Origin of the sequence: Streptomyces sp. NRRL S-350, from assembly GCF_000719705.1 — a bacterium.
Taxonomy (GTDB): domain Bacteria; phylum Actinomycetota; class Actinomycetes; order Streptomycetales; family Streptomycetaceae; genus Kitasatospora.
Genome location: NZ_JOHO01000023.1, coordinates 1 through 57,671, shown reverse-complemented (window position 1 = coordinate 57,671; position 57,671 = coordinate 1). Strand labels below are relative to the sequence as shown.

46 protein-coding genes, 1 tRNA gene and 3 pseudogenes (1 of these 50 running past the window's edge) are annotated in these 57,671 nt (G+C 72.3%); 33 read left to right on the top strand and 17 right to left on the bottom strand.

What is annotated here, in order from left to right:
- A protein-coding gene (locus IF30_RS0121575; RefSeq protein WP_051710761.1) for a DEAD/DEAH box helicase crosses the window boundary here: on the bottom strand, window positions 1–299 show its beginning. It extends 2,149 nt beyond the left edge of the window; the window shows 299 of its 2,448 coding nt (coding positions 1–299); it begins with the start codon at window positions 297–299; the stop codon falls past the left edge of the window.
- A gap of 221 nt (window positions 300–520) precedes the next feature.
- Between IF30_RS0121575 and bldG the strand changes: the two genes are divergently transcribed.
- The 13 genes from bldG to IF30_RS0121510 all read left to right on the top strand — a co-directional run bounded on the left by bldG (window position 521) and on the right by IF30_RS0121510 (window position 18,557).
- Window positions 521–862, top strand: a complete 342-nt coding sequence (gene bldG, locus IF30_RS0121570; RefSeq protein WP_030240921.1) for an anti-sigma factor antagonist BldG — start codon at window positions 521–523, stop codon at window positions 860–862.
- A gap of 160 nt (window positions 863–1,022) precedes the next feature.
- A complete protein-coding gene (locus IF30_RS0121565; protein WP_030240919.1) occupies window positions 1,023–1,442 on the top strand; it encodes an ATP-binding protein in 420 nt (139 codons plus the stop codon).
- 227 nt (window positions 1,443–1,669) lie between these two features.
- On the top strand, window positions 1,670–2,038 hold the full coding sequence (locus IF30_RS0121560; protein WP_030240918.1) for a cyclophilin-like fold protein: 369 nt from the start codon (window positions 1,670–1,672) through the stop codon (window positions 2,036–2,038).
- A gap of 109 nt (window positions 2,039–2,147) precedes the next feature.
- Window positions 2,148–2,906, top strand: a complete 759-nt coding sequence (locus IF30_RS0121555) for a hypothetical protein (RefSeq protein ID WP_051710759.1) — start codon at window positions 2,148–2,150, stop codon at window positions 2,904–2,906.
- 407 nt (window positions 2,907–3,313) lie between these two features.
- A complete protein-coding gene (locus tag IF30_RS0121550; protein ID WP_030240912.1) occupies window positions 3,314–4,846 on the top strand; it encodes a DUF7059 domain-containing protein in 1,533 nt (510 codons plus the stop codon).
- A gap of 201 nt (window positions 4,847–5,047) precedes the next feature.
- A complete protein-coding gene (locus tag IF30_RS0121545; RefSeq protein ID WP_030240909.1) occupies window positions 5,048–5,506 on the top strand; it encodes a DUF3592 domain-containing protein in 459 nt (152 codons plus the stop codon).
- Between the two features lie 540 nt (window positions 5,507–6,046).
- Window positions 6,047–8,926 carry a type I DNA topoisomerase gene (gene topA / locus IF30_RS0121540; protein WP_030240907.1) on the top strand — a complete coding sequence of 960 codons (2,880 nt, stop codon included), beginning with the start codon at window positions 6,047–6,049 and terminating at the stop codon, window positions 8,924–8,926.
- 298 nt (window positions 8,927–9,224) lie between these two features.
- Window positions 9,225–12,794, top strand: a complete 3,570-nt coding sequence (gene tmk / locus IF30_RS0121535) for a dTMP kinase (protein WP_051710757.1) — start codon at window positions 9,225–9,227, stop codon at window positions 12,792–12,794.
- A gap of 234 nt (window positions 12,795–13,028) precedes the next feature.
- On the top strand, window positions 13,029–14,240 hold the full coding sequence (locus tag IF30_RS0121530; protein ID WP_030240901.1) for a DNA polymerase III subunit delta': 1,212 nt from the start codon (window positions 13,029–13,031) through the stop codon (window positions 14,238–14,240).
- 278 nt (window positions 14,241–14,518) lie between these two features.
- Window positions 14,519–15,673 (top strand): hypothetical protein, encoded by a 1,155-nt coding sequence (locus tag IF30_RS0121525; protein WP_030240898.1) that lies wholly within the window; start codon window positions 14,519–14,521, stop codon window positions 15,671–15,673.
- Between the two features lie 209 nt (window positions 15,674–15,882).
- Window positions 15,883–17,613 carry an alpha/beta hydrolase gene (locus IF30_RS41765; RefSeq protein ID WP_037900736.1) on the top strand — a complete coding sequence of 577 codons (1,731 nt, stop codon included), beginning with the start codon at window positions 15,883–15,885 and terminating at the stop codon, window positions 17,611–17,613.
- 125 nt (window positions 17,614–17,738) lie between these two features.
- Window positions 17,739–18,401, top strand: a complete 663-nt coding sequence (gene leuE / locus IF30_RS0121515; protein WP_030240893.1) for a leucine efflux protein LeuE — start codon at window positions 17,739–17,741, stop codon at window positions 18,399–18,401.
- Window positions 18,402–18,483: 82 nt separating this feature from the next.
- Window positions 18,484–18,557: transfer RNA gene (locus tag IF30_RS0121510), tRNA-Thr, on the top strand.
- A 301-nt stretch (window positions 18,558–18,858) separates the two neighbouring features.
- Here the strand turns inward: IF30_RS0121510 and IF30_RS49470 are convergent.
- Window positions 18,859–19,068, bottom strand: a pseudogene (locus IF30_RS49470) (NUDIX domain-containing protein); the annotation flags it as partial.
- 217 nt (window positions 19,069–19,285) lie between these two features.
- Here IF30_RS49470 and IF30_RS0121500 point away from each other — a divergent pair.
- Window positions 19,286–19,849 carry an HD domain-containing protein gene (locus IF30_RS0121500; RefSeq protein ID WP_030240887.1) on the top strand — a complete coding sequence of 188 codons (564 nt, stop codon included), beginning with the start codon at window positions 19,286–19,288 and terminating at the stop codon, window positions 19,847–19,849.
- On the opposite strand, the gene IF30_RS0121495 is transcribed toward IF30_RS0121500, so the two are convergent.
- A complete protein-coding gene (locus IF30_RS0121495; RefSeq protein ID WP_030240885.1) occupies window positions 19,837–20,304 on the bottom strand; it encodes an NUDIX hydrolase in 468 nt (155 codons plus the stop codon). The two genes, IF30_RS0121500 and IF30_RS0121495, sit on opposite strands and share 13 nt — an antisense overlap.
- Window positions 20,291–21,064 carry an XRE family transcriptional regulator gene (locus tag IF30_RS0121490; RefSeq protein ID WP_030240884.1) on the bottom strand — a complete coding sequence of 258 codons (774 nt, stop codon included), beginning with the start codon at window positions 21,062–21,064 and terminating at the stop codon, window positions 20,291–20,293. Before IF30_RS0121490 ends, IF30_RS0121495 begins: the two co-directional genes overlap by 14 nt.
- 96 nt (window positions 21,065–21,160) lie before the next feature.
- On the opposite strand from IF30_RS0121490, the gene IF30_RS0121485 reads away from it, so the two are divergent.
- The 6 genes from IF30_RS0121485 (at window position 21,161) to IF30_RS0121460 (ending at window position 26,228) form a co-directional block, all read left to right on the top strand.
- Window positions 21,161–21,856: an HAD family hydrolase gene (locus IF30_RS0121485; protein WP_030240883.1), complete on the top strand. Its 696-nt coding sequence runs from the start codon at window positions 21,161–21,163 to the stop codon at window positions 21,854–21,856.
- A gap of 85 nt (window positions 21,857–21,941) precedes the next feature.
- A complete protein-coding gene (locus tag IF30_RS47995) occupies window positions 21,942–22,088 on the top strand; it encodes a hypothetical protein (protein ID WP_158835318.1) in 147 nt (48 codons plus the stop codon).
- Window positions 22,089–22,464: 376 nt separating this feature from the next.
- Complete coding sequence (locus IF30_RS0121475) at window positions 22,465–23,367, top strand: phosphotransferase (RefSeq protein WP_030240882.1); 903 nt, start codon at window positions 22,465–22,467, stop codon at window positions 23,365–23,367.
- 34 nt (window positions 23,368–23,401) lie between these two features.
- Window positions 23,402–24,397: a nucleotidyltransferase domain-containing protein gene (locus tag IF30_RS0121470; RefSeq protein WP_030240881.1), complete on the top strand. Its 996-nt coding sequence runs from the start codon at window positions 23,402–23,404 to the stop codon at window positions 24,395–24,397.
- Window positions 24,398–24,407: 10 nt separating this feature from the next.
- Window positions 24,408–25,082 (top strand): phosphoglycerate mutase family protein, encoded by a 675-nt coding sequence (locus IF30_RS0121465; RefSeq protein WP_030240880.1) that lies wholly within the window; start codon window positions 24,408–24,410, stop codon window positions 25,080–25,082.
- Window positions 25,083–25,091: 9 nt separating this feature from the next.
- Window positions 25,092–26,228: a hypothetical protein gene (locus IF30_RS0121460; RefSeq protein WP_030240879.1), complete on the top strand. Its 1,137-nt coding sequence runs from the start codon at window positions 25,092–25,094 to the stop codon at window positions 26,226–26,228.
- Window positions 26,229–26,547: 319 nt separating this feature from the next.
- Here IF30_RS0121460 and IF30_RS0121455 read toward each other — a convergent pair whose 3' ends face one another.
- Genes IF30_RS0121455 through IF30_RS0121445 form a run of 3 tightly spaced genes read right to left on the bottom strand, consistent with a single transcriptional unit; the run spans window position 26,548 to window position 32,339 of the window.
- A complete protein-coding gene (locus IF30_RS0121455) occupies window positions 26,548–29,622 on the bottom strand; it encodes a type I restriction endonuclease subunit R (protein WP_030240878.1) in 3,075 nt (1,024 codons plus the stop codon).
- Window position 29,623: 1 nt separating this feature from the next.
- Window positions 29,624–30,799, bottom strand: a complete 1,176-nt coding sequence (locus IF30_RS43785) for a restriction endonuclease subunit S (protein WP_051710755.1) — start codon at window positions 30,797–30,799, stop codon at window positions 29,624–29,626.
- Window positions 30,800–30,824: 25 nt separating this feature from the next.
- On the bottom strand, window positions 30,825–32,339 hold the full coding sequence (locus IF30_RS0121445; RefSeq protein ID WP_030240874.1) for a type I restriction-modification system subunit M: 1,515 nt from the start codon (window positions 32,337–32,339) through the stop codon (window positions 30,825–30,827).
- 493 nt (window positions 32,340–32,832) lie between these two features.
- Between IF30_RS0121445 and IF30_RS41760 the strand changes: the two are divergent.
- A pseudogene (locus tag IF30_RS41760) lies at window positions 32,833–33,837 on the top strand (IS30 family transposase); the annotation flags it as partial.
- Between the two features lie 289 nt (window positions 33,838–34,126).
- On the opposite strand, the gene IF30_RS0121435 reads toward IF30_RS41760, so the two are convergent.
- The 4 genes from IF30_RS0121435 to IF30_RS0121420 form a co-directional block, all read right to left on the bottom strand.
- Window positions 34,127–36,109, bottom strand: coding sequence for an FtsX-like permease family protein (locus IF30_RS0121435; protein WP_030240873.1), 1,983 nt, complete (start codon window positions 36,107–36,109; stop codon window positions 34,127–34,129).
- Window positions 36,106–36,867, bottom strand: coding sequence for an ABC transporter ATP-binding protein (locus IF30_RS0121430; protein WP_030240870.1), 762 nt, complete (start codon window positions 36,865–36,867; stop codon window positions 36,106–36,108). The genes IF30_RS0121435 and IF30_RS0121430 overlap by 4 nt, the downstream gene beginning before the upstream one ends.
- Window positions 36,868–37,198: 331 nt before the next feature.
- The gene (locus tag IF30_RS0121425; RefSeq protein WP_037900734.1) at window positions 37,199–37,771 is read right to left on the bottom strand and encodes a TrmH family RNA methyltransferase; all 573 of its coding nucleotides are present in this window, start codon (window positions 37,769–37,771) and stop codon (window positions 37,199–37,201) included.
- Entirely contained in the window at window positions 37,768–38,412 is a 645-nt protein-coding gene (locus IF30_RS0121420) for a class I SAM-dependent methyltransferase (RefSeq protein ID WP_037900731.1), read from the bottom strand. Before IF30_RS0121420 ends, IF30_RS0121425 begins: the two co-directional genes overlap by 4 nt.
- A 479-nt stretch (window positions 38,413–38,891) precedes the next feature.
- On the opposite strand from IF30_RS0121420, the gene IF30_RS0121415 reads away from it, so the two are divergent.
- A complete protein-coding gene (locus IF30_RS0121415) occupies window positions 38,892–39,107 on the top strand; it encodes a hypothetical protein (RefSeq protein ID WP_030240862.1) in 216 nt (71 codons plus the stop codon).
- A 49-nt stretch (window positions 39,108–39,156) separates the two neighbouring features.
- On the opposite strand, the gene IF30_RS0121410 is transcribed toward IF30_RS0121415, so the two are convergent.
- Both IF30_RS0121410 and IF30_RS0121405 read right to left on the bottom strand, forming a co-directional pair.
- The gene (locus tag IF30_RS0121410) at window positions 39,157–41,892 is read right to left on the bottom strand and encodes a lysylphosphatidylglycerol synthase transmembrane domain-containing protein (protein WP_158835315.1); all 2,736 of its coding nucleotides are present in this window, start codon (window positions 41,890–41,892) and stop codon (window positions 39,157–39,159) included.
- A 70-nt stretch (window positions 41,893–41,962) separates the two neighbouring features.
- The gene (locus tag IF30_RS0121405) at window positions 41,963–42,724 is read right to left on the bottom strand and encodes an SDR family oxidoreductase (RefSeq protein ID WP_030240858.1); all 762 of its coding nucleotides are present in this window, start codon (window positions 42,722–42,724) and stop codon (window positions 41,963–41,965) included.
- 184 nt (window positions 42,725–42,908) lie between these two features.
- On the opposite strand from IF30_RS0121405, the gene IF30_RS0121400 reads away from it, so the two are divergent.
- The 5 genes from IF30_RS0121400 to IF30_RS0121380 all read left to right on the top strand — a co-directional run bounded on the left by IF30_RS0121400 (window position 42,909) and on the right by IF30_RS0121380 (window position 47,421).
- A complete protein-coding gene (locus IF30_RS0121400; RefSeq protein WP_030240856.1) occupies window positions 42,909–43,796 on the top strand; it encodes a helix-turn-helix transcriptional regulator in 888 nt (295 codons plus the stop codon).
- 147 nt (window positions 43,797–43,943) lie between these two features.
- Window positions 43,944–44,210, top strand: coding sequence for a UBP-type zinc finger domain-containing protein (locus tag IF30_RS0121395; RefSeq protein ID WP_030240853.1), 267 nt, complete (start codon window positions 43,944–43,946; stop codon window positions 44,208–44,210).
- A 127-nt stretch (window positions 44,211–44,337) separates the two neighbouring features.
- Entirely contained in the window at window positions 44,338–44,610 is a 273-nt protein-coding gene (locus tag IF30_RS0121390) for a hypothetical protein (RefSeq protein ID WP_030240850.1), read from the top strand.
- A 326-nt stretch (window positions 44,611–44,936) separates the two neighbouring features.
- The gene (locus tag IF30_RS0121385) at window positions 44,937–46,223 is read left to right on the top strand and encodes a serine hydrolase domain-containing protein (RefSeq protein WP_234322788.1); all 1,287 of its coding nucleotides are present in this window, start codon (window positions 44,937–44,939) and stop codon (window positions 46,221–46,223) included.
- 148 nt (window positions 46,224–46,371) lie between these two features.
- Window positions 46,372–47,421: a sigma-70 family RNA polymerase sigma factor gene (locus IF30_RS0121380; RefSeq protein ID WP_051710751.1), complete on the top strand. Its 1,050-nt coding sequence runs from the start codon at window positions 46,372–46,374 to the stop codon at window positions 47,419–47,421.
- A gap of 75 nt (window positions 47,422–47,496) precedes the next feature.
- Here the strand turns inward: IF30_RS0121380 and IF30_RS49460 are convergent.
- A pseudogene (locus IF30_RS49460) lies at window positions 47,497–47,664 on the bottom strand (STAS domain-containing protein); the annotation flags it as partial.
- A 178-nt stretch (window positions 47,665–47,842) separates the two neighbouring features.
- Between IF30_RS49460 and IF30_RS47990 the strand changes: the two are divergent.
- Entirely contained in the window at window positions 47,843–48,334 is a 492-nt protein-coding gene (locus IF30_RS47990) for an NUDIX domain-containing protein (protein ID WP_063752725.1), read from the top strand.
- A 51-nt stretch (window positions 48,335–48,385) separates the two neighbouring features.
- On the opposite strand, the gene IF30_RS0121360 is transcribed toward IF30_RS47990, so the two are convergent.
- The 3 genes from IF30_RS0121360 to IF30_RS0121350 form a co-directional block, all read right to left on the bottom strand.
- A complete protein-coding gene (locus IF30_RS0121360; protein ID WP_030240838.1) occupies window positions 48,386–49,141 on the bottom strand; it encodes a Clp protease N-terminal domain-containing protein in 756 nt (251 codons plus the stop codon).
- 85 nt (window positions 49,142–49,226) lie between these two features.
- A complete protein-coding gene (locus tag IF30_RS0121355) occupies window positions 49,227–49,970 on the bottom strand; it encodes a tyrosine-protein phosphatase (protein WP_051710747.1) in 744 nt (247 codons plus the stop codon).
- Between the two features lie 248 nt (window positions 49,971–50,218).
- A complete protein-coding gene (locus tag IF30_RS0121350) occupies window positions 50,219–50,971 on the bottom strand; it encodes a VC0807 family protein (RefSeq protein WP_234322787.1) in 753 nt (250 codons plus the stop codon).
- A gap of 354 nt (window positions 50,972–51,325) precedes the next feature.
- Here IF30_RS0121350 and IF30_RS0121345 point away from each other — a divergent pair, with 354 nt between their 5' ends.
- The 5 genes from IF30_RS0121345 to IF30_RS41750 all read left to right on the top strand — a co-directional run.
- On the top strand, window positions 51,326–52,129 hold the full coding sequence (locus IF30_RS0121345) for an RNA polymerase sigma factor (RefSeq protein WP_078891565.1): 804 nt from the start codon (window positions 51,326–51,328) through the stop codon (window positions 52,127–52,129).
- A complete protein-coding gene (locus IF30_RS43780; protein ID WP_051710745.1) occupies window positions 52,126–53,118 on the top strand; it encodes a hypothetical protein in 993 nt (330 codons plus the stop codon). Before IF30_RS0121345 ends, IF30_RS43780 begins: the two co-directional genes overlap by 4 nt.
- 331 nt (window positions 53,119–53,449) lie before the next feature.
- Entirely contained in the window at window positions 53,450–54,079 is a 630-nt protein-coding gene (locus IF30_RS0121335; protein WP_030240828.1) for a hypothetical protein, read from the top strand.
- 138 nt (window positions 54,080–54,217) lie between these two features.
- Entirely contained in the window at window positions 54,218–56,485 is a 2,268-nt protein-coding gene (locus IF30_RS0121330) for a bifunctional polysaccharide deacetylase/glycosyltransferase family 2 protein (RefSeq protein ID WP_078891564.1), read from the top strand.
- 12 nt (window positions 56,486–56,497) lie between these two features.
- Window positions 56,498–57,671: protein kinase domain-containing protein (locus IF30_RS41750; RefSeq protein WP_158835312.1), on the top strand; the 1,174-nt coding region annotated here is incomplete at its 3' end.

The window sequence follows — 57,671 nt, the reverse complement described above, 5'->3', positions numbered from 1 at the left end:
AGGTCGCTGAGGACGGGGGCCAGGTAGCCCAGCGACTTGCCCGAGGCGGTGCCTGTGGCGATCACCACAGTCTGACCGCTTTTCGCCAGGTTCATCGCTTCCGCCTGGTGTGCCCAGGGCTGTTCCACGCCGACGGCGAGCGCGGCGGCCACGATCTCCGGGCGGATCGACTCGGGCCACGGCGAATAACGTGCAGGTCGGGCGGGAAGGTGCTCCGTATGGGTGAGCCGGTCGGACCGCCCCCGGCCGGTGGCCAGGGTCGTCAGCAGGGCCTCGGGCAGGCTGTGTCGGGGCGGCATGAGGACCCAGTGTGTCACCGGCGTGACGGAGAATCGTCGTAAGCCATCGTGCGGGCATGGTCGCAGGTGGTTGAATGTGGCCGTGACGGCCGTATGGCCGTGGGTCGCAGCGCCGACGCTTGCCACGCGTTCGCTGGGCGCGCCCGGCTCGCGACCATGCGGTTGCGGCCGTCCGGCCGAGGATCGCACATGACGTAGCAAGGCAAGGTGCTGGAGGTTCCGTGGACCTGTCCCTGTCGACCCGTTCAGTCGGCGATCGTACGGTCGTCGAGGTTGGCGGCGAGATCGATGTGTACACCGCCCCGAAGCTGCGGGAGCAGCTGGTCGAGCTCGTCAACGACGGCAAGTACCACCTCGTCGTCGACATGGAAGGCGTTGACTTCCTCGACTCGACCGGTCTGGGTGTGCTGGTGGGCGGTCTGAAGCGAGTGCGGGCCCACGAGGGTTCGCTGCGCCTCGTCTGCAACCAGGAGCGCATCCTGAAGATCTTCCGCATCACCGGCCTGACCAAGGTCTTCCCGATTCACACCTCGGTGGACGACGCGGTCAGCGCGACCGACTGACGCGGCCGGGTCGGCCCCCGTGGCCGGCCCGCCCGTTCTTTGCGTCCGGAGTGCTTGGGCCCGCGTGGCCCGGCACGTCCCGGTCGCTTCTGGGCCGGTTCGAGCCGGCCCGCAGGGGGCCGTACCTCCGGCCCCGGTCGGAGCACCCCGAGGGGGAGAGATGGCAACCGTCGAACTTCGATTCAGCGCGCTTCCCGAGCACGTGCGGACGGCCCGGTTGGTCGCCGCGGCCGTCGCCAGAAGGGCCGGGGTCGACGAGTCGGTGCTCGATGAGGTACGGCTCGCGGTCGGCGAGGCGTGCTCCCGCGCGGTCGGACTTCACCAGCGCGGCGGCATCGGCGGAACGGTGCGAGTCGCGCTGACCGATCAGGAGAAGCGTTTCCTCATCGAGGTCGAGGACGAGGCGGGCCCCGCCGGCGTGCCGTCCTCCGACGCGGCCGAGGGCGGCGAGCCGGACGACGACACCCTGGGCCTCGCCGTGATCACCGGCCTGGTCGAGGAGCTGGAGGTCACCAATGGCGCGGACGGTGGCGTCATCCGGATGAGCTGGCCGGTTTCGGTCGCTTCCGTGGCGGTCTGAGCCGGGCTGGGCTGGCCTGAGCCGGGCTGAGCTGGCCTGAATCGGCTTAAGGCGGTCTGAGAGACCGCTTTCCAGTTTTCCCGTCTTCCCGTGCCGGGCTGCCGCGTGCTTCGCGTGTCCGGCCCTCGGGCATGCGTTGACAACCCGCTGAGCCCGGCGGTTCGCTGCTTCCGGCACGACCGGGTCCGATCGCTGAGATCGGATCTCGTCGCGGAAGAGAGAAGTCCATGCGGATCCGCATCCTGTGGCCGGCCGGGCAGACGACTGCCACGCTCGAAGCCACCCCCACCGCCAAGGCGCTCTGGGCAGCGCTGCCGATCAGCTCGTCGGCGAGCACCTGGGGCGAGGAGGTCTACTTCGGCACACCCCTGAGCGTGCCGCGCGAGGAGGGCGCCCGGCAGGTCGTGGAGCCGGGCACTGTCGCCTTCTGGACCGACGGGGACAGCCTCGCGCTGCCGTACGGGCCGACGCCTGTCTCGCGTGACGGCGAGTGCCGGCTGGCCTCCCCCTGCAACGTCCTCGGGGCGTTGGACGGAGACGCCGGGGTGCTGAGAACTGTCCGGCCGGGCGACCCGATCCGGGTCGAGCGGGCCTGAGTCACGGCCGAGGGCGGGGGACCGGGAACCGGGAGCGGGAACCAGGGAGCGGACACCGGCCGTGTAGGTTCGACGACCGAAGACGACCGAAACCGAAAGGCTTCTCCCGGTGAACAAGCGACTGTTGGCCGTACCCGCCCTCGGCGTGCTGCTCGCGTTCGGAGCCGTCGGCTGCGGCGGCGACGACAACAGCAAGCAGCTGGAGTCGTGGGCGTCGAACGTCTGCGGTTCCGCCAAGGACCCGATCGCGCAGGCGCAGGCCGCGCTCGCCGACACCGGCCAGGTGAAGACCGGTGAGGCCCCGGCCGACCTGCAGAAACGGCTCTCCACGGACATCGGGCGGTTGGCCAAGACCAACCAGGACATCGCGTCCGCCATCGACTCGGCCGGTGCGCCCAAGGTCCAGGACGGCGCAACCCTGCAGAAGGACACCGTCGACGAGCTGAAGAAGGCGTCCGACGGCTACCAGGAGGTCCAGAAGAAGCTGGACGCGCTCCCCAACAACGACCAGGCGAAGTTCGCCGACGGGCTGCGCAGCGTCGCCGACCAGGTGCAGCAGCTGGCCTCGCTCTCCACCCAGGCGCAGAGCAAGCTGCAGCGCGGTGAACTCGGTGCTGCGATGGCCAAGCAGGAGGGCTGCAAGCCGTCCCCGACCGGCGGTGCGACCACCGCCCCGACCGGCGGGGCGAGCGGGACACCGGCGCCCGGCGGTGCGAGCACGCCCCCGGCTCCCGGCGCGGCCGGCACCCCGAGCGCCCCGGCCGGCACCCCCGCGCCCGGAGCGACCGACACGGCTGCCCCCGCCGGCGCTGCGACCCCGGCCGCTCCCACGAGCCCGGTCGGCTCCCCGGCTCCCACCGCGAGCTGATCGGCGGGGAGGCGGGGCGGATCCGGCCGTGACGGCGTAAGGGGGCGGGAAGCCGGTACAGCCGGTGCAGCTCGCAGGAGCGGCACCGGCTGCCTTTGCGTTTCGTCGCCGGAAGCCGGAAGCCGGAAGCCGGAAGCCGGAAGCCGGAAGCCGGAAGCCGGGAGCCGGGAGCCGGGAGCGTGGCTCAGGGGCGCACGACCAGGCGCGGGGGTGCCCGTAGGGGCGCGTATGACAGCTTGCGATCCCGGCGGGAGGCGCACGGGGACAGGTCCGGACATCAGAACGCACCTCGGCACACGTCGGCTCAGCTCGATGCAAGTCGGCTCGGTTCTGCACGATGTCGGTGCAGGAGGGGGTGGCCGGGCCCGGAGGCGGTCGTCGGGGGACCGGCGGGGGACAATGGCGGGGTGATCAGTAGCCCCGTTCTCGACCCGACCCGCCTCGCCAAGCTGCGCGAGGCGCTGCTTGCCGCGTCGTTCACCGCTGACGGCTGCCTGGACCTGCTCGGGCCCACCGGTTATGCGGCGTTGGCCCGCAGCGAGGCGGTCCCGGCGCTGCGCGCGACGCGCGGCGGCAGCCCGCTGGAGACGCTGGTGCGGCTGTTTTTGCTGCAGCAGCCGGTGCCGTACCGGGCGGCCGCGGCCGCGCTGCCGGTGGAGGACTGTCTGGCGGACGGCTGGCTGCGCCCGGACGGGGACCTGGTGCGTGCCACCGTCGACGTCCGGCCGTACGCCAACGAGGTCGCCGGGATGCCCAGTTCGGACGCGTGGGTGGTCTCCGACCTGGGCTGCGCGGTGGGCGGTGCGGGCGGCATCGGCTCCGGTGAGACCGCGCACGGGGTGGCCCGCAAGGACCTGGTGCTGGGCGTCGGCGGCGCCTCCACCACGCTCGCCAACATCACTGTGCGCCGCCCCGTCCGGGCCGCGCTGGACCTCGGCTCCGGCTCCGGTGTGCAGGCGCTGCACGCGGCTCGGCACGCCGCTGCCGTCACCGCCACCGACCTGAACCAGCGCGCCCTGCGTTTCACCGAGCTGACCCTGGCGCTGTCCGGGTTCGACAACACCGAGGTGGCTGCGGGGAGTCTCTTCGAGCCGGTCGGGGAGCGGAAGTTCGATCTGATCGTCTCGAACCCGCCGTTCGTCATCTCGCCGGGCGGCCGGTTCACGTACCGGGACGGCGGCATGGCCGGCGACGAGCTGTGCCGCAGCCTCGTCCGCTCGGCCGCCGACCACCTGGAGCCCGGTGGCTACTGCCAGTTGCTCGCCAACTGGCAGCACGTCAAGGGCGAGGACTGGCACGAGCGGCTGGCCGGCTGGGTCGCGGGCACCGGGCTGGACGCCTGGATCGTCCAGCGGGAAGTCCAGGACGTGGCCCAGTACGCCGAGTTGTGGCTGCGCGACGGCGGCGATCACCGAGGCCCGGGCGGCGACTACCAGGCCCGGTACGGCGAGTGGCTGGACGCCTTCGAGGCGGGCCGCGTCGAGGGCATCGGCATGGGGTGGATCACCCTGCGGGCGAGCGGTGCCGAGCGCCCGACCGTTCGGGTGGAGGAGTGGCCGCACCCGGTGGAGCAGCCGCTCGGCCCGCACATCGAGGCGTGGTTCGACCGGCAGGACTTCCTCCGCTCACACGACGACGCGGCCCTGCTCGCGGCCCGCTACGTGCTCGCCGACGAGGTGGTCCAGGAGCAGGTCGGGGCGCCGGGCGCGGAGGACCCGGAGCACGTGATCCTGCGTCACAACCGCGGCATGCGGCGGGCCACCAAGGTGGACACCGTCGGCGCGGGTTTCGTCGGGGTCTGTGACGGGACCTTGTCGGCGGGCGAGATCGTGGACGCGATCGCGCAGCTGCTCGGCGAGGACCGGGTGGTGCTGCGGGACCGGGTGCCGGAGTCGCTGCGGCTGCTGACCGAGCAGGGGTTCATCGACCCGGTCCGCTGAGCGCCGCCGCGCCCGAGCCGCGAGCCGCGAGTCGCGAACCCCTAACCCCGAACCCCCGTCCCCGGGCTGCTGGGAGTCCGGTTCACCCTCCCGTACCCCCTGGTTCGTTCGGCGGCCGCGGATCGGCTGCCCCCCGTTGGCTCTCCACTGTGAGGCTCTGTCCACAGGCTGTGGACAGAGCTGGGGAGCCGGGGGCCAGGGGTGGACACTACGACGGCGACGGCGGGCGGGTGGCTGCTCGGCCTCTTCGGCGGCGTGCTGCTGCTCTGGTGCGCCGCCGAAGTGCGCCTTCGCCACCGGGTGCGGCGCCGGGGGGTGGCTGCAGTGGCCACGGTGGTCGCCGACGACGACGCGCACGGTCAGCTGGACAGCGCGCCGCTGCTCTCCTTCTCCGTGCCGCCCTCGGTCGGCGGCCCCGGCGCGTGCCGGATCGCGGGGCTCGTGCTCACGCGTCCGCGCGGGCACACTCCGCTGCGCCGTCCGGATCGTTTCGCCCCCGGCGCCCCGGTGCGGATCTGCTACGACCCGGAGCGCCCGAGCCGGGTGGTGCTGGCGGCCGGGGAGATCAGCCGGCCGGCCGTTGCCGACCTGCTGTGGAGCGCCTTGGGCGTGGCCTGTCTGGCGGCGGGCGCCGGGCTGCTGGCCGTGGTCGGCAGCTGAGCGTACCGGCCGTTCCCCCACGGATCCTGCCGACGACCGGTCCGCTGCCGTCCGCAACCACCGCCCCGCGTCCCTAACCGCCGCCCTGCGCCCGTAATCACCGCCCGCGCCCGCAACATTGCCCCGCGCCCGCAACACCGGCCCGAGTCGTCGGCCCGGGGCGGCGTCCCCTGCCCGATGCGGTCAGGCCCCGGCCGCCCCGCCCGTGCCGCTCCGCCCGTGCCGCCTCGCCCGTGCGGCCCGTCGATTTTCCGTTGACAGATCTTGAAATCCGTCATTCCATCCTCCGGAACCTGCCGAAGGCCCCCCTCCACGGGGCGCGAACCTCCGTCATCGGGTTACCGTTCGAGTGGCGTCGGCTAGCCCGGCAAGTGAAAACGCGGGATCCGTCCGTTTGACAAGGGTGGCCGGGGTACGGTCACACTCCGCTGGTGGGGTGTCGTGCAGCGGCGGCCCCGGGGCGGTGGAGGGGTCGGGCGGAGCGCAGCCCGTGCTGCCAGCGCCGACCAGCCACATATGGACCGGGAGAGAAGAGCGAAGGTGTCCCCGAGCAGCGAGACCGCGCACGGACAGCGACTCGTCATTGTCGAGTCGCCGGCCAAGGCGAAGACGATCAAGGGCTACCTTGGCCCCGGCTACATCGTCGAGGCGAGCGTCGGGCACATCCGCGACCTGCCCAGCACCGCGGCCGAGGTGCCGGAGAAGTACACCGGTGAGGTGCGTCGCCTCGGGGTGGACGTCGATCATGACTTCGCGCCCATCTACGTGGTCAACGCGGACAAGAAGTCCCAGGTCAGCAAGTTGAAGTCGCTGCTCGCGGAGTCCGACGAGCTCTTCCTCGCCACCGATGAGGACCGCGAGGGCGAGGCCATCGCCTGGCACCTGCAGCAGGTGCTCAAGCCGAAGGTGCCGGTGCACCGGATGGTGTTCCACGAGATCACCAAGTCGGCGATCCAGGAGGCCGTGGCCAATCCGCGCGAGCTCAACCAGCGCCTGGTCGACGCCCAGGAGACCCGCCGGATCCTCGACCGCCTCTACGGCTTCGAGGTCTCGCCGGTGCTGTGGAAGAAGGTCATGCCGAAGCTGTCGGCCGGCCGCGTGCAGTCCGTCGCCACCCGCCTGGTGGTCGAGCGCGAGCGCGAGCGGATCGCGTTCCGCACCGCCTCGTACTGGGACCTGGTCGGCACCTTCGGCACCGGCCGCACCCCGGCCGACGCCGCCAACCCGGAGACCTTCGGTGCCCGGCTCGCCTCGGTCGACGGCAAGCGCATCGCCAGCGGCCGTGACTTCGGCCCGAACGGCCAGCTGAAGGCCGGCAGCACCAACACGCTGCACCTGGACGAGCAGGCCGCCCGCGGGCTGGCCGCCGCCCTGGCCCAGACCGCGTTCAGCGTCCGCAGCGTCGAGTCCAAGCCCTACCGCCGCTCGCCGTACGCGCCGTTCCGCACCACCACGCTCCAGCAGGAGGCCAGCCGCAAGCTGGGCTTCGGGGCCAAGCGGACCATGCAGGTGGCCCAGAAGCTGTACGAGAACGGCTTCATCACCTATATGCGTACCGACTCCACCACGCTGTCGGAGACCGCGATCACCGCCGCGCGGGCCCAGGTCACCCAGCTGTACGGGGCCGACTACCTGCCGGACGCCCCCCGCACCTACGCCAGCAAGGTCAAGAACGCGCAGGAGGCGCACGAGGCCGTCCGCCCCTCCGGCGACCGCTTCCGCACCCCCGCCGAGACCGGTCTGACCGGTGACGACTTCAGGCTCTACGAGCTGATCTGGATGCGCACCGTCGCCTCCCAGATGAAGGACGCGGTCGGCCAGTCCGTCACCGTCCGGGTCGGCGGCGCCTCCGCCGACGGCCGGGACGTCGAGTTCTCCGCCTCCGGCAAGATCATCACCTTCCACGGCTTCCTCAAGGCCTACGTCGAGGGCGCCGACGACCCGAACGCCGAACTCGACGACCGCGAGCGACGGCTGCCGCAGGTCACCCAGGGCGACCCGCTGGCCGCCGAGCGGATCACGCCGGAGGGCCACGCCACCAAGCCGCCGGCCCGCTACACCGAGGCGTCGCTGGTCAAGGAGCTGGAAGACCGCGAGATCGGCCGCCCCTCCACCTACGCGTCGATCATCGACACGATCATCCAGCGCCGGTACGTCTTCAAGAAGGGGACGGCGCTCGTCCCGTCGTTCCTCTCCTTCGCCGTGGTCAACCTGCTGGAGAAGCACTTCGGCCGGCTCGTCGACTACGACTTCACCGCCAAGATGGAGGACGACCTCGACCGGATCGCCGCCGGTGAGGCCAAGTCCGTGCCGTGGCTGAAGCGCTTCTACTTCGGTGAGGGCGACGGCCACATCGCGGGCGGCGCCGCCGAGGCCGGGAACGGCGACGGCGACCACCTGGGCGGCCTGAAGGAACTGGTCACCGACCTCGGCGCGATCGACGCCCGGGAGATCAGCTCGTTCCGGGTCAACGACGACATCACCCTGCGGGTCGGCCGCTACGGCCCGTACGTCGAGCGCGCCTCCACCGTCGAGGGCGAGCCCGGACAGCGCGCCGACGTCCCCGACGACCTGCCGCCGGACGAGCTCACCGTCGAGCTGGCCGAGGAACTGCTGGCCAAGCCCAGCGGCGACTTCGAGCTCGGCCCCGACCCCGTCAGCGGCAACATGCTCGTCGCCAAGGACGGCCGCTACGGCCCCTACGTGACGGAGATCCTGCCCGAGGGCACGCCCAAGACCGGCAAGAACGCGGTCAAGCCGCGCACCGCCTCGCTGTTCAAGACGATGTCGCTGGAGACCGTCACGCTGGAGGACGCGCTGCGGCTGCTCTCGCTGCCGCGCGTCGTCGGCACCGACGCCGAGGGCGCCGAGATCACCGCGCAGAACGGCCGCTACGGCCCGTACCTCAAGCGCGGCACCGACTCCCGCTCGCTCACCAGCGAGGACCAGCTCTTCACGATCACCCTCGACGAGGCGCTGGCGATCTACGCGCAGCCCAAGCAGCGCGGCCGGGCCGCCGCCGCCCCGCCGCTCAAGGAGCTGGGCAACGACCCGGTCAGCGAGCGCCCGGTGGTGGTCAAGGACGGACGCTTCGGCCCGTACGTGACCGACGGCGAGACCAACGCGACGCTGCGCAAGGACGACGACGTCGAGACCATCACGCCGGAGCGCGGGTACGAGCTGCTCGCCGAGAAGCGGGCGCGCGGGCCGGTGAAGAAGACCGCGAAGAAGGCACCGGCCAAGAAGACGGCGGCCAAGAAGGCCACGGCCACCAAGACCGCCGCCACCAAGACGGCGGCCAAGAAGACCACCGCCAAGAAGACCACCACCAAGACGGCGGCGGCGACGAAGACGGCGGCCAAGAAGACCGCGGCGACCAAGACCGCGGCGAGCAAGGCTGCGGCGACCGACGAGGGCTGAGCCCCGGACGAACGGCACCGGGCCCGTACTCCCCACCGGGGGTGCGGGCCCGGTGCCGTTCGTCCGGTGGGAGTCACGGGGGACCGTCGGCAGGCGGGGGAAGATCCGGGCGGCGAGGCTGCCGGGCGTGGGGAGGCCGGGGGAGGTCTCCGCGGCGCGGCCGGGCGCGGAGGCCCGGGAGCTCCGGGCGGCGAGGCCGGGGAAGATCTGTGCGGGGAACGTCACAACCCGGTGATGAGCGGGATCCGGAAGTCCGTTCGCCGCGTTCCGGCCAAGCCCCGCCCGCTACGCTGACCGTATGACGAGCGAGGAGCAGCCCACCCCCAGCGCCGGCCCGGCCGCCACAGCCGCCACCCCGGACCTGCCGGAGGTCGCGCCCGCAGGAACCCCGTCGGACCGGACCCGGGCGCTGCTGCGGACACGTCCCTACCGGCGACTGTGGACCACCCAGCTGGTCGGCGGCACCGCCGACCGGCTCGGTCTGCTGGTGCTGCTCGCGCTCACCGTGATCGCCGCCGCCCAGGGCAGCCTGTTCGGCGACCTGCCACGCAGCCTCGCCTTCGCCCTGGCCGCGGTCCTCGCCGTCCGGGTGGTGGCCACCGGCGTGGTCGGCGTGGCCCTGCTCGGCCCGGTGCACCGGCTGGTCGCGGGCAAGCTGGACCGCCGCTGGACGCTGGTCGGCGCCGACGCGCTGCGGGCCCTGCTGATCGGCCTCGCACCCTGGTGGAGCGTCTGGCTGGGCTCCGGCCCCAAGCCCTCCGGGGCCGCCACGTACGTCCTGCTCGCCACCGTCTTCGTCACCGGCGCGGCCGAGCGGGTCTGGGGGATCGCCAAGGCCGCCGCCGTTCCCGGCCTGCTCCCGCCGGCCAACCCCTACGCTCCTCCCGCCGAGCAGCGGCCCGCCGCGGCCCACCTGGAGACCGTCCGGGGCATCGACCGGTTCACCGGCTGGGTGACCGTGCCGCTCGCGGCCGTCGGCCTGGTCGGCTTCACCCTGCTCAACAACATCGGTGCGGCGGTCGGCTCCGACTGGCTCCGCGCCCACCAGCTCACCTTCGCGGCCCTCGGCGCGGCCGGGCTGTTCACCGCCTCGGCCGCCCGCGGCTACCTCCAGCAGCTGCCCGGCGGACCGGTGGCCGTCGCCCCGGTCTCCCCGCTGCGGGGCCTGCGCGCCCCCACCGACGCCGCCCCCGGCCCCGCACTCGGCAAGGGCCGCACCGGCAGCGCCCCCTACTTCACCTTCGCCGTCGCGGCCGGCTTCGCCTCGATGGCGGGCGTCGCCGCGCTGGCGCTGCTCACCGCCGCCGAGCACCGGGCCGGGCCGATCGGCTACGGCCTGCTGGTGCTGGCCGCCACCGCGGCGCCCGCGCTCGGCGCCCGACTCACCAGGGCCACGCTGCCCTCGCTCTCCCGCCGCCGCCTGCTCGCGCTGGCGCTGCTCACCCAGGGCGTCGCGCTGATCCTGGCCGGGCTGGTCCTGGACTACGTGCTCGTCCTGCTGCTCACCGTGCTGGCCGGCCTGGCCGCCGGGATCGTCGTCTCGGCCGGCCGCAGCCTGCTCGCGCAGGAAGTCGAGGAGATCCGGCTGCCGAAGGTCACCGAGCACCTGTTCGCGGTGCTCCGGGTCGTGGTCGCCGCCGCGCTGGTCGTCGTCCCGCTGATCGCCGCCGCCTACGGGGACGTCGAGTACGGCAGCGTCGAACCCGGCTCCTTCACCTTCATCCACGGCGGCGCGGCCCTGGCCGTCGCCACCGCGGGACTGCTCACCCTGGTGCTCGCCGCCGTCGTACTGCTGCGCACCGACGACCGGCGCGGCACCGCACCGTTCGGCCGGGACCTGGTCGACGCGGTGCGCGGCGCCGGCGGCCCGGTGCCGCACCGGGGCGCGGGCACCGGCTTCTTCATCGCCCTGGAGGGCGGCGACGGCGCCGGCAAGTCCACCCAGGCGCAGGCGCTCGCCGAGTGGATCCGCGGCAAGGGGCACGAGGTCGTGCTCACCCGTGAGCCCGGCGGCAGCCCCGTCGGCCAGCGGCTGCGCGGGCTCGTCCTGGACGTGGGCAACACCGGCCTGTCGCACCGCGCCGAGGCGCTGATCTACGCGGCCGACCGCGCCGAGCACGTCGAGAACGTCATCCGGCCGGCCCTCGCCCGCGGCGCCGTGGTGATCACCGACCGGTACATGGACTCCTCCATCGCCTACCAGGGGGCCGGGCGCGACCTGGCCGCGACCGAGGTCGCCCGGATCTCCCGCTGGGCCACCGGCGGCCTGCTGCCCGACCTGACCGTCGTCCTGGACGTCGACCCGACCAGGGCCCGCGAGCGCTTCACCGAGGCGCTGGACCGGCTGGAGTCCGAGCCCACCGAGTTCCACCAGCGGGTCCGGGCCGGCTTCCTCGCCCTCGCGGCCGCCGACCCGGCGCGCTACCTGGTCGTGGACGGCAGCCAGGCCCCCGGCTCCGTCACCACCGCCATCCGGCACCGGCTCGACCGCGAGCTGCCGCTCTCCGAGCAGGAGAAGGCCGCCCGCGCCGAGCAGGAGCGCCTCGCCCGAGCCGAGGCCGAGCGCCGCGCCGCCGAGGAGGCCCGCAAGAAGGCCGAAGAGGAAGCCGCCGAGCGCAAGCGGCAGGAACTGCTGGCGCAGCTGCACGCGGAGCAGGCGGAGAAGGAGCGGCTGGCCAAGGAGGAGGCCGAACGGGCCGCCGCCGAGGTCCGGCGCAAGGCCGAGGAGGAGGAGCGCCGCCGAGCGGCGGAAGAAGCCGCGCGCCGCGCCGCCGAAGAGGCCGAACTGCGTGCCGCCGAGGAGGCCCGACAGGCCGCCGAGGCCGCCGAACGCAAGCGGATCGCCGACGAGGCGGCCGCCCAGGCGGAGCTCCAGCGGCAGCGGGAACTCGCCCGCGAGGAGCAGCGCCGCCGGGCGGAGGAGGCCCTGCAGCGGGCCGAGGAGGCACGGCTGGCACAGGCCGCCGCCCTCGCGGCCGCGGCTGCGGCGGCCGAGACGGCGGAGGGCCGGGCCGACGGGCGGTCCGGCGCGGACGAAGCTCCCCGGCCGATGGCAGGGGACGCCGCGACCACGGAGCTGTGGGCGGTCCGGGAGACCCCGAGGGGTGCGGCGGACGCGCTCGGCGACGACGCGACGCGTGAGCTTTCGGTGCGGGACCGTCAGGCGGCGGTCCGGGCGGCGGAGGCCGTGGAGGCGGCCAAGGCCGGCGGTGTGAGCGCTCCGGGCGGGGCGACCGGGGTGACCGGCGCGGGCGGGGCGACCGGTGTGACCGGCGCGGGCGGGGCGACCGGTGTGGGCGGGGCGGCCGACGCGACCGCCAAGCTGCCGGTGGTGCCGGCCTCGGCGGTGGACGAGACGGCCGTGCTGCCCAGGGTCCCGGAGGCCGACCGGACCGAGGTGCTGCCGCGGATCGAGCCGGGCCGTACCGGGGGCCGGACGGCGGCGGGCCCGCGGCCGTCGGAGCCGGTGGACAGCACCCGCGAGCTGCCGGTGGTCGGCGGCGAGCCCGCAGTGGGGCCGCGGCCGCAGTCCGAGCCGCAGCCTCAGCAGTCTCATCCGCAGCAGGCGCAGCCGCCGCAGCAGGCGGCTGGAGAGCGGCCGCGGCCGGAGTGGGCCGAGGAGACGCCGATGGACGACCTGCCGAGCCTCACCGACACGCTGCTCGGTTCCCGTGACGAATGGGCGCACTGGGAGCACGGCGGTCCGGGCCACGGTGGCCCGGGTTCCGGTGGTCCGGCCCATGGCGGTCCGTGGCAGACCGGCCCGGCGCAGCCCGCACCGCAGAGCGGGGCGGACCGGCGCGACGGGGACGACCAGGGCAAGGGCGACGGCAAGGGCAAGGGCCGGCGCTGGGGCCGCCGGAGCTGACCGGCCACGCGTGACACGGCGCCGTCGGGGCGGGATCCCCGGCGGCGCCGTTTCGTGTCCACCGTCCGTCGTCTCCGGTCCCTCGTCCGCGGTTCCTCGTCCGCGGTTCCTCGTCCGCGCGCGGCCCGCCTCCGCCGTGACCCGGACGGCGCAATGGGTGTCCGAGCGGAGACGTATGCTCGACGGCGGGGAAGAGGCGCCGCGGGCGCTGCCGTACGGAGCTTGGGAGCAGCAGTGGCCGTCTGGGACGACCTGGTGGGCCAGGAGCGGGTGGTCGAGCAGCTGACCGCCGCCGCCCGGGCAGCCGGGGCGACGGTCGAGGCCGGCCGCGGAAGTGCCCCGAACGAGGGCGCGAACGCCTCCCTGATGACGCACGCCTGGCTGTTCACCGGCCCGCCCGGCGCCGGCCAGGTCACCGCCGCGCGGGCCTTCGCCGCCGCCCTCCAGTGCACCAGCCCCGACCTCGCGCTCGGCGGCACGCCCGGCTGCGGGTTCTGCGACGGCTGCCACACCGTGCTGGCCGGCAGCCACGCCGACGTGAAGTACGTCCGGACCGACGGCCTGTCCATCGGCGTCGGTGACATGCGAGCCCTGGTGCTGCGCGCCTCCAGCTACCCGACCGGGGGCCGCTGGTCGGTGATCCTGGTGGACGCCGCCCACCGCCTCACCGAGTCCGCCGCGAACGCCCTGCTCAAGGGCGTGGAAGAGCCCTCTCCGCGCACCGTCTGGCTGCTCTGCGCCCCCTCCGTCCAGGACGTGCTGCCGACCATCCGCTCCCGCTGCCGCCTGCTGGTGCTGCGCACCCCCGCCGCCGAGGCGGTCGCCGACTCGCTGGTCCGCCGCGACGGCGTCGACCCGGAGACCGCCCGGCTCGCCGCGCTCGCCGGACAGGGCGACATCGACCGCTCGCGCCGCCTCGCCGTCGACGAGCAGGCCCGCACCCGCCGGACGGAGGTGCTGCGGATCCCCCTGGAGGTCGGTGACATCGGCGGCTGCCTGACCGCCGCCCAGCGCCTGGTCGACACCGCCAAGGCCGACGCCGAGGCGCTGGCCGACACCCAGGACACCAAGGAGACCGACGACCTCAAGGCCGCCTACGGCGCCGCCGAGGGCAGCAAGGCGCCGCGCGGCATGGCCGGCGCGGTCAAGGAGTTGGAGAAGCGGCAGAAGAGCCGCGCCACCCGCACCCGCCGGGAGACCCTCGGTGTCGCCCTGCTCGACCTGCTCGGCTTCTACCGGGACGTGCTCGCGATCCAGTTCGGGTCCACCGGCGCGCTCGCCAACGAGGACCAGCGGCAGGCGCTGAACCGGGTCGCCCAGGCCGGCCCGGCCGAGGGCACGCTGCGCCGGATCGAGGCGGTGCTGGCCTGCCGGGAGGCGCTGGACCGCAACGTGGACCCGCTGCTCGCGGTCGAGGCGATGACGGTGGCCCTGCGCGCGGGCTGAGGGCGCCAGGGCGGCTCCGAGGCGGGGTGGCCGCGCTGCTTCCGTCGGCGTGGCCGCTTCTTCCACCCTTCTCCACCGGCGTACGGCCGTACGCCTCCCGGAGCCGGTGCGCTGTCCCACCTTCGAGTGAACGAGCGATACGCGCCGGGCACACCTGCGTGTGACCGTCCGCCCGTTGTGCACGCTGGGGGCCGACTGCGCCCGGTGCCGGGCCGGTCGCCTCCCGTACGCGCCGGGTCCGCTCCGGCGTCGGCCCTCCGCCCGAGGTGGTGCGTCGTATGGTCCGTTCGCTCCTGGTCATCCCCCTGCTCGCCGCCGCCCTCGGCGGGATCTGGCTGGCTCGCGGCGCCCTCCTGCGCTGGCGCGACCTGCGCGCCGCCGAGACCTACGAACTGGCCGGCGACCGCTGGCCGATGCTGGTGAGGGCGGCCGGGGCGATGGTCTGCGGGGTGTGCGTCACGGCGTTGACGCTGCTCACCGCGCTCGGCGCCTTCGGCGGGCTCAGCGGCGGCAGCCGGCAGCAGGACCGCGCGGAGCCCGTCACGGATGCGGCGGTTTCGGGCACGGGCGCGGGCGCGGGTGACGGTGCGGGCCCGGCGGCCGCGGCAGCGGTCCGGCAGCAGGCGGCGCCTCCGGCTGCCAACGAGTCGGCTGCCGCCGCCCCCGCGGTGACCAGCCGCTTCGACAGCGTCGGCCACCCGGGCGGCGGCGAACTACTCCAGTCCGCCGTGCTCGGACCCGACGGCCGACCGCGCAACGTGCGGGTCTGGCTTCCGCCGCAGTACGCCAAGGAGCCGAACGCCCGCTACCCGGTCGTCGTGATGCACGCGGCCGCGCCGCACAAGACCGCCGACGCCGAAGTCCCGGACGTCTTCGAAGGCATCAGCTCGGCCCTGCAGCCCGGCAAGACCCGGCCGTTCATCCTGGTCGCCCCCGAGGCGCCGGACGGCACCGCGCACCCGTGCGAGCTGGTCGCCGCCGCCCCGGCAGCCGTCGCCGACGACGCGGCGCTGCGCACCACCATCGCGACCTCCTTCCGCACCCTGCCGCCCGGCCCGGCCTCCTGGGGCGCCCTCGGCGTCGAGGGCGGCGCGCCGTGCGCGGCTGCCGCCGGGCTGGCCCGCCCCGACCTCTACGGCGTGGCCGCGGCGGTCTCGGGCCGCTACGACGCCGCCGCGCTCACCCAGACCGGCGCCGAGGCCCCGGCGGGCAGCGCGGCCAAGCTGCTGCTGGCCGCCGCCAAGGCCGACGCCGCCGGGCTGGACGCGGCCCGCAAGCTCCAGGCCTCGCTCAAGGCAGGGCCCGGCCCGGCGGCCAAGGCCGAGGTGCGGATCTCGGACAACGTGCAGGACTTCTCCCCCGACCGGGAGCGGCTGCGGCTGGTCCGGCAGGCGGCGCAGTTCCTGGCCGAGGCGCTGGCCAAGGCGTCCTGAGCGTCGGCTGCGCGGGCGTTACGCTGCCCGGTACCCGGGGTGGGTACCGGGCAGCGGCGTTTTCGGCCCGGCCGGCCCGTCGCTGTCCTGTTCTGTCCGGTCCGTCTCGTTTCCGTCGTTCGTCTTCGGCTCGTTGTCTTCGGCTTGTTGTCTTCGGCTCGTCGTGTTCGGTTCGTCGTGTTTCCCGTCTCTTCGAGGAGAGCAATCGGATGAGGGCCTTCGGGCGGGTGCGGGTACTGGCCGCGGCACGGGTGCCGGTGGCGGCGCTGGTCGCCGGGCTGCTGGCGGGCGGGTGCAGTCCGGGTCCGTTCGGGGCGCCGGGCGCCGCCCCGTCCGACTCGGCGGGCTTCGCCGCGCCCTCGGGGCCCTCGGCTGCTGCGGCTGGGGCGGCCGGGGCGACCCCGTTGGAGCCGCTGCCCGCAGCCGTCCCGGCCGCGCTCGCGCCGTACTACGCGCAGCGCCTGGCCTGGCAGCCGTGCGACGGGGCGTACGAGTGCACGACCTTCCAGGTGCCGTTGGACTACGACCACCCGGGGGACGGGGACCTCACCCTGGCGGCTGCCCGTGCGCCGGCCGAGCCGTCGGGGGCCGCGCCCTCGGGCGTCGCGCCGTCTGGCGTCGCGTCGTCGAGCATGGCGCCGTCGGGGGCCGCACCATCAGGGGTTCCGGGCGTCGCCGCGGGCGTGACGGGCCCGCGGCTCGGTTCGCTGCTGCTCAACCCGGGCGGGCCCGGCGGCTCGGCGGTCGACTACCTGGAGGCAGCCGCCCGGACGTACGACCGCGGCGTGCGCGCCCGGTACGACCTGGTGGGCCTCGACCCGCGCGGGGTGGGCCGCAGCGCCCCCGTGACCTGCCTGAGCGGCGACCGGATGGACGCCTTCACCGCCGTCGACCTGACCCCCGGCGACCAGCGCGCGGTCGACGCGCTGGTCGCCGCCGACAAGGAGTTCGCCGAGGGCTGCCGGAAGCAGGCCGGGCCGGCTCTCGGCCACCTCAGCACCGTCGAGGCCGCCCGCGACATGGACGTGCTGCGCGCCCTCCTCGGCGACGAGAAGCTGAACTTCGTCGGCAAGTCCTACGGCACCTTCCTCGGCGCGACCTACGCCGGGCTCTTCCCGAGCCGGGTGGGCCGGCTGGTGCTGGACGGCGCGATGGACCCGGCCCTCGACTCGGTCGCCGGCAACCGCACCCAGGCCGGCGGCTTCGAGACGGCCTGGGCCGCCTTCGCCAAGGACTGCGCCAAGCGGGAGGACTGCCCGCTCGGCCGCACCGAGCAGCAGGCCGGCGAGCAGCTCACCGCGCTGTTCGCGACCGTCCGCGCCGAAGCCCTGCCGACTGCTGACGGCGGCCGCCGACTCAGCGAGTCCCAGGCGACCACCGGCGTCATCCAGGCCATGTACGCCGACTTCCTCTGGCCCAAGCTGCGCGCCGCGCTCGCCGACGCCAAGGCGGGCGACGGCACCGGCCTGCTGAAGCTCTCCGACGACTACTACGGGCGCGAGGCCGACGGCTCGTACCCCAACCTGATGTTCGCCAACACCGCGGTGAACTGCCTCGACCTGCCCGCCCCCTTCGGAGGGCCGGAGGACGTCCAGCGGGCGGTGCCGGACTTCGAACGGATCTCGCCGCACTTCGGGCGGGACATGGCCTGGATGGCGCTGGCCTGCGCATACTGGCCGGTCCGGGCCACCGGTGCGGCCCACACCATCCGGGCCGCCGGCGCCGCCCCGATCGTCGTCGTCGGCACCACCCGCGACCCGGCCACCCCGTACGCCTGGGCCCAGTCCCTGGCCGGGCAGCTGGAGTCCGGCCGCCTGCTCACCTTCGACGGGGACGGCCACACCGCGTACGGGCGGCACAGCGTCTGCGTGGACGGCGCGGTGAACCGCTTCCTGTTGACCGGGGAGGCCCCTGAGCAGGGCAAGCGCTGCGAGCGGTAGTTCGCCGGGCGGGGGCGCCGGCCGGTCGGGGTTCCGGGCGGGAGGCAGGTAGTTTCGGCTTCAATCGATAACCAGTACGACGTTACGATGAGCGCCCCCTGCCCTTTTCCGCACCGGAGCGCATCGTGCTCGGAGTCAACGACCTGGCGACCTACGTCCTCGGCGCCCTCGTCATCATCCTGCTGCCCGGCCCCAACTCCCTGTACGTGCTGTCCGTCGCCGCCCGCAAGGGCATCAGGACCGGCTACCGGGCCGCCGCCGGCGTCTTCGTCGGTGACTTCACCCTGATCAGCCTCACCTCGCTGGGCGCCGCCTCACTGCTGAAGACCAACCCGGCCGTCTTCGCGGTCGTCAAGTTCGGCGGCGCCGCCTACCTGCTCTGGATCGGCTACGGCATGCTCCGCGCCGCCCGCGGGCTCTGGCTCGAACGCCGCGCCGAGGCCGGCCCCACCGCCACCGCCACCGCCGAACCAGCGCCCGAGTCCACCGAGAACCCCTTCCGGCGCGCCCTCGTGGTCAGCCTCCTCAACCCGAAGGCCATCCTCTTCCTGCTCTCCTTCTTCACCCAGTTCGTCGACCCGTCCTACGGCCGGCCCGCGCTCTCCTTCGTACTCCTCGGCGGCATCCTCCAGACCTTCAGCCTGCTCTACCTCTCCCTGCTGATCTTCGCGGGCACCACACTCGCCACCGCCTTCCGCCGCCGCAAGCGCCTCTCCGCCACCCTCACCAGCGGCGTCGCCGTCCTCTTCGCCGGCTTCGCCGCCAAACTCGCCGTCTCCTCCGCCTGACCCCACCACGGAGCATCCGGGTAACGGATCACCCGACAACCTGTGTAGACTGGCCCGCGTTGCCGCCACAGACGGCGACGGTGCCGCCTTAGCTCAGTTGGCCAGAGCAACGCACTCGTAATGCGTAGGTCGCGGGTTCGAATCCCGCAGGCGGCTCAGATAAGGCCCAGGTCATATAGCCCATGACCTGGGCCTTTTGCCGTTCCTTGACCTGCGGGCCACCCTGGCCAACGACATCCCTGCCGCCATCCCCGACCACGCGACGCGGATCCCCGCCGACCCCAACTGGGCCGCCCGCGCCACCGTGCTCGCCGACGCCGAGGCCGGCCGCTACCTACCCCGCAAGCTCCTCACCGAGGCCGCCGCCCGCCGCGAACTCGGCAGGGCTCGCCTGCCCGCCGTCCTCATCGCCCCTATCCAGCAGACCAGCTACAGACCTGCATCCAACCGCACCGTGCTTGACGGCGGTTACGCCGAGCCCGGTCTCCTCCGCGGTCTCGCGGCCGGCGGCCGGCTTGGGCGACTCGCCGGCCTCGGTCTCACCGGCCGGGAACTGCCAGGAGAGCTGGCCCTCGCTGACCCGCCGCCGGACCATCAGGACGCGGCCTTCGCGGACCACGATCGCGGCGGCAATGCCTGCGCGTTCCTCCGCAGTCTGATGTGTCACGTCTGCTCCTCCAGGGAGGCCAGGATGGGTGGGAAGTCGTATCGGCGCCGATGAAATGGGTCGCCGCGTTACGAAGAACCCACATCACGTCGACGTTCTCGACGGCGCCGCCGTTGGCTCACGTTGCCGGAAGACGCTCGCACAGCACCGCCATGACACCGATCGCGGATGGTCCGGCCCACGCGTAGCGGTGGCCGACAGGGGAAACCATCGACGCATGAGCGAAGAACCGACTTCTTGGGCCAGGACGGTGGCGAGGAACGAGCTCGCCGAGTCCCTGCCCCGCCGCTGGGCGCACACTCAAGGCGTGGCATACCAAGCCGGCCGCCTCGAAGGAGTTCTCGGCCAGAAAGCCAGGCTTCTCGTCTGCGCAGCTCTGCTGCACGATGTCGGTTACACGCCGAGGCTGGCTACAACAGGGTTCCACCCGCTCGACGGAGCGCGGTTTCTCCGTGATGTCCATGGGGCTGATGACCGGCTCACGCGGTTGGTGGCGAACCACTCCTTCGCGCTGCTCGAAGCCGAGGAGCGTGGCTTTCGGGAGGTGCTGGAGGCCGAGTTCCCGCTGCTGGAGGACCAGCGCCTGGTCGACGCTCTGGTGTGGTGCGACATGACGACGACGCCGGACGGTAGGCCGACCACGGCTGAGGCACGCGTGGCGGAGATCCTCGGCCGCTACGGGGAGGAGAGCGTGGTGGGGCGGTTCATTCGTCGGGCGTCGCCGGAGATCTTCGCGGCCGTCGAGCGAGTGGAGGCAGAACTGGCGGCTCAGCCCAAGTAGGGGTAGGTGCCGGCGAGGTAGTCGCCGATCTGCTGGCGCATGCTGGGGTGGATGTCGTACTGGTCGAGGTCGGCGGGCTGGACGAAGCGGACGCCGTCGGCCTCATCGTTGATCGTGGGCTCGCCGCCGATGGGACGGCCGATGTAGGTGTTCTCGTACTGCTGGCGGATCTCGCCGTCGGTGTAGGCGACGATGTGGTTCGGGTTGGTGTAGACGCCGAGGAAGCCGGTGATCTCGGCCCGGATGCCGGTCTCCTCCAGGCACTCGCGTACCGCGCACTCGGCGGCGGTCTCCCCGATGTCCTGGGCTCCGCCGGGTAGTGCCCACTGGCCTGTGTCGCGGCGGCGCTGCAGCAGGATGGCGCCGGAGTCGTCGACGACGAGCAGATTGCTGGCGGGGATGAGGGTGTTGGCCTTGGGGGCGCCGGGGTCGTTGTAGTACTCAGTCCTGCCCATGTGCGGCGGCCCTCTCCTGGTTGGGTATCCAGGGCCGCGCTTGGGCCCAGACTGCTTCGAAGCTCTGAGCGTAGTTGTCGAACCAGCCGGTGGTGTCTACTCGCTTGAGGTGGAGCAGGGGGTTGGCGCTGGCCGGCTGGCCGAAGATGTGGGGGTTGACCAGCAGGTTGTCGTCGTAGCGGAAGAGGGAGTTGTACAGCGTGGTGTCGTGCAGTCTCACCTCGCATCCCTCCTCCGGGAGCAGAGGACGGTAGTAGGTGAGGGAGGCGCGGATCTTGGCTGCGAGGGTGTCGCCGATGCCTTCCTCGCGGCCTCGGACGGCTGCGGCGTGCCCGCTCGGGTCACCGAAGCACAGTCGCACCCGAACGCCGTCGGCCGCCCGCTCGGCGAGCATCTTGGCGACGTGCGGATTGGACTGCGCGAAGAACGTCCCGGAGAAGACGAGCACGTCGATCTGCTGCCGGGCCTCCTGCAGCAGGGCCAGCCAGGTCTCGCGGGGCACGCTGGCCCGGTTCTGGTAGGTGCCGACGAGCTCGGTGCCTAACCCGCCGGTCCGCCGGCTTGCACGGGGCGGCGGGTCCGGCCAGAGGAAGGTCTCCTCCACGCGCAGGAGCCGGGCGGCGCGGAAGCGGTGCCTCGGGTGGGGTACGCGCCCGCCGAGCCAGCGACCAACGGTCTTTGGGTCCACTTCGCAGGCTTCGGCGAGCGCCCCGGGCTCTACGCCTCGCTGAGCGAGTACGGAGTGAAGTCGCTCGTTCACGGAGGCTATACAAGCTGACCGAGGTGCGGATGTGCAAGGACGTTGTGGGACGTTCTACCGGAGCTGACGGCCCGACAAGATACCTACGCTGGCGGTATGCAGCTCATCATCCTGTGGGACATCGACCACACGCTCATCGAGAACGCCGGGGTGAGCAAGGAGATCTACGCCGCCGCATTCACCGCGCTGACCGGAGCCCCACCGACCGTGGGAGCGTCGACGGAGGGCCGCACTGATCGCCTGATCATGCGAGACATGTTCCGCCGACACGGTCTCCCGGAGCCCGACTGGTCGATCGTCGAGGCTGCCCTCGCCTGGGCCGGCGAGGAGCGCTTGGGCGAACTACGCCGACGTGGGACAGCGCTTCCGGGCGTACTCGACGTCCTCAAGGCCGCTTCGTCCCGAGCCGATTGGGTGTCATCGGTGCTGACCGGCAACATCGCAGCGAACGCTCGCGTGAAGCTGGCGGCCTTCGGCCTCGATGCACTGTTGGATCTCTCCGTCGGGGCCTACGGCGCTGACGCAGAGCAGCGTCCCGATCTGGTCGCCGTCGCTCGCCAGCGTGTCCAGAGCTACCGCGGACTGCCCGTTGACGTCCCGGTCATCTTGGTAGGCGACACGCCACGGGACGTCGAGGCAGCTCTTACCACGGGCTCCGGGATCATTGCGGTCGCTTCCGGCATCCACGGCCGGGCCGAGCTGGAGGCGGCAGGTGCTCCGGTGGTTCTGCCGGACCTGTCGGACACGGCGGCTCTCCTCGCACTGCTGGAATACGTCCCAGGACGTCCCTGAGCCGTCCGAGTACGCGGTGACGCGATCCTCGCACTCTCCGCGAACATCGGGGCTCCACCAGCCAATCGGCTGCAGGAGGTTCCACGTGATCGAGGAAGTCACCGGCATTCGCAGGATCCGGATGCTGTACCTGCAGCGGCTGTACCGCTGCAACTTCAACTGCCTGCACTGCTTAGTTCACGAGCGGGCCCCCACCGGCCGGCTTCACGACCATACCCACCGCATGGCCTGATGCTGGCGCCCCGCACTTCCAAGTAGCCCGATCAGCAACCCGGAAAAGGGAATCATGAGGCACACGTACGAGGCTGAGTTCCTGTCCGTCGATGGCGTTGGCTTCCAGGCGAAGCTGACCGCCTTGGGCGCCGTCCGGGCGTTCCGCGCACCCCCCTCACCCGCAAGATCTTCGAGAGCGACGCCCTCGACAGCAACCAGTGGATCCGACTGCGTGACGCGGACATCCGCTCGACCCTCACGCCCAAGCAGGTCGCCGACGCGGCCGCGATCGACGACACCACGGAGATCGAGACCGAGGTCGCCGACCCCGCGCCACCCGCCCGAGACGGTCGTATCTGCCCCAGGTCAACTCGGCCCTACGGAAGGATGGATAGATGAGTGACTGGGAGTTCGTGAAGGATAGAACCGCCACCGAAGGCGCGGTGTGGAAGTCGGCCGATGGCCTGCTCTACAAGCGGACCGGTGGGGAGGATCTGCGGGCGGAGACCGAGTTTCAGCAGCTGGCCGCCGGCCTCGGCTACCCGGTTCCGGAGATCGTCGACAGTGGCTCGGAGGGTGGGAGCTACTTCGTCGTCGAGCGCGCCATCGGCGCCACCTCGCTGCACGAGGAGGCGCTGGCCGACGCCCGGCGGGACGGGCAGGTCAGCTACCAGGTGATCAGCACGGCGGCTGCCGTCGCGTCGAAGCTCCTGCAGGCCCAGGCGAGGCACCCCCTGCCCGCCACGCCGTGGTTCGAGAAGGCGGCCTTCGCGGCCGAGGTCTTCGAGGAGAACCCGGACTTCGATGTCCCGCGGGTTCACGAGGCGGTCAAGGATGCCGTCGACCGGCTGGCTCAACTTCCTCTGGTGCGAGGACATCTGGATTACGGCCTGCCCAACGTCCTTCAAGCCGGGGTCATCGACTGGCAGCACCACGGACCCGTCCCGCTCGGCTACGACGTCTACCCCGCGCTCGACATCGTGGCCTTCAAAGGCGGCGGCAAGGGCTACAGCATCACCCCGGAACAGCGTGCCGCCTACATCGCCGCACTCGACGAGACCACCGCGTCCCTGATCGGGCAGCGGGTGAGCGAGCACCTGGGCGACTTCCTGCTCGTCAAGTGCTTCTTCTTCCTCGCCCTCATGCGGCCCACCGACCCCACGCGGCACGACAAGCACATCAAGTGGCAGTACCGCCGCACCCTCCTCACGATGGGACTCGATCAGTATGAGTCGGCCAACACGATCGACACCGGCACCTTCCCCACTCTGGAACGGTTCACCGCTGAACACCGGTAGGCCGGTTCCCACCGTTCGCGACCGCGACTACCTGATGGACCACCACGGCGTCGTCTTCAAGGTCATCGGCGACAGCCACCCCGGCAGCCACTACCTCGGCTACGTCAAGTACCACCCTGACGAGAAGGGCGACCGTCGGCTCTTCGACCGGACCTACCGGCAGAACAGCGTCGTGTCGAAGTCCTTCGGCATCCTCGCCGGCAGGCCGGAGTGCTACGTCTACTCCGACACCCTCGGCTGCGTCATCACCGGCATCCCACGCGAAGACGTCGCCGTCCACTACTCCTGCCGCCAGGCCCTCGCCGCCATCCACGAAGAGCCCGGCGCTGTCACCGACAACCCGGCAGGCAAGGACCTCCTGGCGATCACCGAGTGGATCACCGAGAACGACACCCAGGGCCTGATCGGCGTCACCGGCTCCTTCCTCGTCGGCTGCTTCAACGAGCGCTCCGACATCGACCTCGTCTGCTACGGGCCGGAGGGGTACCAGGCCGCACAGGAGCTCTTCCAGCAGACCGACCTCATCCGTCCGTACGACGGGGACGACCTCACTCGGCTGTACATCCGCCGGGCCAAGTACATGGAGGGCAGCTCCTTCGACGCCCTCATCAAGCAGGAACGCCGCAAACTCCAAGGGCTCACCGCCAACGCCGGCGCGCACATCAACTGCGAGCCCATCCGCTCCGACCGCGACAGGACCTTCGCCCGCATCTCCTCCAAGGAGATCGGCGAGATCTCCCTCCTTGCAAAGATCACCGACCACGCCGAGGGCCTCACCACCCCGGCCGTCTACGGCATCAAGGTCAAGACCATACTCAGCTCGACCATCGACGAGGCCGACTCCTTCGCCCGCCGGATCACCCACATGCGCTCGTACCTCGGCGCCTACACCGGTGCCTTCCGCTCCGGCGACACCGTGCACCTGTCCGGCAAGCTCGTCCACACCCAGGACGGCGAACACAGCGGCTTCGGCATCGAACTCACCCCCTGGACCGTCAGCGGCTCCTACGTCGCCAACCTCGCCGGATAGGAGCCTCGTCTTGCCCCTGCTCGTTATCCGACACGCCGAGTCCGTCGAGAACGCCGACAAGTACAACGGCTTCTACCAGGACCCCCGCCCCTACAGCGGAACCGCCGCGCACGTCCTCTCCCGCACCATCGTCGGCCTGACCCCTCGCGGCTTCCGGCAGGCCCAGTGGCTGGCCGGCGTCCTGCCGGAGCTCGTCGGCCCGGAGCCGTGCGTCTACACCTCGACCTACCGCAGGGCGATCGACACCGCCGCGATCGCCCTGCCGGCCCTCCCCGATGGCTGGCCCCGGCAGACCGCGCTCCTGGACGAGCAGCACTACGGCGACGCCACCTACATGACCAAGCGCGAGCAGTACGACAGCTACCCCGCACTCGCCGATGACCGCCGCCTCCGCAAGCACATCTGGACCGCGCCGGGCGGTGGCGAGTCGCTCGCCGAGGGCGTGCTCAAGCGGGCCGCCGAGTTCGCCGCCCTCGCCCAGACCGAACCCCAGGAAGCGCGCACCGTTGTCGCCTTCACCCACCAGACCGCCGCGGTGGCGCTTCGATCCCTGCTCGAACTACGCAGCCTGCCCGAGATCCTCGCCGAGGAACGGAAGGGCAAGATGCCCAACGCCGCGATCCTCCACTACGAACTGCGAGACGGCCGGTTCACCCGGACGGGAACCACCACCCCGCCGATCTAGGAGACGCCCGTGCGACACCTATTTCTCAACGGGCCCGTCCAGAACGGCCCCTTCACCTTCGCCACCGGACCCGGCAAGGCCGTGGGCATCCGCCTCGCCGCCGCCCTCAACGCCATCCTGGGCTTACCGCCCGCACCCCACCTGTGGAACACCGTCACCCTCGCCGGAGACCTCCGCCACCGCCAGGCCGACGGCCCGAAGATCCCCCGCCAGCGCTTCGAGGCCGACCTGATAGCCGCCAAATACCCGCCCGGACAGTTCCCAGCGGGCGGCATCATGACCGACACCGACGCGGAGGTCACCAACCTCGCGCTGGAGATGATCGAGAACAACCTCCGCGCCGGCACCCTCACCATCAGCCGCGAGACCGTCCCCACGTGCCGGGCCTGCGGTCACATGACCGGCACCGGCAGCCACCCCTGCAATGCCTGCGGCAGCACCGACACCTGGGAACGCACCGGCCTCCACCTCGTCGCCGAACTCGCGAAGGACCGCCCCGTCCTCGACCGCTCGGACATCCACGCCAGCCACCGCCAGCAGCCCAAGCACCTCCAGCACACCGCCGGCAACGTCACCGAGCGGCTGATCCTCTCCCGAACCCGCGACCACGGCATCGACCTCTCGCCGCTCGGCCTCAACCGTCTCGTCCTCGACCCACGGGTCGGCATCCACGCCACTGTCCTCGCCGCAGCCCGACGACACGAGGCGGACACGGCGGTCATGACCATCACCGAGAACGCCGCTAACCACATCGCCGCCCACGGCCAGCACTTCCGCAAACACGGCGGCACGCGGCTTCAGTACGCCCTGCACGGTCACCTCCCGTACGACCACATGGCTAGCCTGCAACCGCTGAACGAGGCGTACCGCAGCAGTCAGATGATCAAGGACAACTTCGAAGAGTGGTTCCTTCCGGTCTTCTCCCTACGGGCCAAGACCGGAACCCGGCCAGACCAGCTGCTCGCGCTCTTCAAGCAATACATGCGGGCACACCTGGCCAAACCTGTTGCACTTGACGAGGCTGCCTTCGAAGCCGTTCAGCGCTCGGTCTCCGCCGGCGACACGGAATGGATCACGAACAAGCAGGCACTAGCCAACGTGATGGCTGCCCGTGAGACTGCACGGGCAGCCACCGTGGAGATCTGAGAAGCAGGTCCGGGTCCGGGCATGCCGTGCTCTCAGCTTGAATGCTGTCGGGAGCGCCCCTCGTGGGTGCCCGACCGTGGGCGAACACCCTTCGCCCCGCCAGCGCCCTGCCCGTCGTCCACGGCAAGGACGACGGGCAGCAGAGAGACCGCGCCGCCCGGCTCGTTCGGGGCTTCCTGCACAATCACCCAGATGGTGTTGTCCGCGACCAGGCTCGCCTCCTCTTCTGCGAGATCGAGAAGGCGCTGGAAGCACGGATGAAGGTGACGCTTGTTCCCGATGGCAGGAAGTTCTTACGACGGTCCTGGCGTGACATCGGTCAATAGTTTTCCCGCACATATTCGTACGTTCGATCGAACAGCTCGCCCTTGATCGGCAAGCCGTACTCCTTCAAGACGGAACGCAGCTCGCGACGAACGCGTTTGTCGCCCGCGTCGCTCGCGCTCCAACCGGCATAGGCGACCTCGACGACGATCGAGTCGATCCGCGAGGCTATGTCGGGGACGATCTTGTGCAGCCCAGGCGGTGTGTTCTCTGCGACGATCTGAGTGAGCGCTCCACGCTTCGGATCGGCCAGCCGGTCGAGCGCTCCCTGGTCGCCCTGTTCCGCTGCTCGGTCCGCGGCGACCACGTCCTGAGCGATCTTCAGAGCCTCTTCGAGGAATGCCAGCGAATCCTCGACATTCTCGATCGCCTTGGCGCGAAGCTTCTCGATCCGCTCCGCCAGCGACCGGTACGCCGGACTCTCGGTATCGGCAAGCCGACGCCTGAGGCGCGCCTCGATGGAGTCGAGGACCTCCTGGTACACGTCATCGGCTTTCGACTCCGGCGTCCGCCGCTCGGAGAGCTTCAGCTGCTCGGCGATCTTCTTCACCAGGGCCAGCCCGGCAGCGTCGAGCGTGACTGTCTTCGCCGGCATCGACTTCACGCCCACATTAGTCATGTGGCCATGAATCAGATCTGTGGTCTTCGCGCCGAGACGTGCCCAGAGGAACGTCTTGGAGACGTCCTTGGGCCGGATCGACTCGTACACCTTCGCGAGCCAGAAGTACTGGCCCGCGAACGGCCGGAGCATCGGGTGCGGGTCGAGGAACTCCCACACCGTCTGCAGCGCGACGTAGGTCTCGATGAACTCGGTGCGCTGCCCGCCGCCCTCGGGAATCCGCTCGTGAGCCTCGGCGAGCGACTCGAACGACGAGTCACTGGTGTCAATACCGTCGAACAGATGCAGTAGACGCGTGAGGTCGGTGACGAACTTCCCCGCCAACTTGGAGGCGTCGGTGACGTTGAGCTCGTCCTCTTCGTCGTCCTTCACCTTCGGGCCGGCGACTGCCTTGCCGATTGCCCTCGCGAGACCGATGTAGTCGACGACCCGCCCGAAGTCCTTGCGCTGACCGGTGACAGGGTTCTTCCACGGACGGTTGGGCCGCGTGATCGTCTGGAAGAGGTTCGTGTCCTTGGCGGGCTTGTCGAGATACAGGACACCTTCGATGGGCGCATTGAAGCCGGTCATCCACTTCGCGGTGACGACGATGAACGACATCGGGTCATCGACCTTCTTGAAGCGGCGCTTAAGCGCCTCTTCCTGCTCCGGAGTGAGCAGGTACTTCTTGTGCTCCTTCGGGGTCTCCTTGCTGTCGGCGACGTGCATCACAACACCGACCTCCCGGAGTCGACCGTCCGGCATGGCTGCAGCGCGGCGTTCCAGCTCGGCCTCGATAGCCCTGGCGTACGCAATCACAAGGCGCTGGTTGTAGGCCACGACCTGAGCCTTCTGTCCCAAAGGCGCGACATAGGTAAGGAAGTGGTCGACGATGTCGGCACACACAGCCGCCACGCGCTCGGGATTGGAAAGGATCGTCTCGATGTGAGAAGCCTTCCCCGACAGGAAGACCTTCTCCTCCTCGTCCAGGCCCTCCTCCGTGGCCAGTTCATCGAACGCCTCGTCCAAGGCTTCCTTGTCGAGGTTGAACCAGACAGACCGGCCCTCCACGATCACTGGCTTGGTGAACCCATCGGCGATGGATTGCTCCGGCGTGTACCGCGACATCACAAAGTCCGGGTCGTCAGGGTCGCCGAACAGCTTGAACGTCGAACGGTCCTTGTCTTCGATCGCAGTACCCGTCGCGCCGAAGAACTTCGCGTTCGGCACCGCTGCGCGCCACGCGTCGCCGAGCTTCCCCTCATGTGAGCGGTGAGCCTCGTCGACGAGAACCACGATGTTCGACCGGTTGTTCAGATGGCCGGCCTCAGCGAACTTGTGCACCGTCGTGATGACCACGCCCGGCTCACCGCTGCGCAGCAGAGCGTGCAGCTCGCGCCGGTTGCGGGGCACCGTCATCCGCGGCATGCCGGCAGTCTCGAACATCTCCGCCGTCTGCCGGACCAGATCCTTACGGTCGGCGATCACGATGACCGTTGGCGCGCTCCCGAATTTCTCCGTCACCGCGTCATCGCGCAGCAAACGGGCAGCGGCGAACGCCATGAGCTCGGTCTTGCCTGATCCCTGGTGATGCCAGATCAGTCCGCCAGGACGGCCGGCAAGCACCTTGGCGCGGATCGCCAGAGCCGCCTCGAACTGCGGGTAGCGAGGCAAGAGCTTGATGTCGACCTCGGAGGCGTCCCGAGCGTGACGGAACATCACCAGGTCCTTGAGGATCGGCAGGATGGTCTTCGGCCGCAGCAGCAGGCGGGCAGCCCGTTCGACACGAGCCGGTCCCGTGACGGTCTTCGGGTCGTCCTCAGTCGATCCCCACGGGGCCCAAATCTCGGAGTCGGGGTCCGGAACTGCACGGACCGGAGCCATGCGGAACTCCAAGCCCTCGGTGGCGACGTTGAAGACGTTCGTCGCGAAGAAGTTCGGATATTCCTCCTCGTACACGTCGTGAAGGTCTTTCGCGGCGTTGACCCACGAGACCTGATGCTTCACGGGCGTCTTGGTCTCGGCAACGACCAGCGGAAACCCGTTGACGTAGTAGACGACGTCGAACCGGCGCGGCTTGGTCGCACCGTGGACGGTGACCTCGTCAGCGACGGTGAAGCGGTTGTTGTTGAGGTCTTTGAAGTCGATCAGCCGACGAGGCACATGCCTACCGTCGATCGTCGTGAACGAGTGGTCGCCACGAAGCATCACGGTCAGCCGCTCGTTGGCCGCAACGAGACCGTTGTGGGCATCAAGAACAGCCTGGTTGAGCTCATGCAGGACAAGATCCGCCGACTCGGGGTCGTCCACCAGATCCGGGTTCAGTGCGAGTAACGCTTCGTGTGCCCAATCCTCGACGATGACGTCATGCTCATCGCGCGGCAACTCCTCGCCTTGGAGACGCTCCCAGCCAGCCTCCTCCGCCCACTCGAGCAGAGAGCGCTGGATCGTGCTCGCTTCCGTCCAACCCATGTCAGGACACCTCCTCGAGCAGAACGTCGTACGACTCCGGGATCTCGTTCTCCCGGTTGAGGAGAGAGGTCAGGAGTGCAGAGCGGAAGGCACGGAGGTGAGAGCGTTCAGCCTCGACTACCAGCGCCTCCGAGACCAACTCGTCAAGGCCTGCTGCAAGTACAGCCTGCACATCAGCCCCAGGATCGGGAATCACAAGCTCTCGAATTGCCCTCTGCCCGATGTTGCGCATGTCAGAACCGGCAGTCAGCCGGGCGATCTGATCACGAACGCTTGGCGTTGCCATCGCGTGCACCAAGTAGTTGCGATGCAAGACCTCCTCATCAGGCACGAGACGCAACGTCTTGTCGCACAGGTACAAGTTCTCAGGCACCTCATTCACACGGCAGACCGTTCCGACACGATCAAGGACGGCGTTGCAGCGGACCAGGAGAATATCGCCAGGCCGCACCTTGGTGGCCTCGGGGAGCACCGTGCTGGAGTCGACGGTCTTCACCTCAGATGGGAGGAATCGCGCTCGCCCAACTGCACTGATCTTCAGTACGGCCCGCTCATCAGGATCCGGGATTCGCTCCTGTCCTTTCGGGCTCTTGCCGGCTTCGATAGCTCGCAAGCCATCTGACAGAAGTAGTTGGCCCTCGTGCTTGTCAAGGCCTGCCACTACCGCCTGCCATGATGCCCAAGCCCGATCAGCTTCGTCCCCTAGCGCCTCGATCTGCGCGTCCACCGCGGCCATGACATCGATAATGCGTCGCTGCTCGGCCGGAGATGGGAGAGCGAGTTCGTAGTCATTGAACTGAGACTCCTTCCACCGGCTCCGGCTGGCGGTCGTACCGGTGCTCACTCGCGCGACGTATGACCATACGGACTCTTGTCCGAAATGGAGGCTCAGGAACTCCGGTAGCAGCCGCGTGCGGTCGCAGTCGAACAGCGGAAACTCGTTGGAGACGTAGGAGCCAGCCAGGTCGTCACGTACGAGCCCGAAGGCTCCCTTCCACGCAAACAGGCGGTTATAGATGAACTGACCGGGCTGGACGCGGTAGAAGCGTGTCGCCTTGGAGGTCTTCGAGGTCACGACCTCACGGAGGAACGGACCTTCGGCGTACCACTTCACGCCTAGCAGGGGGTACTCGGTACCCGGAGCAACCTTTACGAGCTCCTGGGCTTGAGACGTCACGTCTCCCAGTCGTGTCGATACCCACTCACTCACTGGACACCCCGAACATGCTTAGGTCGATGCCTGCCGCTGCAAGCCGCTCGAACATGACAGTCTCGGTGTCGATGCGGCGCTGCCGGGCGTCGGCATATGCCACGAGCGCAGCACCCAGATCGGCGGCCTCTCCTGTAGTGACCTCGATGTAGCGGCCGATATTCAGGTCGAAGCTGTTCCGCTCGATCTCTTCGAACGGCACCAACCGGATGTTCGCGCCACCCTTACCGTCTGGGTCGTCGCCCGTCTGGTACGCCTTGATGAGAGCCCTGACGTCCTCCTCGGACATCAAGTTCTGGTTCTTGCCCTTGTCGAACAGGGCCGAGCCGTCGATGAAGAGCACATGCTCCTTGCGCTCGGCGGGCTTTTGATCGCGGAAGATCAGCAGGCACGCCGGGATCGATGTCGAGTAGAAGAGGTTGGACGGCAGCCCTACGACGGCTTCCAGAAAGTCCTTCTCGATGAGGCCCTGGCGGATCTTTGCTTCCGCTCCTCCGCGGAACAGCACGCCGTGGGGCATCACGACGCCGACGCGACCAGATCCGGGCTTCATCGACGAGACCATGTGCTGGACGAAGGCGTAGTCGCCGTTCTTCGCCGGCGGAACGCCGCAGATAGCCCGCGGGTCCGAAGACCAACGGTCCGCTCCCCAATTCGTCAGTGAAAAGGGCGGGTTGGCGATCACGGTGTCGAACTGGCGGACGGCACCGCTAGGGGCCTTGAATGCCGGAGCCCGAAGGGTGTCTCCGCGCTTGATGTCGAAGTCCTCGATCTCGTGCAGGAACAGGTTCATCCGGGCGATCGAGGCCGTTGTCAGGTTGATCTCCTGGCCGTACGCCCGGAGTGAGCGGTGGTCCTTGCCAGACTCGCGCAGCTGGTTGATCGTCGCGACAAGCATCCCGCCAGAGCCGCAGGCCGGGTCGTAGACGGACTCGCCCGGCTCAGGCCGGAGGATCCCGACGAGCAGGTTCACGACCTCACGGGGGGTGAAGAACTCGCCGGCCTTCTTGCCCGACTCATCGGCGAAATTTTTCAGCAAGTACTCATAGCCCGCGCCGAGCAGGTCGTGCGAGACCGTCGACGGGTCGAGCGTGATCTTGTTGAACGCTCGGATGAGCCCCAGCAGGGCCGACTCAGGGATACGCTCCTGGTTGCCCCACGAGGCGTCGCCGAAGACACCGGCGAGCGAGCGGGGGTTGGCCATTTCGATCCGCTGGAAGGTCTTCGCGATCTCTGCACCGAGGTTGGTGGCCTTCTCGGTGACCTCGCTCCACAGCGTGCCCTCGGGCAGCTCGAACCGATGGAAATCGGCCTCGATCTCGTCGTCGAGGTCCTCGCCGTACTCATCGAATGCCGCGTCGTGCTCGTAGACCCAGGTGTCGCTGATCCACTTCCAGAACAGCATCGGGAAGACGTAGGTCTTGAAGTCAGCTGGGTCGACGGGGCCGCGGAGCGCGTTCGCGGCGTCCCACAGCCGGGACTCGAGCTCGTTCTGGGTGATCGTCACAGAGGTGAGGTCCTTCGTTGAAGACGGTTCCTAGATTATGGACGAGGGCCCTGACATCTCGGGAGTCCCATACGGCAGGCAGCAGCGGCCTACAGACGATGACTTGCACCCATGCTCCGAGCCCGAGCGTGTCGCGGACACGCTGCGAACCGGATCCCCGCGTCTCCGCGTCCGAGGCACAGCGTGTGAGGCGGCCCTTCTCCTCGGAACTGAGCATCCAAAGGCTCAAGAGCGAGGCCGAGGAGCCGCAGGATGGCCCTTTTAGTGAGCTCGGGCAGGCTCTCGCCGGGGTGGCATTGCATGAGCGGACGGGGTGGCATGTGCCGGTTCGGGCAGGACCGCGGATCACGGTTCGGTGCCCTGACCTGCGGATTCATCACCAAGTGACCGATGCTGGCAGCAGCCATCGTGATCACTCTCTGGCCGTAGTGCCGACAGCCGACGGAAGGCGGCACCACCGGTACGCGTGGTGGTGCCGCCTTCCGCTCCCTCCCGTTACCTGGGCGAAGCCGACCGTCTCCACATCGCGGACCGGCTCAGGGAGAAGGCCCCCGTCCGCGCGATCGCCGCCGAGCTCGGTCGCAGCCCCTCCACGATCAGCCGCGAGATACACCGCAATCGCCACCCGGACAGTGGCGCCTACCGCCCGCATGCGGCCGAGGCTCGCGCTGACGCCCGCCGGCCCCGCCCCAAACCCCGGAAGATCGGCCAGAACTTGGAACCGCGGGGCTTCATCCAAACCCGTCCGGACCTAAAATGGAGCCCGGAGTAGATCTGCCAGGCTCTACTGGCACAGTTCCCCGATCGGCCGGAGATGCACGTGGTCCACGAGACGGTCTCACAGGCGCTCTACGTCCAGGGACGCGGGGAGCTCCGCCGCGAGGTGGCCGCCGCCCTGCGCACCGGACGGACCCGCAAGCCGCACCGCCAGGCCCAGCAGCGACAGCCACGGTTCACCACTGCGATGGTCATGATCAGCGAGCGCCCCGCCGAGGTCGAGGCCGGGCGGTGCCCGGCCATTGGGAGGGCGACCTGATCATCGGCAGGGACGGTGCCTCGGCGATCGGCACCCTGGTCGAGCGGGCCGCCCGCTACGTGATGCTCCTGCACCTGCCGAACGGACGCACCGCCGAGCAGGTCAGCGACGCTTTGGCGGCCACCGTCCAGACCTTGCCCACCCGCCACCGTCCAGACCTTGCCCACCCACCTGGTCCGCTCGCTGACCTGGGATCAGGGCGCCGAGATGTCCGCCCACGGCTCCTTCACGATCGCCACCGCCATCCCGGTCTACTTCTGCGACCCGGCCAGCCCTTGGCAGCGCGGCTCGAACGAGAACACCAACGGGCTGCTGCGGCAGTACTTCCCCAAGGGCACCGACCTTGCCGTCCACACCCCGGGGCACCTTGCCGCGGTCGCCGCCGAACTCAACGGCCGCCCACGCAAAACGCTCGGCTGGGAGACCCCAGCCGAGCGCCTGCATAAACTGCTCGCGGCCTGATCAAACCGACCACGTGTTGCAACGACGCCTGGAAACCGCCTTTCTGGCCGGGCCTTTTGTCGTCTGCGTCGGGCGTCGACGGCGGGTGCAGGCCGCGTGGGGTGGGGGCCGGGTCGCGCAGGGGACACCGGGCGGGGCCAGGAGGATCGGGCGAGTTCGTCGTGCCCGTAGGAGCTGCCCCGGGGTCGGGTTCCGCCGACGGCTCGGTGGGTAGGCCCAGGTCGGATGGGCTCCGACCTGGGCTCTGGGGGTTGGGGCGGGCCCGTCGCGGGGCTCGGGTGGCTGGGGGCTACTGGCGGGTGGTGGCGAGGTCGAGGGGGCGGGCTCGTAGGGCGAGGCGGGCTGGGGCCAGGCTGGAGAGCAGGGCGAGGGCGAGGCAGATCGCGGTGCTGCCGGCCAGGGTGGCCCAGGGCAGGTCGAAGGCGGCGGGCTGGGCCGCGTCGAGGATGCGGTTCCCGATCAACAGGACCGTCGCGTACTGGGTGACCAGGGTGACGACCAGTCCCAGGGCGGCCGCGGTGGCGACCACCAGCAGGGTCTCGACGGCGACCACCCGGAGCACCTGGCGGCGGGTGCCGCCGGTGAGGCGGAGGGTGGCGAAGTCCCGCAGGCGGTCCCCGGTGGACATCATCATCGTGTTGACGATGGCGATCAGGGCGTAGAGCAGCGCGGGCCCGAGGATCGCGAGCATCGCGATCCAGCTGTTCTTCGTGGTCCGGTCGTTGTGCGCGCCGATCCAGGCGGTGCCCGTCGTGGCCCGGACCGCGCTGCCGCCCAGCGCGGTCGTGACCTGCTCGGGGCTCGCCCCGGTGCCGAGGTAGGCGACCGAGACGGTGCTGCGCCCGGGGACGGCCTCGCGGGGGACGACGATCTCCGGCAGGTGCGGCAGCAGGTGGTGGACCTGGACGACCAGCCGCAGCTGCTCCTGGGTGCCGTCCGCGAGCCGGGCGTTCAGGACGTCGCCGACGTGCCAGCCGAAGACCTTGGCCATGTCGCCGGAGACCGCGACCGTCCTGCCGTGCAGGTCGTCCAGTGAACCGGCCTCGGCGGTGAGGTTCCAGGCCGTCCGCAGGTCCCCGTCGACGGCCAGGCCGTCCTCCGGGATCGGCAGGTCGGTGGGGCGGCCGGGGGCGGGCTGCTGGTCCGGGGTCGACAGGCCGTCGAACCGTACGGTCGTCGCGGTGGTCAGCCGGGCGTCCGGCAGGGCGCTCAGGCCCCGCAGGGCGTCGGCGGGCACCTCCTGGCCGTCGGACGGCTCGATCACGTACCCGGCCTTGAGTGCGGCGCGGCCCTGGGCGGCCATCGCGTCGCTGAAGGCCACCGTGCCGCCGACCACCGAGCCGGCCAGGCCGATCACCAGGAAGACCGGCGTCGCGGTGGAGACGGTGCGGCGGATCGCGGCGAGGGCGTTCTGCCGGGCGATCAGCCCGGCGGCGCCGGGCAGCAGCGGGACGAGCGAGGTGAACAGCCGCACCAGCGGCGGCACCAGCACCGGGGCGATCAGCACGACGGCGAGCACCGCCATCACGTCGAAGAGCAGGGCCCACTGCGGGGTGCTGTCCGGATCGCGGGACTGCGGATCCGCCAGCATCGACGCGGGCATCGAGATGAAGGTCTGCAGGGTGTAGCCGAAGACGCCGAGGAACAGGATCGCGGCCACCCAGCGGATGACCGGCATCACCTTCTTGTCGACGGCGACCTCGTCGAGCGCCTCCACCGGCCGCACCCGGCCGGCCCGGCGGGACGCCGCGTACGCGCCGAGCAGGGCGACCACGAGGCCGCCCGAGGCGGCGAGCAGCAGCGGCAGCAGCGCCGGCTCGGCGTGGAATCCGGTCGGGGCGGCACCCTGGTCGACCAGCCAGGCGGCGATCGCCGGGGCGACGGCCAGGCCGATCGCACAGCCCGAGACGGCGGAGGCCAGCGCCACCACCAGCGCCTCGCCGAGGACCAGGGCGCGCACCTGGCGCGGCGTCGCACCGACGGCGCGCAGCATCGCCGTCTCCTGGCGGCGCTGGGCGACGGCGAAGGCGAACGTCGAGGAGACCACGAAGACCGAGACGAACCCGGCCATCGCGGCCATGAAGCCGACCAGCTTGTGCAGGGACGGCGCGCCGGGCAGCGAGTCCTCGCCCATCGTCGTGTTGAGCAGGACCCCGGCGGCGGACATCACCGCGACGCCGAGGGCGAGCGCGACGAAGGAGCCGACGAAGGCCGGCCACCGTCTCCGCAGCGAGACGGCGGCCAGTGGGAGCAGCAGGCGGAAGCCGTTCACCGGGTGCCACCGCCCGCACCCTCGCGGATGGCCTCCAGGGCCGTCATCCGCGCGGCGACGGTCTGCGGGTCCGGGTCGGCCAGGTGGTCGACGACCTGGCCGTCGGCGAGGAAGAGCACGGTGTCGGCGTAGGAGGCGGCCACCGGGTCGTGGGTGACCATGATGGTGCTCTGGCCCTGCCGGTCGACCAACGAGCGGAGCAGGGTGAGGACTTCCCGGCTGCTGGAGCTGTCCAGGGCGCCGGTCGGCTCGTCCGCGAAGAGCACCTTGGGGGCGGAGATCAGGGCCCGGGCGATCGCCACCCGCTGCTGCTGGCCGCCGGACATCTGCGAGGGCAGGTGGCCGGTCCGCTCGCCCAGGCCGACCTGCGCCAGGGCGGCCCGCACCTGGGCGGGGTCGGGTCTGCGGCCGGCCAGTCGCAGCGGCAGGCCGACGTTCTGTTCGGCGGTCAGTGCGCCGAGCAGGTTGAAGGCCTGGAAGACGAAGCCCAGGCGCTCGCGGCGCAGTTCGGTCAGGGCGTTCTCGTCGAGGCCGCCGAGGTCGACGCCGTCGACGACGACGCTGCCGGAGTCCGGGCGGTCGAGTCCGGCGGCACACTGGAGCAGGGTGCTCTTGCCGGAGCCGGAGGGGCCCATGACGGCGGTGAAGCTGCCGCGGGCGAACCCGAGGGTGACCGCGTTCAGGGCGGTGATGGTGCTCTGGCCGGTTCCGTAGGAACGGGTGACCTGTTCAAGTCGTACTACATCGTTGTCATTCATGATGATCCACTTCCTACCAGGTCACCGGTGCGCGGCAGGTGCCGATGCCGGGGCAGGCGGACCCCCGGGGCGGGCAGTCCCGCCTGGGCGGCCCAGATCGGGCGGCCTCAGGTTGGGTGCCTCGGGCCGGGGGCGCTGGGGTTGGGCCGGGGAGGGGTGGATCGGGGGAGGGCTGGCTCGGGCGGGCCGAGCCGGACCGGGGAGGGCTGGATCGGGGGCGGCGGGCTCTGCTCGGGAGCGGCTCCCGGGCCGAACCCGGCTGCGGCGAAAGCGATGTGACTGGGCGTCAACCGCGCCGGGTGCGGCGGGAGTTCGCGTGGCGCCGCCGGGGCTACTCGTCGTCCCCGAGGTCGCCCTCGAAGCCGCCGTCCGGGGTGCCGCTGATCGCGTACCCCTGGCGGCGCGCCTCGTAGCAGGCCACCGTCGCGGCGGCCGACACGTTCAGCGAGCCGACCCGGCCCAGCTGCGGCACGAACACGACCTGGTCGCAGAGCGCCAGCGCCTCGGGGGTGATCCCGCGGTCCTCGTGCCCGAGCACGAAGGCGACCGCCGGGGTCAGCTCGGCGGCGAACATCGGCACCGCCTCGTCCGCCAGCTCCAGGCCGACCACCTTGAAGCCGTCCGCCTTCGCCGCGGCAACCGCCTCGGCAATGGTCGGGAAGTGCTCCACCTTGAGGTACTTGTCGGTGCCCATCGCGGCCTTCTGCGCGCCGGACGAGCGCACCGACGGGGTGTCCCCGGCCAGGTACAGCTTCTCGGCGCCCATCGCCGCGCCGGTCCGGACCACCGACCCGACGTTGAAGGGCGACTGCAGGTTCTCCAGGATCATCGCGAGCCGGAACTCGTTGCTGCGCCGCCAGGAGCGGTGCAGACGCTTCAGTTCGGTCCCGCGGAGCTGCTTCACGACGTCGTACCTCGTCCATTCTCCGAGCCCTCGCCCGCCTCGGGGCGGGGCCGCGCTTCCAGAATCCGGAACCCGTTGACCGAGGCGACCCGGGTCGTCGGGTAGCCCTGGTCGTTCAGCCACTTCTGCAGCGAGTCCGAGCCCAGGTGCTTCTGCACCACGAGGAACGCCGAGCCGTCCGGGGTCAGCCGGCCGAGCCAGTGCGTCAGCAGTCGGCGCAGCGCCGCCTTGCCGATCCGGATCGGCGGGTTGGAGTAGATCGTCGCGAACCGGACGTCCTCCGGGACGTCGTCGGGCAGCGCGGCCTGGACGTTGCCCAGCCGCAGCGCCTCGGCGTTCAGCCGCACCAGCTCCAGGGCGCGCTCGTTGACGTCCACCGCCCAGACCGGCAGCCGCTTGCGGCGGGTCGCCCAGGTGAGTGCGATCGGGCCGTAGCCGCAGCCGATGTCCAGGATCGGGCCGCGCACCCGCGGCTGCGGGGCGTGCTCCAACAGGATCCGGGTGCCCGGGTCGAGCCGACCTCGGGAGAACACCCCGGTGTCGGTGGTCAGTTCCAGGGTGAGGTCCGGCAGGGAGACCGTGATCGGCCGTCGCTCGCTGGCGACCTCGGGTGCACCGCTGAAGTAGTGCGAGCCGGACATGATTTCCCCGTCGTTCGTATGGGCCTCGGGGCCACCGGGTGGGTGTGGGTCAGCCCTTCGTACGGCACCGATCGTACCCCCGGCGGCCTGCGCGGCGTTCCGGTCGGACGGTGCCCGGGCTCCCGCGGGCGGCCGCGTCGACGCGGCTCCGGGCGTGGGAGGCGGCCGGGACACCGCCGCCGGGGCGCGCGACCTCCTCGGCGAGCGCTCGTTCGTCGTCACGGCAGTGCCTCTGGGACGGCATGCACCCGATCCCCGTGGGTATCCGGAGGCTGTTCCGCGGGCCGATGGCCGGGGCGGTCGGCGGCGGAGCGGTGCGGCCGCCTCGGGGGTGCCGCGCAACACGCCCGGGTGATCTCGGCGCGTCGCGTCCGGCAGCCGGGCGGCGGATACTTCGAGTAGCGCCACCCGAGCCCGTGGAACCTCCTAACCCTGGAAACCTCCACCCCTGGAAGCTCCTGACAGTGAGGACGGATGCCATGCCGCAGGACCACGAGGACTACCTGGTCGACGAGACCGCCGAGACCGTCGAGAGCGACGAGGAGGTGCCCGAGGCCGAGGAGTTCGAGGAGTACGACGAGTACGACGAGGTCGCCGAGCGCCGGGCCCTCGGCGCGGACCCGGCCACCGACGTCGCGGACGTCGCCGAGCAGGCCCGCGTGGTCCCGCTGGACGAGGACGAGTACCGGGAGTAGCCGGACGCCGGAGGGCGGCTCGACGTGCCGTGGTGCACGTCGGGCCGCCCTACAGTGCCCGGCGGCGCTGCAGCCAGGCCATCGCCGCCCAGCCCGGCAGCACCGGCAGGATCAGCGTCAGCAGCCGGAACAGCGCCACCGCCGCCAGCGCACCGCCCTTCTCCATCGACGCGGTCTGCTGCAGCAGCGTGATCAGCGCCCCGTCCACCGCGCCGGCCCCGCCCGGGGTCGGCGCGGCGCTGCCGGCCGCGTTGCCCACCAGGAACACCACCGCGACCGAGGCGAAGGACGGCTCCCGGCCGATCGCCCGGGCACAGCAGTACAGGCAGGAGATCAGGCAGAGCGACACCAGCAGCTGCCCGGTCACCCCCACCGCCAGCCGGGTCGGACTGCGCAGCAGGTCCAGCAGCCGCGGCAGCACCTCCGTCGTCAACGGCCGCAGCCGCGCCGCCAGCCACCGCCGGGCCGCCGGGATCGCCGACACCACCGCGAGCAGCGCCGCCGCCCCCGCCAGCCCGCCCACCACGGCGGGCAGCGCGTCGAGCTCGGAGCCGCCCGGCTGCATGTCCAGCAGGTAGACGAAGGCCCCCAGCTGCAGCAGGTGCAGCACCAGCCCGAGGATCGTCCCCACCCCGACGCTGGACAGCGCCTGCGCCGTCGGGATCCCGGCCCGCTGCAGCAGCCGGGTGTTCAACGCGACCCCGCCGACCCCGCCCGGCGACACCAGCTTCACGAACGACCCCGCCACCTGCGCCAGCACCGCGTTGCGGAAGTCCAGCCGCTCCGGCACGAAGCCGACGAAGCCCATCGCTGCCGCGACATGGCTCGCCGCCGCCGTGGCCAGCGCCAGCAGCAGCCACCACGGGTCGGCGTCCGCGAGGGCGGAGATCGGATTGTCCTCCGCCGCGAACAACTGCGGGATCAGCAGCCACCCGGCCACCACCCCGCCCACGACGGCCAGCAACGTCCGCGGCCGCAACCGCTCCAGCCGCACCGGCCGCCCCACCGCCTGCGGGCGCGCCCGCAACACCTCCGCCCGGATCTCCTCCAGCAACCCGCCGGGGACCGGCGCGGGGGCGGCGGGGGCCGGGTGCTCGGGCGGTGCCACCCCTGCGGCCGTCGCGGCCATGGCGGGCGTCGCGGTCTGCTTGGTGTGGCGTTTGAGGGCGAGGCGGGTGGTGTGGGTGAGGGCGATGGGCTGGAGGAGGGGGAGGGCGGCGCCGACGGGGTCGGGACCGAGGACGGCGGTGGCGGTGCGGACGGAACGGGCGGCGCCCGCGCGCAGGGCGAGGGTGGTGAGGAGCTGGGCGATGTCGCAGCGCAGCACGAGTTCGGTGGCGGCGATGTCCCCGTCGGCGAAGTCGACCAGGTGCACCGCGCCCGCGTCGTCGATCAGCAGGGAGGACGGGACCAGGGCGCGGTGGGCGACCTCGCGGCGCTGGAGGACGGCGAGCTGGCGCCAGGCGTCGGTGAGCAGCGCGTCGGTGATCTCCTCGTCGGCGAGCTGGTCCAGGGTGCGGCCGACCAGCCGCTCGTACGCGATGAGGGCGGTGTCCTGGCCGAGGCCGGCGGTGGCGGCGATGCGGCGGGTGCGGACGCCGGCGGCCAGGGCCGCGTACGCCACCAGGGCCTCGTGCTCCAGGCCGGTGCGCGGCGAGCGCAGGACGCGCGGGTCGGGGGCGGTGCGCAGACGCAGGCGGCGCCAGGCGCGTCGGATGGCGGCGGCGGTGACGGCCTGCCGGTCGAGCACTTGGACGTCCAGGTCGGGGCGACCGTCGGTCTGCCGGACCCGGTAGCGGTCGGGCCCGGTCGGCTGCGCCTCGACCGGGCGCAGTCCGCTGTCGCGCAGGGCGCGCAGGATCTCGCCGGGCCGGGGGCAGGGGTCGGGGGTGCCGACGGCGTACAGGGTGCCGTGGGCGCCGGTCCAGCCCAGCAGCAGGCCGAGCAGCAGCGCGGTCGGGGTGGCGAATCCGCCGGCCAGCCCGGCGAGGCCGTAGAGCGTCAGGACGGTCCAGGGCAGGCGGCGTTCGCGGCTGCCGGAGGCGGTCATGAAGGCGAGGACCGGGGCCAGGTAGCCGTAGACGGGCTCGGTGTGCCCGAGGACGTCGGCGGGCAGCGGCTGGGTGAGCGCCGTGAGCAGTGAGGGCGGGGCGAGGTTGTCGGCCCACAGGTCCAGGCCGAGGGTGGTGCCGTACGCGAGGACGGCGGCGAGCAGCCCGTCGGACACCTGCTGGAGGGCTCGCCGTCGGTCGGGGCCGAGCAGGCGGTGGACGGCGAGGCCGACCGGCAGCAGGAGGACGACGGCGGTGGTGAGCCCGCCGGCCAGGCCCGCCAGCGGCCGCGGCACCAGCGCGGCGGCCTCGGCGACGTCGGCGGCGATCCCGCCGGTGGTGGCCCGGGCGTAGTCGGCGAGGAGGAGGGTGAGGGCGATCGCGAACAGGCCGCCGAGCAGCCGGATCAGGGCGACGGGCTGCCGGAGCCGGCCGGTGGCGGGCACCGGGCGCGCCGGGAACCGGGCGGGCCCCGCGTGGCCCGGCGCTCCGGCTGCGCTGCTGTCCGCTGCGCTGCCTTCTGCTGCGGTGCCTCCTGCCGTGCTGCCGTCTGGTGCGCTGCCTGCCGCCGGGCTGCCTTCTGCTGGGCCGCCGTCCGCGACGACGCTGTCCGCTGCGCTGCTGGCCGCGGCCCCGCCGGCCGGCGCGCGCGCGTCGCCCGCCCGCTGTGCGGGCACACCGCCGGTGTCGCCCCCGTCGGTGTCGCCGTTCGTTCTCCCCGTCACGATCGCCACGGTTGGCATGCTCCCATGCCGCCCGAGGCCGTGGAGCGGGGTACGCCGGAGCGCCCGCCGCCCCCGGGCCCTACGCCTGCCGGGTCGGCAGGACCACCAGGTGGCGCAGGTTGACGTGCCGGGGACGGCTGACGGTGTACGCGACGAGGTCGGCGATGTCCTCGGCGCCGAGCGCCGGGATGGCGTCGAACATTCCGCCGAGCTGGTCGCGCAGCACCGGGTTGTCGATGTGCCCGCCGAGCTCGGTGTCGGTCAGTCCGGGCTCGATCGCGCTGACCCGGACGTCCCGCGGGCCGAGTTCGCTGCGCAGGGCGGCGGACAGCTGGGTCAGCGCGGCCTTGGTGGCGCCGTACACGGCGTAGTCGGGAAAGACCACGTGCGAGGCGATGGAGGAGACGTTGACCAGGTCGGCGGTGCGGCCTTCGGCGGCGGCCGAGGTGAGGTCGTCGGTGAAGGCGCGCACGATCCGCAGCGCGCCGGTGAGGTTGGTGTCGACCATGCGGGTCCACTCGTCGATCCGGCCGTCGGCGAGCGGGTTGGGCAGCATCACCCCGGCGTTGTTGACCACCAGGTCGACCCGGCCGTAGGCGTCGTGGACGGTCTTCGCGGCGGCGTCCACGGAGGCCTGGTCGGTGATGTCGGTGGTGACGGCGAGTGCCTGCCCGCCCGCGGCGGCGATCTCGGCGGCGAGCGCGTCCAGCCGCTCGGTGCGGCGGGCAAGCAGCGCGACCCGGGCGCCGTGGGCGGCGAGGGCCCGGGCGGTGGCGGCGCCCATGCCGCTGGCCGCTCCGGTGACGACGGCGGTGCGGGTGGCGAGGGAGGCGAGGGTCATCGGGGCTCCAGGTGTTCCGGGGCGGTCGGGCTGACGTCGACCACTCTGCGCGGGCCGCGACCGCCGACCCAGGGCTGCGCTGTTCCCGGGAACGGCCTTCCTGGGAACGGCCTTCCTGGGAACGGCCTTCCTGGGAACGGCAGTACCACCCTGGCGCGGCCGGGCCGGGGCTAACCTGCCAGGCATGGAGAACACCCTGGGGGACTTCCTCCGTTCGCGCCGGGCCCGGATCCTGCCGGAGGACGTGGGCCTGCCGTCGTACGGCCGTCGGCGGGTGCAGGGCCTGCGGCGCGAGGAGGTGGCGCAGCTCGCGGGCGTCAGCGTGGACTACTACGTCCGGTTGGAGCAGGGCCGGGGCGGCAGCGCCTCGGACGCGGTACTGGACGCGGTGGCCCGGGTGCTGCGGCTGGACGAAGTGGAGGCGGCGCACCTGCGCTCGCTCGCCCGTCCGCCGAAGGAGCCTGCCGGCACGGGCGCCCAGGGGCGGGGCCGGGGCCGGGGCGGGCAGCAGGTCCGCCCGGGGACGCGGCTGCTGCTGGACCTGATGGCCGGGGTGCCGGCCTTCGTCCTGGGCCGCCGGATGGACGTCCTGGCCTGGAACGAGCTGGGCGACGCGGTGAGCGGCTTCTCCGTCCACGCCGCCGCCGTTCCGGGCAGCCCGCCCAACCAGGCCCGGCACGCCTTCCTCGACCCCGCGGCCCGGGAGTACTACCGGCAGTGGGACGCGGTCGCCGCGGAGACCGTCTCCTACCTGCGCCGGGACGCCGGGCTGCACCCGGAGGACCCGGCGCTGGGCGCCCTGGTGGGCGAACTGTCCCTGCGCAGCGAGGACTTCCGCCGACTCTGGGCGGACCACCTGGTGCGGGAGAAGACCCACGGGGTCAAGCTGGTCAGGCACCCGCTGGTCGGCGACCTGGACTTCGGCTACGAGACCCTGGGCGTCAACGGCTCGCCGGACCAGCTGCTGGTCGTCTACACCGCCCCGGTGGGTTCGCCGACCGCCCAGAAGCTGGCCCTGCTGGGCAGTTGGACGGCCCCGGGGGCGGTGTCCGAGGCCTCGGAGGTGTCATGAGTGTCGTGAGCCTCCCGGCCCGGGCGGGCGGGCCGACGCGGCCGGAGGAGGGCCGACGCGTCGGAGGCGGTGCGCCGGCGCGTCCCGAAGGGGCGGGACGGGCCGGCTTGGCGGGCGAGCGGGCCCGGAGCGGCATAGCCTGCAGTCATGAGTGCCTGCGAAGACCTCGCTCTGGCCCCTCAGGACATCGAGCCCCTCCCGCCTCCCGACGGTTGCACCGACTGCCTGGCACAGGGCCGGCGGGACTGGGTGCACCTGCGGATCTGCCTGGACTGCGGCCACATCGGCTGCTGCGACTTCTCGCCGCAGCGGCACGCCACCGCGCACTTCCACAACACCTCCCACCCGGTGATCCGCTCGTACGAGCCGGGGGAGGACTGGCGCTGGTGCTTCGTCCACGAGGTCATGGGCTGAACCGGGCCTCCGGGCGCCGTCCGCCCGGTGGCGGGGACACTCGACTCCGGTAAAATCCGGACAAGACGCCCGTGCGGCCCTCCGGCCGGCATCCGTCCGGCCGGTGACCGCCGAAGGGAGGCCGACGATGACCAAGCGAACCCCGGGCAACACCGCCCGGCTCCGCCAGGGCACCCAGGAACTGCTGGAACGCCGGGGCATGGCGAGCCCACCCGTCCGGATCGCGCCGAAACCGGGCACCGGCGCGACATCCTCCTCCACCGCGGGATACGGCGCGGGCGAGGCCTTCCGGCACGGCGGGCGCGCCGCACCGACCACGGCGACGCACGCCGCCCCGTCCGTGCACGCCGAACTCAAGGGGCACCGGCACCGGGGCGCGGAGAAGCACTCCGCTCACTGAGGCCCTCCGCTGGAGCCCCACTGAGGTTGCACCCGCCGGGCGGTCCGCCCGGCACGCGGCCGGGGGCGGGCGCCCGCAGCCCGGGCACCCGCCCCCGACGCCCGACCCGGGCGCCCGACCCTGACGCGTGACCCGGGCAACCGACCCTGACATGTGATCAGGGACGTTCTCCGGGGCGGCTGGGGGGCGCGCCCGGATGCCGCGACAGCGCGCGTTCCCGAAGACTCTCTCCTGCCGAAGCCACCGTCGGCCGGGCGGTCCGCCGAAGTGCGGCCGAACGTCGGCCGGGCGAAACACCGTTGGAGAGAAGCCGGATGAACACCCGCATGCGCAGCAGCCGTTGGACCACCCTCGCCGCAGCGGGTGCGCTGCTCGCCGCCGTCACGGTCGGCGCCGCGGCCCCGGCCCTGGCCGCCGACGTGCCGGAGGCCGGCGCAGCTTCCGGGGCCGGCGCGGTTTCCGGCAACGGGACGGGAACCGGCACCGTGACCGCCCCCGTGACCGCCCCCGTCACCGCCCGGCCAGGGCCGCTGGACCGGGAGACGCTGGCGAAGACCCTCGACACCCTGCCCGCCGACATCACCGGCGCGCTGGTCCGGGTCGGCGGCCCGGAGGCGCGGTGGCGCGGCACCTCCGGCGAGGACGTCCCGGCGAACGCCCGGTTCCGGATCGGCAGCATCTCCAAGGTGTTCACCGCCACCGTGCTGCTCCAACTCGCCGCCGAGGGCAAGGTCGACCTGGACGGCGGCACCGTCCAGCGGTACCTGCCCGGACTGCTCCCGGCCGGCTACCCGCCGGTCACCGTACGCCAGTTGCTCGACCACACCAGCGGGCTGCCCGGGGGCGGCGGCATGACCTCGGGAGACGGCAGCACGGCATGGTTCGCCGCGCACAGGGCGGACTACTTCAGCCCCGAGCAGATCGTCGCCGACATGCTCACCCAACCCATGAGCTTCGCGCCCGGCACCGCGCAGCAGTACAACGGCAACAACTACTTCGTCGCCGGGATGGTGATCGAGAAGGTCACCGGCGACACCTTCGCCGACCAGGTGCGGCGGCGCATCACCGGCCCGCTCGGCCTGCACGCCACGTACGTCCCGGCCGCCGACGACCTGACCGTCCACGGCCCGCACGCCTCCGTCCACGTGGACGTCCCCGCCGCCGACGGCAGCACCAGCCGGGTCGACGTCACCGAGCAGAGCCCGTACCCGTGGGCCGAGGGCGGCATGGTCTCCTCCGCCGCCGACCTGGAGCGCTTCTTCGACGCCCTCCTCCGCGGCCGCCTGCTGCCGCCCGCCCAGCAGGCCGAGGTGTTCGCCGTCCCGAACGTGCCCAACGACCACAACAAGAACTGCGAGATCGGCCCGACCGCAGGCCACGCGTGCTTCAGCGCGGGCGGCCTGCTGCGCACCGTGCTGCCGAACGGCACCGAGGTCTGGGGCAAGACCGGCGCCCGGCCGGGCTACAGCAGCAGTGTCTTCGCCACCCGAGACCTCTCCCGCACCGTGGTCGTGGGGCTCAATCCGACCGGCATCTCCGGCGAGGAGTTCCCCACCATGTGGAAGCTGGTGACCACCGCCTTCGGCTCCGGGCAGGTGTACGGGAAGCGGTGAGCGGGATTGTCAGACGCCTGCGCTAGGTTCGTCCCGTTCACCAGAGCAGGGCACCGCAAGCACCGCAGGCACGGCAGACACCGCAAGCACCGCAGGCACGGCAGACACCGCAAGCACCGCAGGCACCGCACGACGACGGGGGCGCACCATGGTCGACATGACGACGGAGGAGCCGGTCGAGCTCCAGCTGGAGCGGTACCGCACCGAACTCACCGGCTACTGCTACCGGATGCTCGGCTCGGTCTTCGAGGCCGAGGACGCGGTGCAGGAGACCATGGTCCGGGCCTGGCGCGGCCACAAGGGCTTCGAGGGCCGCTCCGCGCTGCGCTCCTGGGTCTACCGCATCGCGACCAACGTCTGCCTGGACGCGCTGAACGGCCGGTCCGCCCGGGCCCGCCCGATGGACCTGGCCGGCCCGGTCACGGTGGCCGCGGCACACGACACCCAGCTGCCCGAGGTGACCTGGATCGGCCCCGCCCCGGACGGCCGGGTGCTGCCCGAGACGGCGGACCCGGCCGAGGTGGCCGCCCAGCGCGAGTCGGTGAAGCTGGCCTTCGTGGCCGTGCTGCAGCGGCTCGCGCCGCGGCAGCGGGCGGTGCTGATCCTGCGCGAGGTGCTCGGCTGGAAGGCCGCCGAGGCCGCCGAACTGCTCGGTGTCACGGTCGCCTCGGTGAACAGCGCACTGCAGCGCGCCCGCGCGGTGCTCGCCGCCGACACCCCGGTCGCCCGGCCGGCCCCCGCCCTGGACGAGGACCACCGCGCGCTGCTGGACCGCTACGTCCGCGCCTTCGAGGCGTACGACATGGACGGCCTCGCCGCACTGCTGCACGAGGACGTCACGCTCAACATGCCGCCGTTCGCGATGTGGCTGCAGGGGAAGGGCGAGATCCGCGCCTGGATGCTGGGCCCCGGGCACGGCTGCCGCGGCTCCCGGCTGCTCCCGGTGACGGCCAACGGCGGGCCGGCCTTCGGCCAGTACCGGCCGAGCCCGGCGGGCGGGCACGAGCCATGGGCGCTGATCGTGCCGGAGGTGTCAGCCGGCCGGATCACCGGGTTCACCAACTTCCTCGACACCGACGTGCTCTTCCCGCTCTTCGGCCTGCCGCTCCGGCTGGACGCCGGGCAGGCCGGGGGGCGGACCGGAGGCGAGGAGGCCGGCGTCGGGCAGTCCGGTGGCGAGGAGGCCGTCGCCCAGTAGTTCCGCCGGGCCCAGCAGTTCCGCGACGTCCGGCGGCTCGGAGGCGCCCGGCAGGAGCGCCGCGAGCCCGCTGAACGCGAGCAGTTCCCGCAGCGGGCCGCCCGCGTTCAGCAGCACCACGCCCACGCCGTGCCGGGCGGCGGCGAGCCGCAGGCGGGCGAGGGCGTCGACGACGGCCAGGTCGGGGGCGGTCAGCGCGCCCAGGTCACAGGTCAGGGCGGAGCCGCCCGGTGTGGTCCTCATGCAGATGGGACCGGCGCGAAGCCGCCGACTCATCGGTCCGGGCGTCGGGTCGGGTCGGGCCGCCGGGTCGGGCAGTCGGTCCGGCCGTCGGTCGGGTCGTCGGTCGGGTCGTCGGTCCGCTCGAACGCCGGTGGCAGAGTGGGGGCCACCGTACCCACCCTGCCCCAGGAGGACCGCAGTGACGGTTGAGCCTTTGAAGTCGCGCGAGGAATGGCTGGCGTCCCTGCCGCGGATCTACGCGGCGGCGGGCTGCCTGCTGCGGGACGAGTCCGGCCGGATCCTGGTCGTGAAGGCCGGGTACCGCGAGCACTGGCAGTTCCCGGGCGGCACGATCGACCTCGGCGAGGGCCCGGTCGAGTGCGCCGCACGGGAGTTGGCGGAGGAGACCGGCATCGTCGGGACGACCGGAGACCTGTTGGCGATCTCCTGGACCCACCCTTCCGCCGAACTCGACCACCCGGCCCAGCACTTCCTGTTCGACTTCGGCGCCGTACCGGACGGCACCCCCGTGACCGTCCCGGCCGGCGAGTTGGACGACTACCGGTGGGCCTCCGTCGAGGAGGCGCTGGAGCTCCTGGGCCCGGCCCGCGCGGCCCGGCTGCGGGCGGCGCTGGCGGCGGCCGAGGACGGCGGGGTCCGGATCGTCACCACCCACGTCTCGGGGTTCTAGCCGTGGCGGACCGGCCCCGGGCAGGAGTTGCGCCCGGGGCCGGTCCGGGGCTCACGGCTGCTCGGGCTCCGTGTTCCGGGCGGCGATGATGGCGGCGATGGCCTCCGAGACGAAGGTCTCCGCCTCGGCCTTGTCCACCTTCAGCGCGGTCAGGAGGCCCTGGCCGTTGTCCTGTTCCAGCAGTGCGAGCAGGAGGTGTTCGGTGCCGACGTAGTTGTGCCCGAGCTTGAGCGCCTCGCGGAAGGTCAGCTCCAGCGTCTTCTTGCTCTGCGCGTCGAACGGGATCAGCGCGGGCAGCTCGTCGACGGCGGCCGGGAGGGCGGTGGTGGCCGCCGCTCGCAGGGCCTCGGGGGTGACGCCCTGGGCGGCGAGCGCCTTCATCCCGATGCCCTCGGGCTCGGCGAGCAGGCCGAGCAGCAGGTGTTCCGTGGTGATCTGGGTGTTGCCCGCCTTCCGGGCCTCCTCCTGCGAGGCCACCACGACCTGGCGGGCCCGGGGGGTGAACCGGCTGAACCCCTGGCTGGGGTCGAGGTCGTTCGGCGTGCCGGGGTCCTTGGGGACGAAGCGCTTCTGGGCGGCCTGCTTGCTGACGCCCATGCTGCGGCCGATGTCGGTCCAGGACGCGCCGGAGCGGCGGGCCTGGTCGACGAAGTGGCCGATCAGGTGGTCGGCGAGGTCGCCGAGGTGGTCGGCGGCGATGACCGCGTCGGAGAGCTGGTCGAGCGCGTCGGTGTGGACCTTCTTGATCGCGGCGATCAGGTCGTCGAGGCGCAGCGGAGTGGTGTTGGGAACAACGGGATTCTCCATGCGTCAACCGTAGGTTGTCGGTCCCCCTATCGTCAACCATCGGTTGACGATGTTGAACCGGAGCTCCCGTCCGGCCCGCCGGGCCCTAGGCGGTGGGCAGCAGTCGGCCGCGGACGGCGGCGATCGGGGCGGGCGCGACGCCCGCGGCGAGCAGGTAGCCGGCCGGGTCGAACCCGTCGAGTGCGGCCTCCAGCGCGGCCTCCGCGGTGGTCCCCTCCTCGGCGAGCACCGCGTCGATCCGGCGGTACGGGTCCGGCAGGCCCAGCATGCCGTACAGCGGGCGGACGTTGGGGGCGCTCAGCAGGTAGTCCTCGGCGATCGCGGCGCGGTCGACCCCGGCGAGGGCGAGCAGCAGCAGGGCGGCCAGGCCGGTGCGGTCACGGCCGGCGCCGCAGTGCACGACCACCCCGCCGGGGCGGGCGCCGGCGATCGCGGTGACCAGCGCGGCGGCGGCGTGCGGGCAGTGGTCCAGGTACGGGCGGAGTGCGAGGGGGGTGCCGTCCAGCCGTCCGTGGGTCTCCCACCAGGCGGGGCCGGCGAGCTCGTCCAGCGGGACGCGGACCAGGTCGACACCCTCGGGGAGGGGCAGGAGCGGCTTGTACTCGTCGGCGTTGCGCAGGTCGATCACGGTGCGGACGCCGTGGTCGAGGAGGGCGTCCCAGCCCTCGGCGGTGAGGCGGTCGAGGTTGTCCGCCCGGACTATCGCGCCGCGGGCGGTGCGCCGGCCGGAGGCGGTGGGCAGCCCGCCCAGGTCGCGGACGTTCAGGCAGCCGTCCCAGACGAGGGTGCGCTCCTCGAAGGTGGTCAGCGCTTCCGTCGTCCGGTCCATGGGGCTCCCCGTTTCCTCGCCGGGGGTACCGTTACCCCCTCGTTATGTAAGGACTCCCGGGAGATCGGGATGGTTCCTCGCCGTTCGAGTCCTCGGTGCCGGTGGTTCAGGTGCGGGGCGGTGCCCGAGCGGTGGCGGTGGTGCTCCTGGGCCCGAGTGGTGGCGGTGGTGCTCAGGTGCCGGCGCGGTGGCGCTGGGGCTCATGGGCCCGAGCGGTGGCGGTGGTGCTCAGGTGCCGGCGGCGGGGCTCAGGCGGCGGTCGGGGCCTCGGCCTCGGCGCTGACCAGCTTCTCCAGCGGCTCGGCGGCGGCCTGGCCGAGCAGCGAGCCGGCCACGATCGCGCCGATCAGGAACACGGTGGACAGCCAGGCCATGGTCGAGACGGGCAGGGTGAAGGCGCCGACCACCCGGGCCGCGCACTCCGCCAGCAGCGCGGTGCCCCAGATTCCCGAGAAGACCCGCTCGTAGCGGCGGAAGGCCCGCGACGAGGCCGCCCGGCCCTCGGCCAGCCGCTGCCAGGCGGCGGCGCGTTCCCGCTTGCCCTTGGTGATGAAGGGCATCAGCATCGGGCTCATCACCGGCCGGCCGACCAGTGCGGAGGCCAGGATCGCGAGCGCCACCGTGCCGCTCAGCCCGCCGTCCTTGGCGATCATCAGTCGGGCGTCGCCGGTGACGAAGGTCAGCGCCAGGCCCGCCAGGTTGACGGCCAGCATCAGCGTGGACCACAGGTTGAGCCTGCCCTCGCGCAGCAGGCCGAGGAGGGTGCGGGCGGCCGGGAAGGCGCTGCTCCACGCCAGTGCGGCGAACTCGCTCAGGCCGCAGGCCGAGTGCAGCAGGTAGTAGCCGGCCATCGGGACGGCCACGTCGAGGGCGAGCGGGCGGAGACCGGAGAGCAGGGGGTTGGGCGCCTCGGCGTGGGCGGCGCCCTCGGCGGCGGCCTTCGGGGGAGCGGTGACGGCGACAGTGGCGGTGACGGCGGCGGCGCTGACGGTCTGGCTCACGGTGGGTTCCTCCCCGGCTGGTGGCCGCGGGCTCCTGCCCGCGTCGTGCCTCCAGTCTTTCCGTCGGCCCCCGCCCCGGAGCAGTGCCGTCCGTTGCGGGATCCGCGTGACAGTTGTCATGGTGGGCGCCGCGACACCTCGTCCCACCTGCGGTTCCGGTCGTCCGTGGGGGCACCCGGTCGGAGGTCGCGAGCCCCCGAGGGGCCGGAGTCCCCGAACCGATCCGTGTACGGACAGGCCGGGCGGGGCGGGCTCGTCGGCGTCGCGGGCGGGAGGACGGCGGTTCGCGGGATCGCGGTCCGGTCCGGGCCGGTCCTTCGGCCGGAGCCGCCCCGGCCACCCGAATGGCGCATCATGTGGCGGGTGCAGAGTGCAGAACGCCCCGGAGCGGGCACCGGCAGTTCCGTCGGACGGCCCGGACCAGAAGCCCCCGCCGCCTCGCCACCGGGCCCGGCCCCCGCTCCCCCCGATCTGACCGAGGCGGTCCTCGCCGCGCAGGGCGGTGACGAGGAGGCCTTCCGGCTGCTGTTCCGGACCGTCCAACCGGGCCTGCTGCGCTACCTGAAGGTGCTGGTCGGCGGGCGGCCGGAGGACGTCCAGGACGCCGAGGACATCGCCTCGGAGGCCTGGCTGCAGATCGCCCGCGACCTGCGCGGCTTCTCCGGGGACGGGGACGGTTTCCGTGGCTGGGCCGCCACCATCGCCCGCCACCGGGCCCTCGACCACCTGCGGGCCCGCCGCCGCAGACCGGTCACCGACCTGCCCATCGAGCACCTGTTCGAGCTGGCTGCCGGGAACGACACCGCGGGCGCCGCGCTGAGCACGGTCGGCACCGCCGACGCGCTGGCACTGATCTCCAGGCTGCCGCGCGACCAGGCCGAGGCGGTGCTGTTGCGGGTGGTCATGGAGTTGGACGCGGAGAGCGCCGCCCGGGTCCTCGGCAAGCGGGCCGGCAGCGTTCGGATGGCCGCCCACCGGGGGCTGCGGCGCCTGGCCAAGCTGTTGGAACAGTCCGGGACGACCGGGATCCCCGCCGCGCGACGGGCCGGACCCGGTAGCGCGGACCCGCTCGCGGACCCTGCCGGGAAGTCCGCGGAAAAAAATTCTTCGCAAGGTGTGACAGGACGCCGAGCCGCGACGCTGAAGGACATGAGATGAGCACCAACCGATCCCGTCGGATCGACCGTGACGCCGCCGAGCAGTTGCTCGGCGGTGCCGTGGGCGGCCCGTCGGCCGGGCAGGAGGCCTCGCTCACCGGACCGGACGGCGGTCCCGGGCAGCTCGCCCGGGTGCTGGCCGCGGCCGCCGCCCCGGCGACGGCCGCGGAACTGGTCGGCGAGGAGGCGGCCCTGGCCGCGTTCCGGGAGGCGAGTCTCACACCCGATCCCGTAGTGACCCCCGTTCGGAGACGACGACCGATGACAACCGCGGCGCTGGCCAAGGCCTTCAGCACGAAGGCCGTTGCCGCCGTGCTCGGCGCCACCGCGCTGTGCGGGGTCGCGGTCGCCGCCGGTACCGGCAATCTGCCGTCCCTGGGCGGCAGCCCTGCCGAGCCGGAGCACTCGCGTGCCGCCGGGGGCGGTGCCTCCGGCACGAGCGCGGCCGGCCAGCCAGGCTTCGCCCCGCCGAGCGGTTCGGCCAAGCCCTCCGGCAGCGGCGCGCCGCAGGCCGGACCGTCCACCGCGCGCACTCCCGGCACGCCCTCGGCGGACGGGCACGGCGGCCGGTCGGCCACGCCCGAACTGGTCGCGCTCTGCCACGGCTACCTCGACCGGTCCGGCCGGGGCGAAGGCTCCGGCCAGCTGGTCACCGAACCGCAGTTCGGCCCGCTGGTCACCGCGGCCGAAGGCGCCGAGAAGGTCGCGGAGTACTGCGGCGAGGCGCTCGGCACCACGGGTGGCGACAGCCGTCCGGGCACGGGCGCGCCATCGCACGAACCCGGCCGGAACGCCGGCAGCCCCACCACCGGTGCCGGCAAGGGCGGCGGGGACGAGCCCAAGGGCGGTGGGGACGGCAACGCCACCGGCGGCGCCAGACCCGGGAAGCCCGGCGTCACGGTCCCGACCCCTCCGGCCGCCCCCGCATCCCCGCCCGCGACCCGACCCGGCAAGTCCGACCGTACCGACGGCCCCCCCGCCGAGAGGTAACCCCCAGAACTCCGGGTGGGCGGCGAGCGACTCCCCCCGGGCTCGCCGCCCACCCGGAACGATCCACCCGCAGTCCCGATCCACCCGCAGTCCCGATCCACCCCCGCTTCCAGCGGGACGCAGTGCCAGCAGGACGCAGTACCACCACCCGAAGCTCCGGGTGGCCGGTTGGCTCCCCCGTGCCAGCCGCCCACCCGGCCGGCCCCGGCCGGACCGGCAGGCGTCACCCCGGACGCGCCGCCGGCCCGGTCGGCCCGGAAACGTGCGGCCCGCCCTCCCGCAGTCAGGGCGGGCCGCACCCCGTGCGACCAGAACGGATCTGGATCCGACCGTGACCGTCCATCTGCACGACCACGAGCCGGCGGTCGGGGAACCGCTGCCCGGTTCCCCGGCCGCCTCCCCCTCCCCGGAGGCCGTCTCCTGGGAGGCCTCCTCCGAGGAGGCCTCGGAGGCCGCCGGAACCACCGCCCCGGTGTTCGTGGACTCCTCCGGCCGCCGCCAGCGGCGGGTGCGCCGACTCGGCGTCCTGCTCGCCGTTCCCGCCGTCGGCTACCTGGGTCTGCTGGTCAGCACCGCGCTGGGCGGGCCGACCGTCAGCGCACCCTTCCTGCCGCTGCCGCAGCCCCCCGCAGCCGGTGCGCCGACGCCCGCCCCCGCTCCCGTCGCGGCCGAGCCGACCCCCGCGGACCTGGGCACCGCCCGGCCCGACTCCGTCCAACCGGTCCAGTCCCGCCCGACCGGCGAGGCGCGCCGCACGGGTGCCCCGGCGGCTGCTCCCCGGTCCGCGGCGCCCGTCCCGGTGTCCCTCCCGTCGAGTCCGGCGCCCACGACCCCCGGCGGGAACGCCGGCGGCACCGCGTCCGGTGGTGCCACCGCCGCCCCGACGCCCGGCCACGGCCGACCCACCGAGCCGCCGGGCAACTCCGGCAACAAGCCGACCAAGGCCGCCGCCACCCCCTGACGCCGCCGTCCCCCCGCACTCCGCCCGCCTGCCCGTGCGCCCCGCCCCGGGTGCGGCGTTCCGATGCCCTGCCCTGCCCTGCCCTGCGCTGCCTTGCCCTGCCCTGCCCCTCCCCTCCCCTCCCGGAAAGCACCTCCCATGACCGCAGCCCGCCGTCGAAGAGCCGCCCCGCCCACCCGGAGCAAGCGCCGGGGCCGACGCGGCGTCGTCCGCCAGGGGCCGTTGCGCACCCACTGGCTGCTGCTGACCGCCCTGCTGCTCACCCTGGCCGCCACCCTGCTGTTCCAGGGCTACACCCAGCACCTGTACGACGCCCGCCCCGACCAGGCCGCGACCCCGGCCGCCGCGGGTACCGTCCCCGAGGCGGTCCGTACCGGTGGCCCGGTGATCGACACCGCCGGCGGACAGCCACGCACCGCCGCGCCCAAGCCCGGCACCATCGCGCTCACCTTCGACGACGGCCCGGACCCGCGCTGGACCCCGCAGGTCCTCGACGCCCTGAAGCAGTCCGGCGTGCACGCGACCTTCTTCGTGGTCGGCACTCAGGCTGCCGCCCACCCCGAGCTGGTCCGGCGGATGATCGCCGAGGGCCACCAGGTCGGCATCCACACCTTCACGCACACCGACCTCGGCACCGCCCCCTCCTGGCGCCGCAGCCTGGAACTGCGCGAGGCCCAGCTGACCCTGGCCGGTGCGGCGGACGTCACCAGCTCCCTGCTGCGCCCGCCGTACTCCTCGACCGCCGACGCCCTGGACGACCGCGGCTGGTCCGCCGTCCGGCAGGCCGGGCAGGAGGGCTACCTGACGGTCCTCACCACCCTGGACAGCGAGGACTGGCGCCGCCCGGGTGTGCCCGACATCGTCAAGACGGTCGTCGCCGGGCCCGGCAACCAGGGTCAGATCGTCCTGATGCACGACGCCGGCGGCAACCGGCAGCAGACCGTTGACGCCCTGGACGTCGTGCTGGCCCAACTGAAGGCGCGGGGCTTCCGCTTCGTCACCGTCAGCGAGGCCGTCGGCATGCCCGATCCGGTGCACCCGGCCGGGGCCGCGGACCACTGGCAGGGCCTGGCCCTGATCTGGCTGCTGACCGGCGGCGGCCTGGTGCTCGACGTGCTGGGCTGGCTGCTCTGGGCGGCGGGTGCGGTCAGTGTGCTGCGCGCCGTCGTCGTGCTGGTCGCCGCCCGCCGACACAAGCGGCTTCGCCGGCGTGGCTGGGGCCCGCCGGTCACGGAGCCGGTCAGCGTGATCGTCCCGGCGTACAACGAGATCGCCGGGATCGAGCCGGCCGTCCGTTCGCTGCTGGCCTCCGACCACCCGGTCGAGGTGATCGTCGTCGACGACGGGTCCACCGACGGCACCGCCGATCTGGTGGAGTCACTGAACCTGCCGTACGTCCGGGTGATCCGGCAGGAGAACGCGGGCAAGCCCGCCGCCCTCAACACGGGCATCGCCGCCGCCCGGGCCGAACTGCTGGTGATGGTCGACGGCGACACCGTCTTCGAGCCCGACGCCGTCCGGATGCTGGTGCAGCCGTTCGCCGACCCCGGCGTCGGCGCCGTCTCCGGAAACGCCAAGGTGGTCAACCGGGGTGGTCTGCTGGGTCGTTGGCAGCACATCGAGTACGTGGTCGGCTTCAACCTGGACCGCCGGCTGTTCGACCTCGCCGAGTGCATGCCCACCGTGCCCGGGGCGGTCGGCGCGTTCCGCCGCTCGGCGCTCCTCGCCGTCGGCGGCGTCGGCGAGGAGACCCTGGCCGAGGACACCGACCTCACCATGGCCCTGTGCCGGGCCGGTTGGCGGGTCGTCTACGAGGAGCGGGCCAAGGCCTGGACGGAGGCCCCCGCCTCGTTGAGCGCCCTGTGGCGGCAGCGCTACCGCTGGTGCTACGGCACCCTCCAGGCGATGTGGAAGCACCGGGGCGCGCTCGCCCAGCAAGGCCAAGCGGGCAAGCTGGGCCGGCGCGGCCTGCTCTACCTGCTGATGTTCCAGGTGCTGCTGCCGTTGCTCGCCCCCGTGGTGGACGTCTTCGCGCTGTACGGACTGGCCTTCCTCGACCCGGTCCGGATCGTCGCTCTGTGGGCGGCGTTCCTGCTGGTCCAGGTCCTGATGGGGGTGTACGCCTTCCGCCTGGACAAGGAACGGCTCGGCCCGCTGTGGAGCCTTCCGCTGCAGCAGTTCGTCTACCGGCAGCTGATGTACCTGGTGGTGATCCAGTCCGTGTTCACCGCGCTGGCCGGCTCCCGGCTGCGCTGGCAGCGGATGCAGCGCTACGGCAGCCTCCAGCAGCCGGTCACGGTCGACGGCCCGGGAGCCGCGCAGGGAACCGCGCCGGAGCCGGTGGGCGTCGGCGGCTATCGTGCACGGGTGCACGAGGCGGCCCGGAACCCCGGGCAGGGCACGTGAGGGGAGCTCCAGGTGATCGGACGGGCGCTGAACGGGCGTTACGAACTCGTCGAGATACTCGGCGTCGGCGGCATGGCCACCGTCTGGCGCGGCCTGGACCGGGTGCTGGGGCGTCAGGTGGCCGTGAAGATCCTCAACGGCGGCCTCGCCGACGATCCCCGGTTCGCCGAGCGCTTCAGCCGCGAGGCGCAGCACGCCGCCATGCTGGTGCACCCGGGGATCGCCATGGTGTTCGACTCCGGCGTGGACCAGGGCACCCCGTTCATCGTCATGGAGCTGGTCAACGGGCGCTCGCTCGCCGCCCTCCTGTCGCAGCAGCCCCAACTGCCGCTGGAGCGGGCGGTGGGCATCGCGGCGGCGGTCTGCGAGGCGCTGGCGGTCGCGCACGCGGCCGGGCTGGTGCACCGGGACGTCAAGCCGGGCAACATCATGATCACCGCCGACGGCGGGGTGAAGGTCGTCGACTTCGGCATCGCCCGGGCCGGTTCGTCCGGCAACCTGACCCAGACCGCGAGCGTGCTCGGCACGGCGGCGTACCTGTCGCCCGAGCAGGCCACCGCCTCGGCGGTGGACGGGCGGACGGACCTGTACGCGGTCGGCTGCGTGCTGACCGAAATGCTCACCGGCGCCACCCCGTTCACCGCCGAGACCCCGGTGGCGATCGCCTTCAAGCACGTCAGCGAGCAGCCCCTGCCGCCGTCCGCCCGGCGCCCCGGCCTGCCGCCCGCCCTGGACGCGGCGGTGCTGCGGCTGCTCGCGAAGAACCCGGCCGACCGCCCGGCCGACGCCTCGGCGGCGCGCGCCGAACTCCTCTCCACCGTACCCGGGTTGATCGTCGGCGACCCGACGGCCGAACTCCTGGCCACCGCCGCGCCGACCCAGCTGCTGCCACCCGTTCCGACCTCCCCGAACCAGCAGCACACCACCCTGCTGCCGCCCTCGCCTCCGGCCGCGACCTCGGTGATGGCGCCCATCCCGGCAGCGCCGCCGGCCCCTACCGGTCAGCCCGCCCCGGCCCCGGCGGCGGCCCGTCGCCGCCGCAACAAGCCCCTGGTCCTCGGCGCGCTCGGCGTGGCCGGCCTCGCCGGCCTGACCGCCCTGGCCCTCACCGCCTTCGACGAACCGGCGGGCAACGCCGCCGCCCCCAAGAGGCCCGTGGCGGCCACCGCCCCCACCACCCCCGCCG

Bases quoted from the DNA above. Each gene is read 5' to 3' on its own strand.
- IF30_RS0121565 (WP_030240919.1), top strand. From the start codon at position 1,023: ATGGCAACCGTCGAACTTCGATTCAGCGCGCTTCCCGAGCACGTGCGG.
- IF30_RS0121560 (WP_030240918.1), top strand. From the start codon at position 1,670: ATGCGGATCCGCATCCTGTGGCCGGCCGGGCAGACGACTGCCACGCTC.
- tmk (WP_051710757.1), top strand. From the start codon at position 9,225: ATGACGAGCGAGGAGCAGCCCACCCCCAGCGCCGGCCCGGCCGCCACA.
- IF30_RS0121525 (WP_030240898.1), top strand. From the start codon at position 14,519: ATGGTCCGTTCGCTCCTGGTCATCCCCCTGCTCGCCGCCGCCCTCGGC.
- IF30_RS41765 (WP_037900736.1), top strand. From the start codon at position 15,883: ATGAGGGCCTTCGGGCGGGTGCGGGTACTGGCCGCGGCACGGGTGCCG.
- IF30_RS0121500 (WP_030240887.1), top strand. From the start codon at position 19,286: ATGAGCGAAGAACCGACTTCTTGGGCCAGGACGGTGGCGAGGAACGAG.
- IF30_RS0121495 (WP_030240885.1), bottom strand. From the start codon at position 20,304: ATGGGCAGGACTGAGTACTACAACGACCCCGGCGCCCCCAAGGCCAAC.
- IF30_RS0121485 (WP_030240883.1), top strand. From the start codon at position 21,161: ATGCAGCTCATCATCCTGTGGGACATCGACCACACGCTCATCGAGAAC.
- IF30_RS0121475 (WP_030240882.1), top strand. From the start codon at position 22,465: ATGAGTGACTGGGAGTTCGTGAAGGATAGAACCGCCACCGAAGGCGCG.
- IF30_RS0121470 (WP_030240881.1), top strand. From the start codon at position 23,402: ATGGACCACCACGGCGTCGTCTTCAAGGTCATCGGCGACAGCCACCCC.
- IF30_RS0121455 (WP_030240878.1), bottom strand. From the start codon at position 29,622: ATGGGTTGGACGGAAGCGAGCACGATCCAGCGCTCTCTGCTCGAGTGG.
- IF30_RS0121430 (WP_030240870.1), bottom strand. From the start codon at position 36,867: ATGAATGACAACGATGTAGTACGACTTGAACAGGTCACCCGTTCCTAC.
- IF30_RS0121420 (WP_037900731.1), bottom strand. From the start codon at position 38,412: ATGTCCGGCTCGCACTACTTCAGCGGTGCACCCGAGGTCGCCAGCGAG.
- IF30_RS0121415 (WP_030240862.1), top strand. From the start codon at position 38,892: ATGCCGCAGGACCACGAGGACTACCTGGTCGACGAGACCGCCGAGACC.
- IF30_RS0121405 (WP_030240858.1), bottom strand. From the start codon at position 42,724: ATGACCCTCGCCTCCCTCGCCACCCGCACCGCCGTCGTCACCGGAGCG.
- IF30_RS0121400 (WP_030240856.1), top strand. From the start codon at position 42,909: ATGGAGAACACCCTGGGGGACTTCCTCCGTTCGCGCCGGGCCCGGATC.
- IF30_RS0121395 (WP_030240853.1), top strand. From the start codon at position 43,944: ATGAGTGCCTGCGAAGACCTCGCTCTGGCCCCTCAGGACATCGAGCCC.
- IF30_RS0121390 (WP_030240850.1), top strand. From the start codon at position 44,338: ATGACCAAGCGAACCCCGGGCAACACCGCCCGGCTCCGCCAGGGCACC.
- IF30_RS0121385 (WP_234322788.1), top strand. From the start codon at position 44,937: ATGCGCAGCAGCCGTTGGACCACCCTCGCCGCAGCGGGTGCGCTGCTC.
- IF30_RS0121380 (WP_051710751.1), top strand. From the start codon at position 46,372: ATGGTCGACATGACGACGGAGGAGCCGGTCGAGCTCCAGCTGGAGCGG.
- IF30_RS0121360 (WP_030240838.1), bottom strand. From the start codon at position 49,141: ATGGAGAATCCCGTTGTTCCCAACACCACTCCGCTGCGCCTCGACGAC.
- IF30_RS0121355 (WP_051710747.1), bottom strand. From the start codon at position 49,970: ATGGACCGGACGACGGAAGCGCTGACCACCTTCGAGGAGCGCACCCTC.
- IF30_RS0121345 (WP_078891565.1), top strand. From the start codon at position 51,326: ATGTGGCGGGTGCAGAGTGCAGAACGCCCCGGAGCGGGCACCGGCAGT.
- IF30_RS43780 (WP_051710745.1), top strand. From the start codon at position 52,126: ATGAGCACCAACCGATCCCGTCGGATCGACCGTGACGCCGCCGAGCAG.
- IF30_RS0121330 (WP_078891564.1), top strand. From the start codon at position 54,218: ATGACCGCAGCCCGCCGTCGAAGAGCCGCCCCGCCCACCCGGAGCAAG.